This window comes from Exiguobacterium sp. s50 (genome assembly GCF_018618175.1).
In the GTDB taxonomy this organism is placed as follows: Bacteria; Bacillota; Bacilli; order Exiguobacteriales; family Exiguobacteriaceae; genus Exiguobacterium; species Exiguobacterium chiriqhucha.
The window spans coordinates 1-57,508 of record NZ_JACSLP010000007.1; the positions used below are offsets into that span (position 1 = coordinate 1).

The window sequence follows — 57,508 nt, forward strand, 5'->3', positions numbered from 1 at the left end:
GCGGGTGAATAATTACTTAACTTACTACAACGAAGAACGTATCCAAGAAAAATTAGGCTACCTCACACCGATAAAATATGGTGTGGCGGCAGCCTAATCAAGGTGTTTTTATTAGTGTCTCATATAGCTAGGTCAGTCTACAGAGGATGTTTTTTAATGTTTATGCGCTTGTTCAGCTTGGCACGCCGGGCATGTCCCGTATACTTCGAGACGATGACGGTCGACTTTGAACCCAGTCAATTGAGATGCGACCGATTCGATTTCATCGAGGACCGGGTAGTTGAAGTCAACGACTTTCCCACACGCATCACAGATGATGTGGTAGTGACGCGACGTCACGAAATCAAACCGGCTCGATGCGTCTCCGTAATTCATCTCTTGAACGAGACCGACTTCTTTAAAGACGCGCAAGTTGTTATAGACGGTAGCGACACTCATGTTCGGAAATCTCGCCGAAAGTGCCTTATAAATGTCATCCGCTGTCGGGTGACTGTGCTCCGTGACGAGGTACTCCAAAATGGCCTGGCGCTGAGGCGTCATTCTGACTCCATGTTCTCGGAGCGACTGAACAGCATGGTCAAGCATTTCGCTTCCCACGTCAATCCCTCATTTCTTCTATAGAATTCATTTGAAGTGTTAGTAGTAATTAACCTATTTCTTACATAGTAATCTTTATAAATAGTGTACTGATTTCTGGAACGGTCGTCAAACGTTGAGCTTAAGCGGTTGACGGCTGTGATACAATAAGTGCGAATTTCTAAAAGGAGGCAATACATATGGCAACACCATCTACACGCAACAATTCAGACGTTTTGTATACCGATGCCTTGACGCATATCGTCGGCGGGGTCAACAGCCCTTCCCGCTCATTCAAGGCAGTCGGCGGAGGTGCACCCGTCTATATGGAACGAGGAGACGGCGCCTATTTTTATGACGTCGACGGCAATCGTTATATCGACTATTTGGCGGCGTACGGTCCGATTATCACGGGCCACGCCCATCCGCATATCCATAAAGCGTTAATCGCGGCTTCGTCTAAAGGACTCCTTTACGGGACACCGCATGCGCTTGAAGTCGAGTTCGCGAAAAAACTAAAGGCGGCCATCCCGTCAATGGATAAGGTCCGTTTCACCAACTCGGGGACCGAGGCGGTCATGACGACCGTACGTGTCGCCCGTGCTTACACGGGACGCGAACTCGTCGTCAAATTCAGCGGTTGCTATCATGGCCACTCGGACTTGATGCTCATCGCAGCAGGCAGCGGACCGGCCACGCTCGGCTCACCAGACTCGGCCGGCGTCACACGGGCCACGGCGAAAGAAGTCATCACCGTGCCGTTCAATGACGTCGAGGCGTTCCGAGACATGATGCGCGAATGGGGCAGTCAAATCGCCTGTGTCCTCGTCGAACCGATTGTCGGAAACTTCGGCATCGTCGAGCCGAAACCTGGATTCCTCCAGGCCATCAACGACATCACCCATGAACATGGCGCCCTCGTTATTTACGACGAAGTGATCACGGCGTTCCGCTTCACATACGGCAGTGCCCAGCAAGTATATGGCATCGAGCCGGATATGACCGCCCTCGGGAAAATCATCGGCGGAGGCTTGCCGATTGGTGCCTATGGAGGTAAAGCTGAAATTATGGAAACGGTCGCTCCGCTCGGTCCAGCTTATCAGGCCGGAACGATGGCCGGTAACCCGGCATCGATGGCAACAGGGATTGCTTGCCTCGAAGTACTCGAGCAACCGGGTGTGTATGAAAAGCTTGACGCGCTCGGTGCCCAGCTCGAGGCCGGGATTCGTGAAGCCGCTAAAACACACGGCGTGACCATCACATTGAACCGTCTAAAAGGCGCACTTACGGTGTACTTCACGGACGAGGTCGTGACCGACTATGAGGGAGCCGAGAAGTCGGACGGTGAAGTGTTCGGACGCTTCTTCAAATTGATGCTCGAGAACGGTGTCAATTTGGCCCCTTCTAAGTATGAGGCTTGGTTCTTGACGACTGAGCATAGCGAGACAGATATCGAAGAGACGATTGTTGCGGTAAACCGCGCCTTCGCCCAACTATAAGTAAAAGGAGATGCCGCGGCATCTCCTTTTTGATTACACCGAAGGTCGGATCCACAACTGGTCGTAGCGTGGATGTCCGAATATATCGACCGGCACGTCGCCTAGAAAACTCGGGAAGCTCCGCTCCCGCTCGACATGGTATAGCGGAATGACGAGCGCCGCTTCCGTCAAATAGCGTTCCACCTCCCGATGGAGCATCGGCCAAGCGCTCATATCGGTTTGACGGTAGCGGTCCATCATCGTTCGGAGGTCCGTTTCATGTGCGACGAGCTTGCCGACGAGCGACAGTTCACTCGTCAAAAAGGCGAGAAACGCCAAATCCAAGTCTTCGCTCATCATCTCCCCGCATAAAATCAAATCGGCTCGGCGAAGTGTCTCCTCTTGCAGTAAACAACTGAGCGCATACGTCTCCGTCTCGACGGTGAAACCGGCAGCCCGCAACTGTGATGCGACAAGCGCAGCGTCTTCCGTCGCCACGTCGAACGGCAAGTGTAATAGTCGAAGCGGACGCTTAGAACTCTCGCTTGGCTCGGCCAGTGAAATCGGGCGACTCGTTTCCGGGAAGAAGCCGTGGGCCACTTGATGACGTTCTCCCCCCAAATCGACGACCGCTTGTTTATCGATCGCCCGTTGAATCGCGCGTCGCGTCGCCATATCCTCTTTCAGCCAGGAGTGCTGTAAGTTGAACATGAGATAACGAGCCCCGGCCTCGGCAATCCATTTCACGACGCTATGATCGTCCCGCGCGCTCCATTTGGCGTGATCTGCTTCCGAGAACGTGACAAACTCAACCACGTCCAATGACGGACGGGGGCGCAACCCGCGCTCGAACGCCCGTAAACGCACGACGTCGTCGGATTGTTTCTCCAATTTGAAAGGCCCCGTCCCAACAATCCCTTCTGCTCCTTCATACGTAACGGATGCCGGTGTTTGAGCAAGCAAGCGCTCGATGTAGGCCCGATGTGCTTTCGTATAGAGGTCGACCACATACGGTGCGGGCGAGTCGACCCGATCAATCGGTGCGAACAACCAGACTTGTTTGCCGCGAGCCAAGAGTCGGCTCAATGAGTAGACGACGTCTTTGCCCGTTAACGTCATCCCGTTGTGGAAAGTGATCCCTTTACGGATGTAACAGCGAAATCCAAATGGCGTCTCCTCCATATGATGGGCTAGCGACGGTTGAACCGTGGTCCCGTCCCATTCGAACAGGCGGTCGAAGACGTGACGCGATAACGACGCCTCCATCGCGATGTGGATATCAAGCGGATCAAGTGACTCGAGTGTCCGCGTCCTCGGGAAAATAAAACGGTCTTCTTCCGTCTGTTCGAAACCAAATCGGTTCCAAATCCGCGCTTGGATCAGTTCCCGTAATGCGGGTGGCCAATCCCACTCCAACCATTTGGCCGCCTGCGCCATCGTAGCCTCAGAAAATGAGGTTACGACCCACGCCTGGAGCGTCTCGTCAAAGTCCGACTGAAAACGAAGCATCGATTCATGGCCGCGCCCTTTGCCGGCTTGATAGGTCACCCATCCCATCGCCTCCCATGCCTTGATATCGCGCTTCACTTGTTTCTCACTATAGCCGACCACCTCGACGGCTTGCCGGAGTGTCACGTCCATTTTGTCCGCCTGTAACGCATAGCGATAAATTGCCACTAGTTTTGCATTCATGTCATTCCCCCTAAAAGTGGACATGTCCAAATAATTTGTCTCTTTTTACCAAGTGTAGTCCACGTTTAAAGTAGTGACAAGGAGGTGCTCACATGAAATTCAAAGATTTCCCAACTAACGTCCGACTTCGACTCGTCTGTGGATTTTTCATCCGCATCGTCGGCTCGGCCATCTTTCCATTCATGGCTTTATATTTTTCAGAAGAACTCGGCAAAATCGCTGCCGGGATCATCATGACGTCATTCGTCATCGTCGGGTATGTCACCGGCTTGTTCGGTGGGTACTTCTCCGACCGCTTTAATCGCAAGCACGTCTTACAGATTGGCCAACTCGTCCAAATTCTCTGCTTCATCGGAATGACAGTCGCGATTCACCCATCGAACAACTGGGCACTCGCCGTAGCCATCTTGTATTTCGGTCACGCCGTCGCCAACGGCTTGAACTATCCGGCTCTCGAAGCGATTGTGATCGACTCGATGGAACCATCGAATCGAAAAGCGATTTATGTATATGATTATTGGCTCGTCAATTTAGCGATCGCCGGCGGTGTCATGCTCGGCGGTGCGTTCTATCGCGACTACCGGTTTGGTTTATTTATCGGTATGACGCTCGTATTGACCATCACAACGGTCGTCTTGCAACGCTATCTCGTCGATTCACATCAAGGTAACCGGTCGACGCCGGCCAACCCGATCGTCGGCGTGATTCAAAACTATCGGATTGCCTTGAATGACCGACGCTGGATGCTCTTCGTGCTCGGTAGCATGCTCGTCTTCTCGACAGAGTTTCATATGGCAAACTATATCGGCGTTCATTTGGCCGAATCGTTCCAAGAACGTGCGATTATCGGCGTGCCGTTCGACGGTGTCCGGATGATGGCGTTCATGCAGCTCGAGAACACATTGCTCGTCGTCGCCATCACGTTCGCCGTCACCGCCTTTGTGAAACGGTACCGGGAGAAATACGTATTCTTCATCGGCTTGTCACTCTATATCACAGCGTATGCGGCCATCACATCGATGAACTCATTTCTGATTCTCGCCGTCTTGGCCGTCGTCTTCACGGTCGGCGAGTTGCTATACTCACCAATCCGCCAAGTGAAGCAAGTCGACCTGCTCGACCCAGAGCGTCGCGCCTCGTATCTCGCTTTTGGGGGACTCACATTCCATGGGGCCAAACTCGTGGCCGCGGCCGGCATCGTCGTCGGGGCGTTCATCGGACCTGTGTTCATGAGCGGCTACATCTTCTTGTTCGGGGCGCTCGGGGCGTATCTTTATTACGTCTCGCTCTATAAAATGGAATCGGTGCGCCAGCTTGCCGCATGACGTTTGAACTGACTTCGGAACGGAAACAGGCAAGAGTGAAGGGGGCGAACCAAATGCCAGCCATTGTATTGTTTGATGGAGACTGTAATTTTTGCGACGCCAGCGTCCAATTCATCTTGAATCGGGACACAACAGGGAACTTCCACTTTGCCTCGCTTCAAGGCGACGCTGGGAAGACGCTACGTGAACGTCACCGCATCAGCGACTCGGTTGACAGCATCGTCTTGATTCGTGACGGCGTGCCTTATATCAAATCCGACGCGGCCATCCGGATTGCAGAAGGATTGGATGGGATGTGGCGATGGCTCCGGTTCGTGAAAATCGTCCCAAAACCGATTCGCGACTTCGGCTATGATGTCATCGCCAAGCATCGTTACGAATGGTTCGGACAAAAACAGACGTGTAAACTGCCGACACCGGAAGAACGAAGCCGGTTTCTCGATCAACAACCAAAACCGCCGACTCGATGAGTCGACGGTTTTTTTAGTCCATACACGTCAAGTACGTCCAATGGCACTCCGGCATCGGATTGCCCATGAAGCTGACACCGAGGTCATCGGCCCGGTGAATCGTCGTCCACGGGGCATCCCCGACTTGAAGATACACTTCATGGTGCGGCGATTGCGTATGACTACCGGACAGTTTGAACGTGGCAGTGTCCTTCAATTGTGCGACAATCGTGTACTTGATGTCCGGCGCGATGACGAGCGGATTGCCGACCGAATGGTGCAAGCGGTATGCGGTCCGCCCCCGGTCAATATCGATATCGTCAAGATACACTTGATCGACCGAAGCGACATCTTCTCCTGTCAGTTGATGACGGGCGTTGTATCCGCGCGTCACTCCGGCATCTTTTTTGATAGAGACGATCGGAATGTCGTGCATCCCTTCGACTTTCACTTCCGTCCGCGTCCGATAGTCGTTCGCATGAACGTTGTATGGTCGTCCATCCCCTTCAAAATAAGGGTGAGGCGACAATAAGTTCGGATTTTTAATCATCGGCGGACGAATGAACGTCTGGACGCGAAGCTGAATCTGATTGACCGTCTCCAAATCAGGACGGAGCGGACTGACGAGAAAATACATGACGAACAGTTCTTTGTCGCGCCGCGTGTCCGTCTTCAATTCTTTGGCGAGTGACATTGCTTTGCCGACAGCGTGAATGAGACGTGTCCCCGGTTTCGCGTCCCGCTTCACCGGGCGGAGCGCCCGAACTTCATACATCGTCGGTTCGTGTAGCGGTGTGTCGTCCAAATAGGCGTTCCCGACGACCTCGGCGATTCGTCGTCCTTGTCGATAGATCGCATACGTCTCGACGTCAGGAATCGGATCCCATTGGAGATGGGTACCGGTCGACGCGACGACGGCCGATGTGAGATGTCGATTCCAATACAAATCATCGCTCGGGTCGACGGCGGCCGTATACACTTTCGCCACTTCCCCTTGCTCATCCGTGAGACGATAGGCGACTTGCTCTCCGACGGCCGTCTCATGGTCGACATAGTGCTGGTCGGTCCCTTCATACACATACTTCCCGTTCCGCGTAAGCCGGACCTTCCCCTCCACTGACCACGTCAGCTCGAGCGCGTCCTTAAGCGGTTTTACTGTGATTAAACCTTCCCCGTTCATCATTGGACTCTCCCCCTTTTGGCATGTCGTTTCTTCATTCCCGTCTCACTGTCACGGAAAACAAAAAAAGGCCCCGAGTCTCCTCGAGGCCGCGTCTCATTCGACGACTGCCAAATCTTGAATCATATACAAATCGTAATAGGCTCCGCGGCGACGCATCAGTTCTTCATGCGTCCCGGTCTCCATAATTTGTCCGTTATCGACGACGACAATCTTATCGGCATCGGTGATGGTCGACAATCGGTGCGCGACGATGAGCGTCGTTCTCCCTTTCGTCAAACGCGCGAGCGAATCCTGAATCATCGCCTCACTCTCAAGGTCCAGCGCACTCGTCGCTTCATCGAGAATGATGATTGGCGGATGTTTCAAGAAGACACGGGCGATGGCAAGCCGTTGTTTCTGACCGCCTGACAGTTTGACACCTTTTTCCCCGACCGGCGTATTGTAGCCATCCTGCAAGTTCGAGATGAACTCATGTGCGTTCGCTGCTTTCGCGGCGGCGATCACATCTTCGTCACTCGCTTCCGGATTCCCCATCCGGATGTTCATCGCGACCGATTCACTGAACAGAACCGAATCTTGCATGACCATCCCGATTTGATCGCGCAGCGCCCGCAATTTGAAATCACGGACGTCGGTGCCATCAATTTTGATGCTACCCGACGTGACGTCGTAAAACCGGGGAATCAAGCTGACGAGCGTCGACTTTCCGCCACCGGACATGCCAACGAACGCAACCCGCTCTCCAGAGCGAATATGCAGGTTGACGTCACGGAGGGCGCGGGTACCGTCTTTCTCGTACGCAAAGCTGACCTGATCGAGTTCGATGTCGCCTGCCGTTTTCACGGGAACGAACGCACTCGATTTTTCTTCGATGTCATACGGCTCATCGAGGAACTCGAAGACCCGGTCCATCGAAGCGACCGACTGCGTGAGCGTCGTCGCCGAGTTGACGAGACGGCCGAGCGGTGCGTAGAGACGATCGATATACGCGATGAAGGCGACGAGTGTCCCTAGCGAGACATCCCCTTGCAGGACGAGCCAAGAAGCCGATGTGAAGATTAAGATCGGGGCGATGTCCGTGATCGTCGAGACGACGACGTACGTCTTCGCGTTCCACCCTGTATGACGGAGCGCGGCCTTCAAGAAGCCACCGTTCTGTTCTTCGAACGCCTTGTTCTCATACGGTTCGAGGGCGAAGCTGCGGATGACGGCCATCCCGTTGACGCGTTCGGTCAAATGACCTTGAAGGTCCGCAAGAGCGGCCGAGCGTTCCCGCGTAAGCCGGCGCAATCTTCCGTAGAAGTAGCGGACGGCGATGGCGTAGAACGGGAGCGGCAAGATGGCGATGAGCGTCAATTGCGGATCGATCGTGTACATGATGGCGATCGCGATTAAAATCGTGACCATATCGAGCCAAATGTTCATCAGGCCGGTGATGACGAAGTCTTTCGTCTGTTCGACATCGTTGATGATGCGCGAGATAATCTGTCCCGTCTTATTGTTCGAATAATAGCGGAGCGATAGTTTTTGGACGTGGTCGAACAATCGGTTCCGGACGTCGAACAAAATCCGCGTCGCTGCCCATTGCGCCAAATATTGGCGCAAGTATTCAATCGGCGGCTTCAAGACGAGGAAGACGAAGAAGACGATGCTGAACAGCCAGACGAGCTCGGTATAATCCCTCGCCGGTTCCGGGTCTGTCAAATAGTTATCGATGACATATTTATAAAGGAGCGGCAACCCGAGTGGGATGGAAAATTTCAAAATCCCGACGAAAATGGTCAGCGCGATTTGTTTCTTATACGGTTTAACGAACTGTAAATAACGTTTAATACTACCCATTAGTTCCTCCTTCAAGAAAAAAAGCGGAGATGAGCGATCATCTCCGGTAACGTGCTTCGTATTCGCGATACCATTCATCGACGAATGTTGGGTTGAACGGCCCTTTCCGTCCTCGAATCCAGTTAATAAGTTCTTGAACGTTCTGTTTCAAGATTCGATCAATCGCTTTCGGATAATTCATCTCGCGACGATGCCGCTCATATTCATCCTCATCTAAAATCGTGTACGACATATCCGGGAACACCTTGATGTCCAAATCGTAATCGATGTACTTGATGGCACGTTCTGCCCCATCGAACGTTGTCGGCGAACCTAGATTACAGTAGTAGTAAATCCCATCTTCGCGAATCATGCAGATGACATTGAACCAAAACTCAGATGAAAAGTAGCAAATTGCCGGCTCACGTGTTCTCCATTGCCGGCCGTCTGACTCACTGACCATGATGCGGTCATTGAATCCGATCATATCCGTTTTTGACGACTGAAGGACGAGCGTTTCTTCCCAAACGCGATGCAAAGTTCCGTTGTGCTTGTAGCTCTGTATCTCGATCTTGCTACCTGCTTTGGGAAATAAGCTCATAAGCTCCTCCTTTCCGCTATGATGCTATACAATTCTCATATTTAATTATAGCGACTTTCAGAACCAATGAAAAAGGAAATCTCTTATTTTCACGAATTTAGTGTTTTTTGGAATGCCTCGGCTCGCGCTTTGAACATCGGCCGGAGCACGAAGTACTCGACGAGGACAGTCGGCACGTAACTGTCGAACGTGACCTCATCGACCATAACGGCTTGCCCGTCCACTTGTTCGACGCGGTGGACGTGACTGAAACGACGGAAAGGAAACGGCAACTTTACGCCTTGATCACAAAAGGCACGGTCTCCAGCCAATGTGATGGCGCTATTCCAAGGCAAAGAGACCGGCCCAACCCCGATACGGAGCTGAACGACGTTCCCCTCGACCGAAGCCCCATCTCCAACGAGCGTCACTTTCGGGAAGGACGTCAGTTTTGATAAGAGCGAAGCGTCTTGAAGCAACGTCCATAATGTGTCCACAGACGTGTCGAATGGTGTTCGTACGTCAAACTGTCTCATCTTTCGCACCTGCCATCTGCTCTAATTTTTGTTGGGCGACCGATACCGTCACCACGTCGCGTGCCTCTTCGTCGAGCCAAGCCCACTCGCCGTCCGATAGCGTCTCGACCTCGTATAAGTCGATGTACCAGACGATATGGGAAAACACATGTTTCACTTGTCCAATATAGGTTCCGTTTAACTGTTCCCCCGTTCCGCGGTCTGTAAGCGGATATTGCCACATTCCAGCGAGAAGACCGGCATCTGGGCGCTTCACGTATGCGGTCCGGCCGTCCTGGCGACAGTAGAGCGCATCATACATCTCAATCCGAGCCGCCCCTTTTTTCGTCTTGACCGGGAGTTCATCTTGAACGTTATGGGTATAAGCATAACAATCGTTTTGAACGGGACAGAGCGAACACATCGGGTTTTTCGGCGTGCATACCGTCGCCCCGAGCTCCATGATGCCTTCGTTAAAGTCTGAGGCATGCGCCGGGTCCATGAGTCGGCGCACGACTTGCTCGAACAGTTTTCGCGTTTTCGGGACGGCGATGTCGTCATAAATCCCGAATTGACGGGACATGACGCGCATGACGTTGCCATCGACGGCCGGTTCCGGCTGATTGTAGGCAATCGATAACACCGCCCCAGTCGTATACGGTCCGACACCTTTCAGTTTTTCGAACCGTTCTTTTTCCTCGGGGACAATCCCGTCGTACACGGCAACGACTTCTCGGACGGCTTGATGAAGGTTTCGAACCCGTGAGTAATAACCGAGTCCTTCCCAATATTTGACGACCTCATCGGGTTCGGCCGCTGCCAATGCCTCAATCGTCGGGAACCGCTCCATGAAACGGTTATAGTATGGGATAACGGTATCGACGCGCGTCTGTTGGAGCATGACTTCGCTCACCCAGACCCGATATGGATTTTTTCCGTGACGCCATGGCAAATCACGCTTTTCGCGATTGAACCACGTTACTAAATTTGTGTTGAATTCTTGAATATTATAATTTGTGAACAATTTATCAACATCGAGCATTTTGTTTCCCCTCGTTTTAAAAATATTGTATGATGTAGTGGATTAAAATATGCGGTTTTTCTACTTTTATGGAGGTGCTGAAGCACATTGGATACTGCTACTCACATTGGGATGGGACTAGGTTTAAGTGCAATCGCGACACTCAGCCCGGAGGTGTCAGGCGACGCACAAATGTTTCTAGCCATGACAGCGACGGCGCTCGTCGGCTCACATGCTCCGGACTTTGACACGGTCTTCAAACTAAAAGGAAATAGCACGTATTTACGCCAGCACCGCGGTCGTTCACACGGAATAACCGCACTACTCGCCTGGCCGATCATCGTCAGCGCCGTCATCGGACTCGCGCTTGGCGTCAACCCCGCTTCATTATGGGTCATGGCACAAATCGCCGTGTTGTTACACGTTACGGTCGACTTGTTCAACGCCTACGGGACGCAGGCCCTTCAACCGTTTTCGAAAAAATGGATTGGCTGGGGCGTCATTGGTACGTTTGATCCGTATTTGTTCTCTGCCTACTATGGGGCATATGTATTATGGCTTATCACAGGGGCGACTGTCCCGATTTTTGCATTGCTCATTGCGCTCCTCATCAGCTATTATGCGATTCAATTCAAGTTGCGTAACCGCGCCCTCGCCACGGTCGCCCGTCACTTCGCTGGTGCACACGAACTGTTCATCTCGCCAGGTATCGGTTGGGATGACTGGCATGTCGCCGTTCGATTCCGCAACGGTTTAGGTGCCGTCAAAGTGAAAAAAGGAACGGTCATCGAATGCGGTCGTTTCCGTGACAAGCCGATGCCAGGTGAAGATGACCTTCACTTCGTGGAAGCCCGTAAAAATGCGGATCTTCAATCGTTCCTCGAATTCTCGAAGATTCACACGTATACGGTCACGCGTCACAACGGTATGATCGAGTATCGCTTCACGAACTTGCGCTATTTCGCGAAAGATATTTATCCGTTCGTCGCCGTCGTCATCGTCGACGAAGAATCGAATGAAGTGTTGTCTTCATTCACTGGCTGGGTGTTCAGTGAAGAGAGCTTGCAAAAGAAATTGGCCTACGAACAGTAAAAAGTCGCTCACAAGAGCGACTTTTTTTATGCCTCTGACTCCGTGAACTGGAGCTCAAAATCAAATTTGACTTTTTTATCGACGAGAACGCCACCCGCTTCGAGCGCCTGGTTCCACGTCAATCCGTAATCTTCTCGGTTGATTGACCCGTCCCCGGTAAAAGCGTGTTTCATATTGCCCCACGGGTCTTTCGCGCTTCCCTCGTACTCGACTTCGAACGTCTCTTCCCGGGTCGTCCCGCGAATCGTTAAATTCCCGGTCAATTCGAATTCACCGCCACCCTTTGAGCGGAACGATGTCGACTCGAACACGATGTCCTCATGTTGCTCCACATCGAAGAAGTCTCCAGACCGTAAATGGTTGTCACGGTCACTGTTGTTCGTATCGATTGATGCCGCCTTGATGGTCACCTTCACGCTCGCGTTCGCGAGATCGTCCGGTTGCCCGTTCGCCTCGACGTGAAAATCTTTGAACTCCCCTTTTACTTTCGAAATCATCATATGCTTGACCGTAAATGTAATCGAACTGTGTGCCGGGTCGACTTGATATGTTTTTGCCATGAATCTGTCCACTCCTTCGATTTGGAATTGATACTAATATGATGTTTACCACAATTCTTGACTTCAAAACATTCCCGTTTAAATGTGACAAATTATTGTCGAAAAATTTTGACTTTTATCACATCGACCCGTTACGATGAAAAAAGGGAGCTGTTGACTTACAGTAAAATGTAAGCGCATACATAGAATCCCTATACTTTACGGAAAAGGGAGGAACGACCATGATTTATGAAGTCCCAAACTCGACAGGCACGAAAGTTCACTTTAAAGACCGCTATGAGAATTACATCAACGGAAAGTGGACCGCGCCTGCAGGGGGAGAATATTTTGAGAACACCTCTCCGGTAAATGGTAAAGTTTTATGCGAAGTCGCCCGCTCAACGAAAGAAGATATCGAGCTCGCCTTGGATTCGGCCCATGCTGCCAAAGACGCCTGGGGCAAAACGTCGGTCACTGAACGCTCTGTCATTTTAAATAAAATCGCCGATCGTATGGAAACGAACCTCGAAATGCTCGCATACGCCGAGACGTGGGAAAACGGGAAAGCCGTCCGCGAGACGCTCAATGCCGATTTACCGCTCGCTATCGATCACTTCCGCTATTTTGCGGGCGTCATCCGGTCACAGGAAGGCGGCATCAGTGAACTCGACAACGACACGGTCGCTTATCATTTCAATGAACCGCTCGGTGTCGTCGCCCAAATCATCCCATGGAACTTCCCGATTTTAATGGCGGTCTGGAAAGTCGCGCCGGCTCTCGCTGCCGGAAACTGTATCGTATTGAAACCAGCCGAACAGACGCCGGCTTCGATCATGGTGCTCATGGAATTGATTGAAGACCTACTCCCGCCAGGCGTGTTGAATATCGTCAACGGGTTCGGACTCGAGGCCGGCAAACCGCTCGCGTCGAGCGACCGCGTCGACAAAGTCGCCTTCACGGGTGAGACGACGACAGGTCGACTCATCATGCAGTACGCCTCACAAAACATCATCCCGGTCACGCTCGAACTCGGTGGGAAGTCACCGAACATCTTCTTCGCGGACATCATGGATGCGGATGATGATTTCTTTGACAAGTCGATCGAAGGGCTGGTCATGTTCGCTTTGAACCAAGGCGAGGTATGCACGTGCCCATCACGCGCGCTCATTCACGAGTCGATTTATGAGCCGTTCATGGAACGGGTGCTCGAACGAGTCAAAGCCATCAAGCTCGGCAATCCGCTCGACCCTGACGTCATGATGGGTGCCCAAGCTTCGAATGAGCAGATGGAAAAGATCTTGTCGTATTTGGAGATCGGAAAGTCGGAGGGCGCGGAGTGCCTCATCGGCGGCGAACGCAACATGATGGACGGCGAACTCGCCGACGGCTATTATGTGCAGCCGACCATCTTCAAAGGCCATAACAAGATGCGCATCTTCCAAGAAGAGATCTTCGGACCGGTCTTATCGGTGACAACGTTCAAAGACGACGCCGAGGCGCTCGCCATCGCGAACGACACGTTATACGGACTCGGTGCCGGCGTCTGGACGCGTGACATGAACCGCGCCTACCGGTTCGGTCGCGAGATTCAAGCAGGTCGCGTCTGGATCAACTGCTATCACCAATATCCGGCCCATGCCGCGTTCGGTGGATACAAGATGTCTGGAATCGGTCGCGAGAACCATAAGATGATGCTCAACCATTATCAACGGACGAAAAACATGCTCGTTAGCTATAGCGAACAAAAACTCGGGTTCTTCTGAGATGGTGAACCGCGTCGAGGCCACCCCCGCCACGCTCGCGCTCCTCGAACAGCTGAAACGAAAACATGGACCGCTCTTGTTTCACCAGTCGGGCGGTTGTTGTGACGGGAGCTCCCCGATGTGTTTCCCGCAAGGCGAATTCATGATTGGAGATCATGACGTCCTGCTCGGCGAAATCGGCGGTTGTCCGTTCTATATGCACGAGAAGCAATACGACTACTGGAAGCACACCCAGCTCATCATCGACGTCGTCGAGGGCCGGGGCGGTATGTTCTCGGTCGAGGGCGTCGAAGGAAAACGGTTTTTAAGCCGTTCCCGCGTGTTCACGGACGAAGAGCGGGCCGAGTTGCAACAGAGTTGAATGTAGAAGACCAGCCATCTCGAGGGCTGGTCTTTTTTTAGTCAAAGGGCACCCTTTTCTCAAAATCACATTTCCAATTTAACCCAAAAACCAACCTAACAATCGACTCGATTCGATATAGTAAAAAGAGACACGAAAGGAGGCAGCCTATGTCCGAGCTTCTCACGAGCATGCTTAACGGTATGATGATTTCATTGGTCAGTCTATTCGGTCCTCTGTTCCTGGTGATGAGCGGTATATTGTATACGAAGGTCAAGCGTTATAAACGGAGCCGCTATTTCGCCCAGACCGGACACAGCTATTTCAAAGTCGTTCAAGACACCGGCTTATACGGCGAATATTTATGTGTCGCCGCCATCGAGGAGCGCGTCCCGAATCCCTTCATATTGACGAATCTATATTTGCCCCATCCAAAAAATCGAGAGCGTACGACTGAAATCGATGTGGTGTTCATCAACCAGAGCGGTGTCCACGTGATTGAGTCGAAAAATTATAGCGGCTGGATTTTTGGACATGAACAAGAACGGCATTGGACCCAATCGATGCCGAACCGAAAGAAGTTCCGGTTTTTCAATCCGATCAAACAAAACGAGTTACATATGAAAGCGATGGAACAAACGATTGCTGTGGAGCGGAGTCTATTACACTCTTGGATCGTCTTCAGCGACCGGTCGACCTTGAAGCGCATTGATGTGGCGGACGTTCCCGTGTTGAACCGGAAGACATGGAAACAACAGATTGCCTTGCCAGGTGAGGCCCGGTTGACGTTGGCGGAACAGACGGCCATCTACGAGCACCTGCTCCAATTCGCATCTGCTGACGAAGCCGTCAAGGAAGCCCATATCGCCGCCAAGCAACGGGTGACGTGATGGGCTGTCCCATCCAAAAAAGTCCCGCTCACGGTGAGCGGGACTCCTTTTATTTACTCTGCATTTTAAAGCGCAAGTATAGTTCGTTGTAGTACGCGTTCATGCGTTTGCCTAAGTTCTCATACACTTCGAGCTCATCCGTCACTTCTTTTGTCGGATAAAAACGTTCGTCTGACGTCACTTCTTCATCTAAAAATTCAAGTGCCGCTTCGTTCGGTGTCGAATATCCGACATAATCGGTGTTTCGGGCCGCGATTTCCGCGTCAAGCATGAAGTCGATGAACTGGTGCGCGCCTTCGACGTTTTTCGATGTGTTCGGAATGACGAGGTTGTCGAACCAGAGATTCGTCCCTTCTTCCGGGATGACGTACGTCAACTCTTCGTTCTCGTACATGATTTCGGAGGCGTCACCTGACCAGACGACGGCCGCGGCCGCTTCGCGATTGGCCATGAGCATCTTGATTTCATCGCCGACGATCGCTTTAATGTTCGGCCAGAGCGTCTCGAGCTTCTTCTCCGCTTCGAGCAGCTCATCTTTGTCCGTCGTGTTGAGCGAGTAACCGAGTGAGTTCAGACCGAAGCCCATCACTTCACGGGTCCCGTCTGCAAGCAAGATGTCATTCTCGAGCGGCATGTCCCATAGGTCGTTCCACGACGTAATCTCACCGTCGACGAGTTCAGGGTTATACACGATGCCGACCGTCCCCCAGAAGTAAGGGACTGAGTACGTGTTGCCCGGGTCGAACGACTTGTCGAGGAAACGTGGGTCAATGTTATCGAAGTTCTCGAGCTTGTCATAATCGATCGGCAAGAGCAGGTCTTCTTCAATCATTTTACTGATGGCGTAATCCGATGGGACAGCGATGTCGAACGCCGTACCGCCTTGCTCGATTTTCGTGAGCATCGCCTCGTTCGAGTCGAACGTCTGATAGATGACTTTCAAGCCCGTCTCTTCCTCGAACTCTCCAATCAAGTCTTCATCGATATAATCGCCCCAGTTGTAGACGACGAGCGTGTTATCGCCGCCGAACCCTTGCGCCATATTGATTTGATACACCCAGAGCAAGAGGCCGAAACTGACGACGACCGGTACCGTCAACATGATGACCAATTTTTTCATCGTCTTACCTCCTTCGCTTTACCACCGCGTTGGGCGAGCACATAATACCCAAGGACGAGAATGAGTGTGAACAAGAACAAGATGGCTGACAAGGCGTTAATCTCGAGCGAGATGCCTTGACGGGCGCGTGAGTAGACTTCAACGGCAAGTGTCGTGAAGCCGTTTCCGGTCACGAAGAACGTGACGGCAAAGTCATCGAGCGAATACGTGAGTGCCGTGAAGAACCCGGCAAAGATACCCGGTGTGATATACGGCAAGATGACTTTCGTCAAGACGTCCCACGTACTTGCCCCAAGGTCACGCGACGCATCGATGAGCGTCGGGCTCATCTCTTGCAGCTTCGGCAAGACCAAGATGACGACAATCGGTACCGAGAAGGCGATGTGCGCCAATAGCACCGAGTAAAAGCCGAGCTGAATCCCGAGCATCGTGAACAAGATGAGGAACGACGCCCCGATGATGACGTCCGGACTGACGATCAACACGTTGTTGAGTGATAAGAGTGACGTCTTCGTGAAGCGTTGTCGCGCCGTATAGATAGCGAGCGCCCCGATGACGCCGAGCACGGTTGAAATCGTCGCCGACAGCAAGGCGATGACAATCGTGTTCAAGACGATAACGAGCAGGCGCGTGTCGGTAAAGAGCGACTTGTACCAATCGAGCGTAAAGCCTTCAAAGTTACTCATCGTCCCGCCACTGTTGAACGAGTAGACGACCAAATAGAGAATCGGTGCATAGAGGATGAAGAACACCGCTATCAAATAGAGGTTGGCTAATTTAAATTTTTTCGGTTTCATCGACGCACCGCTCCTTTCGCGCCCCAGTCACGTGTGATGACCATGACGAGGACCATCGCCAAAATCAAGAACACGGCAATCGTCGAGCCCATGCCCCAGTTTTGCGTGACGAGGAATTGTTGTTCAATCGCCGTCCCGAGCGTGATGACTCGGTTCCCAGCAATCAGTCGAGTGATCATGAAGAGCGACAACGCCGGGATGAAGACGATTTGAATCCCTGACTTCACACCGTCGAGCGTAAGTGGGAAGATGACCCGGCGGAACGTCGTCCAGTTCGAGGCCCCGAGGTCGCGCGACGCATAGACGAGCGACGGCGGGAGCTTCTCGATGGCGTTATAAATCGGCAAAATCATGAACGGGATGAAGATGTAAACTGACACGAACACGAAACTGAAGTCCGTAAACAAAATCTGTCGTGTCCCGATACCGATGGCCTCTAAAAACTGGTTCGTGATGCCGTATGTCCCGAAAATGCCGAGGAACGCATAGGCTTTGAGCAATAGGTTGATCCATGATGGCAAAATGATGAGCAAAAGCCAAAGTTGCTTATGCTTTGTCTTCGTCAATAAATAGGCGGTCGGATACCCGATCAAAAGCGAGAAGAACGTAATCAAGAACGCATACCAGAAAGAAGATAACGTCATCGTCAAATACGTCGACGTGAAGAACATCTGATAGTTCTCTAAACTCAAGTTCCCTTCGATATCAAAAAACGAGTAGTAGACGACGAGCAGGAGCGGCGCGATGACGAACAGCGCAATCCATAACCAGTAGGTCGTCAAATAGACCGTCTTCGCGGTTTGACTAGTTTGATTCATGAGCGACCTCCTCATAGGACTCGAGACGACGGTCGAACTCTTCCTCCGTCTCTCCTAAGCGCATGACGTGAATCGCCTCATCATCGAACGTGAGGCCGATTTTCGAACCGACGACCGATTTTTTCGTCGAATGAACGAGCCATTCGTTGCCTTCTTGGTCATAGCAGCAAATCTCATAGTGAACGCCTCGGAACAGTTGCGAGTCGACGTCGACGACAAGTTTCGCAGATTCGACCGATGTCATCTCTAAATCTTCCGGACGGATGATGACCTCGACTTTCTCGTTGCGGTCAAACCCTTGGTCGACGCAATCGAATGTCTTCCCGGCGAACGTGACGACGTTATCTTCTGGCATGACGCCCGGTACGATGTTCGACTCCCCGATGAAATCGGCGACGAAACGGTTAATCGGCTCATCGTAAATATCAGTCGGTGTCCCGCTTTGTACAATTTTCCCGTTATTCATGACGAAAATCTCATCCGACATCGCGAGCGCTTCTTCTTGGTCATGCGTGACAAAGATGAACGTGATGCCGAGACGCTGTTGCAATTCGCGGAGCTCATATTGCATCTCGGTCCGGAGTTTCAAATCGAGCGCCGAGAGCGGTTCATCAAGCAAGATGACTTCCGGTTCGTTGACGATGGCCCGGGCGATGGCGACACGTTGGCGCTGCCCGCCTGACATCTCATCGATTTCACGTGACTCATACCCTTTCAAGTTGACGAATTTGAGCGCCTGTTCGACTTTCGTCTTCACGTCCGCTTCTTTCATCTTCTTGATGCGCAGACCGAACGCGACGTTCTCGAACACGTTCAAGTGCGGGAAGAGCGCATAGTCTTGGAACACGGTGTTCACTTGACGTTTGTTCGCCGGGACGTCGTTGATGCGTTTCCCGTTGAACTGGATATCGCCTGCTGACGCATCCGTGAAGCCGGCAATTAAGCGTAAAATCGTCGTCTTCCCACATCCAGATGGCCCGAGCAACGTGTAGAACTTCCCTTTCTCAATCTCGAAGCTGATGTTTTCTAAGACGACGGTGTCATCGTAACGCTTCGACACATTGTCAAAGCGAATAATCGTTTCTGGGTTCATTTCAGTTCCTCCCTTATAAATATGAATGGGTCGCGACGATTAAACATTCACTCTCGCCGTCGTAGTCATTGACGAGTTGATGCGAATCGGAGGCGACGTAATAGAGTGTTTCTCCGGTCTTGGCGAAGTACGTATGATTGCCAAGTTTTAGCGCGATGTGCCCCGATAGGACATAGACAAACGTCTCCGATCGCGACGGCTCATATCGTTTGAACTCGCCCTGCTTCGAGAACGTTAGTAAAATGGGTTCCATCTCTTTTTCGTTCGATTCCGGGATGAGCCATTCAGTCCGATATTTCCGCTCCTCGTCGACGTAGATGGTCCGATCGTCCTCGGTATAGATCACTTTTTGATTCACATCTTCATCAAAAAATTCTTTCGGCGAACATCCGAGCACTTCCAACAAGTCGAATAGTGTCTCAAGCGAAGGTGAACTCAAATCACGCTCGATTTGAGAAATATAGCCTTTGCTCAAATCCGTGCGCTCGGCCAACTCTTCTTGCGTCAGCCCTTTCTTGACGCGGAGCCGCTTGATTTTTTGACCGACTTCCAAGTCACAATCCCTCCTTTCAGCTTTGATTCAAGTTTAGTGAAAGATGATTCCAACTAAAGAAAGTTTATAAATACTTAACTACAAAGCGAACTAATAGCGACCTTTATTATAACGGATTGTGTGCAGTTTGCAAGTAAAAAATCACGCCGATTTCCGGCGTGATTTTTAATGGATGTCGCGCTTGGACATCAAGTGTTTGAACTTCTCATTTTTCGTTTGAAACAGGTGGAGCTGGGGGCCGTACGCATCGATTTGTTGCACGACGTATTGGAACGATTTTGCTTCCCCAGGATACGGTTCACCGGCACGGGCGAGCGTCGTCTCAAAATCCTCCCACAGCACTTCAACCCACGTCAACGCCTCGAGCTCGCTCAAGACATCGTTCTTCTGTTTCAAGATTTCTGCCAAGCGCTCGTATTGTTCGGTCCGGTTCATGCTTTCACCTCCGACAGCTCCGAGAGCGGAATCGCATGTTCAGCCGTCTCCCCTTCGAACGTCCCCCAGCCCATGACGCCGTTCACAAATTTCAAACGGAACGGGCGCTCGTTATAGTTGACGATATACGTCGCCCCCGGCTTGAACGATTTCGGGTCAATCAAATAACTCTCGGCAATCGCGATCCGTCGCAAGACGACCTCGATTTCACTGACCATGCCCATCTGTTCGGCTTTCCGCTTCCGTTCATGAAGCGCTCGAATCTCTTGTTCGAGCTCATATTTTGATAAATCGCTCAATCGTTTTTCCATTTCGCTCACCTCTCTTGTAGCGTATCAGATTTTTCTCAGAAAAGAAAAAGGCGAAACTGAAACGATGTTCAGTTCGCCTTGAAGTTGTAGAGCGGTTTGATGATTTGATTGATGGTGACGGCCGGCTCGATATAACGGACGATTTCCTTCATCGACTTATAGACGAACGGTGACTCGTCAATCGTCGATGGTCGGACCGAACTTGACCAGACATCTGCCATCGACTTTTTAAATTCGTTGAAGTCGACGCGTTTTCGCGCGGCCGAGCGTGACATGACGCGACCGGCGCCGTGTGGTCCCGAGAAGTTCCAGTCGGGGTTGCCCTTGCCAGTACAGATGAGCGAACCGTCGCGCATGTTCATCGGAATGATGACCCGCTCGCCGTCCCGCGCCGAGATGGCCCCTTTTCGAAGCATCATCGCGTCGTGATCGATGTAGTTGTGGACCGTATCGAATTGATCGACGACGTTCCAGTTCATCGCCTCGACGATGACGTCGGTCATGGCGAGACGGTTGGCGGCCGCATATTGCTGTGCGATGCGCACGTCGTGCATGTAATCTTCCATCGTTTCCCCTTCGACGTAGGCGAGGTCGCGGAAACGTTTCCGTGCCTCGCGCTCCGTCTCGAGATAGGCCGAGATGTCCTGTTGCCGTCCCGTTGCCTTCATCCGTTCAATCTCGTCTCGAATGTCGACCGTCTTCATCATGTGCTCGACCGCCAACTGTTGATAATGGTCAGCGATTTGGACACCGAGGTGGCGTGAGCCGGAGTGGATGACGAGAAACGTGCGTCCGGCTTCGTCCCGGTTCACTTCGATGAAATGATTGCCCGAGCCGAGCGTGCCGACCGAGCGGAGGGCCCGGTCCAGCTTATACGGCGCCCGCACGTCCTCGAGCGGGAGCTCAGAGGCGTATGGGTGTGCTGTATCCCGGATGTTCATCCCGCTCGGTACATATTGACGGATGACGTCGTCGAGCCGTTGAAAGTCGATTCGCTTCACCTTGATTTCCGTGCAGAGCATGCCACACCCGAGGTCGACGCCGACGAGGTTCGGTACGACCTTGTCGTGAATCGTCATCGTCGTCCCGACGACCGACCCTTTGCCGGCATGCATGTCCGGCATGATTCGAATCGAGGCGCCTTTCGTGAACGGTTGGTCGACGAGCGTTTGGATTTGGGCCCGCGTCGTATCGTCAATCCGTTCATTGAATACTTTGGCCCGGTTATGCTTTCCGATAATCTCCATAATACCTCCTCAACTGATGGCTTGTTGTTTACTTTGCAGCTCATGCATCCGGGCGTAAACGCCGCCTGCCGCGATGAGCGACTGATGGTTACCCCGCTCGATGATGTGACCGTGGTCGAGGACGAGGATTTGGTCCGCTTCCCGAATCGTCGAGAGACGGTGCGCGATGACGAACGTCGTCCGGCCGTACGTGAGCGTCTTGAGCGCGTCTTGGATGAGTGCTTCCGTCTCTGAATCGACGCTTGCCGTCGCTTCGTCTAAGACGAGGATGGCCGGGTCGAAGACGAGGGCGCGGGCGAAGCTGATCAACTGGCGCTCTCCGCTCGAGAGCGAGGCGCCGCGTTCGATGACCGGCTCGTCTAGCCCGTGTGGCAACTGTTTGACGAAACGATTGGCTCCGACCGCCGTCAATGCGCGCCATACGCGGTCGTCCGAAATCGTCTCGTCGCCGAGCGTCACGTTCGTCCGAATCGAGCCTGTGAACAAGAACGGGTCTTGAAGCACGATGCCGAGATGGGCCCGGACGGCTTGGGTCGGTAGTTTCGTCACGTCCATACCGTCAATGTTGAGCGTTCCTTCTGACGGGTCATAGAAGCGCATGAGCAAGTTCATGATCGAACTCTTACCGCTGCCGGTATGTCCGACGAGCGCCACCGTCTCACCTGGTGCCGCATGGATATCGATGTGTTGGAGTACCGGTTTCCCGGCTTCATAGCTGAACGACACATCGTCGAACACGACCTCACCTTTAAAGCGAGCGATTCGTTCCGCCGACACGTCTTCCCCTTTCTCGTCAAGCAACTGGAACATCCGGTCTGCTGAGACGAGTGCCTGTTGGAGCGGAGACAGCTGGTTCATGATTTGCGTCACCGGTTCGAAAATCCGTGACACGTAATCGATATAGGCGTACAAAATCCCGAGCGTGAGCACGCTCCCCGTTCCGAGCGTCTGCGCACCGACGACCCAGATGAGTAAGGCGAGTGCCATGTTGCGGAAGAAGTTGACCAAGTTGTGCGACATGAGTGCATCCAGTTTGAGCAGCTTCCGTCTTGTTTGGAAGTTGTCACTGTTTTTCTCGTTGAACTCGTCATAGACGAGATCTTCTTTGACGTACGACTGAATGATCGGCATCGTTTGGATGCTCTCATTCAATTGGGCGTTCATATCCGCGACGAGGGCGCGGACACGGAAGTTGTTCCGGGTCGACAGGCGTTGGAACAATTTAATCCAAACGATGACGACCGGGATGATGATGAGCGAGACGAGACCGAGGCGCACGTCCAAGAAGAACATGGCGATCAAGACTCCGATCATCATGACGACGCTTTGGAAAACACGTGCGAGGACGCCCAAATATAGGTCGCGAATCGTCTCGGTGTCGTTCGTGACCCGGCTGACGATTTTCCCGATTGGCGTCTGGTCGAAGTAACGGACCGGAATCGTCTGCAAATGCCGCATGACGTCAAGGCGCATCGTTTTGACGATGTTATGGGCCGAGCGTTGGAGGAGCATCTGTTGCCCCCAGTTCAACCCTGCCGCGATAAGAAGCAAGACGACGTACAGACCAGACAGCAATAGCACGGCCCGCAAATCCGTCTCGTAAAAGCGGAAGACATCGGTCGACGAGAGCGGCACGATGTTGTCATACGTTGCCGTCTCTTCGCTTCGTGTAATGGTGAGGACACCATCTTCGACCTCACGGACGCCACCACTCATGACGGCGTCAGGGACGAGATAATAGCCGTCTGTCGTCTGCACGATCGAGACGGGACGGACGACCGTCTCTCCGTCAACCCTCGTCTCTTTTTCATAGGAGTTTCCGTCAAAAGCGACACTCCCGCCTGACTCGACTTGTACCCAATCCCGCTCAATGGCGACGATGTGGTCGTCGATGATGATTTTGGCGATGTACGGTCCGGCCAATTCGGCGCCGACCGCTAAAAATAGTAAGGTCAAACCGAGGAAAATCGAGCGTCTCACTTGTTTGGCATAGCCGACGAGTGAACGGATCGTTTTCTTCCTGCGGACTGGATCTAATTCATATTGATCGATCATGAGAGATTCCCCCTTTCCCGGATTACTCCGACTCTCCTTGTCGAACGTATTGTTCATAATACCAACCGCGTCGTCCCATCAGTTGGTCATGCGTGCCCCGTTCCGTCACGCGACCGTCTTGTAACACAAGAATCTGGTCGGCGTGGGCGACAGCGGATAGGCGGTGCGCGACGATGAACGTCGTCTGTTCGGCCCGGCTCGTCCGGACCGAATCGATGATGCGCGCTTCCGTCTTGGCGTCGACCGCTGAAAGCGAATCATCGAGCAAAAGGATCTCTGGATCTTTCAAGAGGGCGCGGGCAATCGAGAGCCGTTGTTTCTGACCGCCCGAGAGCATAACCCCTTGCTCCCCGACGACCGTGTCGAGACCGTTTTCCAAATGTTCGATATCGGTATCGAACGCCGCGAGCCGGATCGCCGTCTCGAGATCTTGTGCCGACGCATCGTTTGAGCCGAACAAGATGTTGTCGCGGACCGTCTTCGAGAACAGCAAATGTTCTTGCGAGACGTAACCGCTCCAACCGCGTACCGTATCGAGTTTGATGTCGTGAATCGGGACACCGTTGACGAGTAACGAGTCATCAATCGGATACTCCCGAAGCAATTGACGCAACAGCGTCGTCTTGCCGGCCCCGGTCGGTCCGACGACCCCAATCGTCTCACCACGCGACACGTGCAAAACGATGTCTTCGAGCGAGGCGCGGGTCGATCCTGGATATTGGAACGACAATGATTTGAACGTGATTTTCTCCGGGACGCCGACTTCGACCGTGCCGGTCGAGACGACATCCGGTGTCTCGTTCATCGTCGCTTCGATTCGTTCGAGGCTAGCCGTTCCCCGTTGTACGACGTTAATCAGTTCCCCGAACGCGTACATTGGCCAAATGAGCATCCCGAGATAAATATTGAACGAGACGAGCTGTCCGAGCGTGATGTCATTCGTGAACACGAGGTACGTGCCGAACGACAACCCGATCAAATAGCTCAAGCCGACGAGCAGTTTAATGACCGGTTCGAACAAGACGTCGATTTTGGCGACGTGCATGTTTTTGGCCATGACGTCGTCGGTGATTGTATCGAACTTTTTCGTATCCGCGTCTTCTTGGACGAACGAGCGGACGACCCGAAGGCCTGAAATCGATTCGACGACTTGGTCGTTCATCACGCCAAACGCATCCTGCGCCGCTGTGAAGCGGGCATGGATTTGGCGGCCAAGCTTATTCATCGACCAGGCAAGGAGCGGCATCGGCAGGAGTGCCGCGAGCGTCAATTTCCAATCGATGAACACTCCCATGATGGTGAGAGCGATGAGTGTCATATTGAACGAGTCGACGAGTGTCATGACACCGAATCCAGCCGTCCGTTCCACCGCTTTCAAATCGTTCGTCGCGAGCGCCATCAAATCACCCGTGCGGTGCTGTTGATAAAAGCGCGGTGTCTGCCGGAGCAGATGTCCGAAGAATCGGGCCCGCAGTTTTTTCTCGAGCAGGAACGCCGTCCCGAAGAGGCGGGCAATCCATACATACGAAAGGACGTACGATAATACCATGATGCCGAGCAATGACCCGACAATCATAACAAGCCGTTCTGTCGTCAGGCTGCCTTCGCGAATCGCATCAATCGCCTGTCCGATGATCCACGGCGGGAGCATATCGACGACCCCGGTGATAATCAACAAGATGATGGCGACGATATACGTCCGCTTTTGTCTTTTAATAAACCAATCTAATTGTTTAATCAGTTTCATGACTGATTCCCCCTTTCGTCCTTTCCGCGCACGCAAAAAAGCGCACGTCACCTGATTGTGCAACCAATCGGATGAAGTACGCTTCTGAGTCTTCAGTCTTTTGCATGGTCAGGGAAAGGACACTACCCCTATCCAGCTGCCAAATTATGCAGTCAAATACGAGTAGCCATATGATGTTGTGTGTGTGCGTTGTAGTGTTGGGATGTACTTCATCATGCTGGCTCCTCTCTGTTCATAGTTTGAAAATCTACTAAAACCTTAGCAGACTGTTCAGAAAATTGTCAATATTATTATCGTAAATAATTTGTAACTTTTTACAAGAAGAATGCAGCGAGCATCAAACCGACAAGACCGGTCGCTGTCACGTAATAAATCATTGGCATGAGCGTATAGCGGATAATCGTTCCTTCTTTTCCGAGGAGCCCTGCCACCGAGGCGACTGCGACGACGTTCAAGACGCAAATCATGTTACCGGCGTTCGCCCCCGCCATCTGCATCGACAAGGCAAGTGTCTCGTTGACTCCAACCGACTCGGCGACATTCGTCGTTAAACTCGAGAACATCATGTTCGAGAACGTAGCCGACCCGGAAACGAACGCCCCGAGCGCACCAATCCACGGTGCGACGAGCGGCCAGACGCCACCGAACGTGTCGGCCGCAGCCGTTGCGAGTTCGACCGGCATCGAAGCGAGACCTGCCCCACCATTTTCCGAATGAATGAAAATCCGAACCATCGGCACGGAAGCAGCGAGCGTGATCGCCGTCCCGACGACACCGAGCGTCGTCGCTTTAAACACCGAGGTCACTTGCGACCAACTCATGTTATGGAGGAAGAACGTCGCAATCATCGTCAAGATGAACATGAAGCCTGGTGAATAGAACGGTTCCCACGATGTCGAGATGCCTTCGATACTCAAAATGTTCGGCAAATCGATGCGGACGCTACGCGTCAGTTCGTTCAAGAACGGCACGGTCCGCGTCAACACGAGGAAAATCGTTAAAATCAAGTAAGGGGCCCACGCTTTCCATTGCGGAAGCTCGCGTTTGCCTTTGCCGACGGACGGCTTCTCGAGCGGTTGATCGATTTCATCGGCATAGCCGTCGAACGTCCATAACCGTTTCGGCATGAGGATGCCTTTGCGTGCCATCGTGACGAGAATGATGAGACCCGTCAATGCACCAAGCATACCCCCGAACTCGAATCCGAGGATGAGCGTCCAGATGTAGGCCGGGATGCTATAGACGAGCGCCGCGACGATCGCGATCGGGAATACTTCGAGCGCCGGCTTAATCGATTTTTCTTTACTGAAGAATCGCGTCAGCATCAAGATTAAAATGAATGGGATAAAAAGACCAACGAACATATCGATGAGCACCGTCTGCAAGACGACGGTTGTCAAAAACTCAATCGTCTCGGGTTGGTTGACGTCAAGTGACAGCCCGTTCCCAATCCCGATTAAGGCCGGTGTTCCGACCGCGCCGAACGTGACGGCCGATACGTTTGCCGACAAGGCGATGACAACGGCAGCGATCGGCGTGAAGCCGAGTGCGATTAACAGTGGTGCCGCAACCGTGGCCGGTGTACCGAAACCAGATGCGCCTTCGATGAATGAGACGAACAACCAACCGACGATGAGCACTTGAATCCGGGGATCGGGCGTAATGTTGATGAAGCCGGAACGGATGGCGTTCATGCCGCCGCCCTCTTTCATCGTATTCATCATTCCAATCGCACCGTAAACAATCCAGACTGTCGTAACGGCGATGACAAGTCCTTGTAGCGTCGCCGCCATGATTCGCGTCGCGTCGAGCTGCCAGACGAAGAACGCAAGTCCAGCCGTCAAGACAAGAGATAGTGGCATCGCAACCGACGCCGGTAAACGCATAATGACCAATAAGATGAGCACTGCCACAATCGGCATCAGTGCTGTAATCCATTCAAAAATCGTCAATGTAGACCCACCTTTTCAGTTTTTTCCCCTACCGTAAAAACATCTCCCATTATGACTCTTGTTCAGCGAGCCTCTCTAACGCCCTCTCGATCACCTCATACGGAAAACCTTTGCGACGAAGCTGCATCTTCATCCGTTGTTTCCGCTCATATGGGGCGTACCCGCTAAACTTTCGATTCAGTTTTTCAGCCTGTGTCAGACAAGCTGAAAGTTCAACGTCCTCATCCTCGTTCTCCCAAAACGTGAGAATCGCCTCTGAAATGATATCAAACGAAAATCCCCTTTGCATCAGGGTTTGTTGAATTCTTTGTTGCACTTCTGTGGCGGAACGGCGATTTGTTTCCATTTGTTTCCGATTTACGAACTTTCCGGCCTTTTCAAGCTGGTCTTCGTGCGAGATGGCGGCGATGACGTCTTCGATAAGATCCGGAGCGATTTGAAGCTGAGCGAGTTCTCGTTTGATTTTCACGGGTCCGCTCGGGCTCGTATTGAACTTTGTCTGGGTGTAAGCTTTGGCGAACTCGGCATCGTTCAAATAGCGCTGTTCAATCAAGCGTTCAATGACGCGTTTGATGGCTGACTCATCTATCTCTTTCTTCACGAGGTAGTCACGCACCTCTGAGACGGCACGCATTCGATACGATAAATAGTTGACGGCCGCTTTGTACGCTTTCTGTTCTTCTTCCGCTTGAAGGACGTCCCGGACGAAATCGTCCTCGAGTTCCATCCCTTTCGTCAATTCGTATTTGATGAAGACGTCGAGGTCGATGGCAAACGCGAATTCCTCCCGTCCGTCCTTTTCGACAAAGACGTTCAATCGATCTTGATTTTTCTTCTGGGTCGTAAACTTGGCGATTTTCACAAAATCCCTCCATTTCCTGCTTCTAACATATCACGTTCCCCGTTCGGGCAGGATTTTTGATAAGTTAGAAGAAGGGGTATTATCTGTACAAGACATTCCTATAGTCCTCATACCCGTTTTGAAATCGCTTAAAGGATATTGGAGGGAGACCCATGAAAATAGCAATCACTGGTGGTACCGGATTGATTGGCCGACCGCTCGTACGCGCGCTCGCCGAAGCCGGACATCAAGTCGTCGTATTGACGCGCCACCCACGTCCGCGGCAAGGAGGGATCTCGTTCGTCGAATGGATGACGCCCGATAGTCATCCTGAATCCGAGCTTCAAGACGTCGATGCCATCGTCCATTTGGCAGGAGCCTCGATCAACGACGGACGTTGGACGCACAAACAAAAGCAAGCCATTCTTCAAAGTCGGATCGATGGGACGAAAGAAGTCGTCCGCATCATTAAAAATATGAAACGCAAGCCGAGCGTCGTCATCAGCGGGTCCGCCATCGGGATATACGGTGAAGATCGATCCATCACGTATTCGGAAGCGACACCGCTCCCCGACCGAACCAACTTTTTAGGCAACGTCTGCGTGTTGTGGGAGAAAGAGGCGCAACCCGTTCAAGACATGGGCATCCGTCTCGTCACGATGCGGACCGGTGTCGTCTTATCGAATGACGGCGGCGCCTTCCCGCTCATGAAGTTGCCGTACACGCTTGGTATCGGTGGACGACTCGGCTCCGGCAAGCAATGGGTGCCGTGGATTCATTTAGACGACCTCGTCCGTCTGTTCGTCCATATCCTCGAGACGAGTACGATCGAGGGACCCGTCAATGGCACGGCACCGACGCCTGTCACGATGGACGAATTCGGGAAGACGCTAGGCCGGGTGATGCATCGTCCCCACTGGGCACCCGCCCCGGCGCCGCTCCTCAAGCTCGCACTCGGAGAGAAGAGCGTCATCGTCCTCGAAGGAGCGAAAGTCGTTCCGACGAAAGCCCTCAACCACGGTTTCCGGTTCCGTTATGAAACGTTAGAACCCGCCCTGAAACAACTACTTCATTTGACTTGAAAGGAGCTAGCACGTGAGTAATTTGTTAATTCGTAACGCCCATATCTATCCGATCACCGCACCACATTTTTACGGGGACCTTCGCGTCAAAGACGGCAAAATCGTCGAGATGGCGGACTTGTTGGACCCGCTCGACGGAGAGACGGTCATCGAAGCCGAAGGCAACTTCTTGTTCCCCGGCTTCATCGATGCCCACACCCATCTCGGACTGTATGACGAAGGGACGGGTTCAGTCGGGAACGATGCGAACGAGACCGTCGAGGCGATGACCCCGCACGCACGGGCCATCGATGGCGTCTATCCGCTCGATGAGGGCTTCCGGGAAGCGCTCATGGCCGGGGTGACGGCCGTCCAAGTCATGCCTGGCAGTATGAACGTCATCGGCGGCGTGACGAGTGTCATCAAAACCCATGGCCGCTTCATCGAGGACATGGTGCTCCGCCGCTATGCCGGCCTGAAACTCGCGCTCGGCGAGAACCCGAAGCGCGTCCACAGCATGGGGAAATCCGGCGAGTTGACCCGGATGGGAATCATGGGCTTGTTGCGTGAAGCGTTCCGGACCGTTGATTCGACAAAGACGATCGGCACGTTCGGTAGCCAGATGATTCAATTGGCGCTCGATCGCAAGATGCCGATTCGTGTCCACGCCCACCGCGCCGACGATATTTTATCGGTTGTCCGCTTCGCACAAGAGTTTGACCTCGATTATCGGATTGAGCACTGTACGGAAGGACATCTCGTCGCCGAAAAGTTGCGCGAACTCGGTGTCAAACATGTCACCGTCGGACCGACGTTCACACGGAAGTCGAAAATCGAGCTCCAAAACAAGACGTGGGAGACGTACCGAATCTTACATGAGCACGATATGATCGTCTCCATCACGACGGACCATCCTTATACGCCGGTTCAATATTTGAATTTGTGCGCCGGTCTTGCTGCCCGCGAAGGGCTTCCCGTCGACGTCGCGCTCCGCGCCATCACGATTCATCCGGCTGAATCGCTCGGAGTAGACGACCGCATCGGCTCGCTCGAAATCGGCAAAGATGCCGATCTTGTCCTATGGAGCCACTTCCCGCTCGACTACATGTCGAAGCCGATTATGACCATCGTCGACGGTCACATCGTTTACTCGACGAGCCGCTCGAAAACGCATCACGAGATGTGAGTGACACCAGTCGTGAAAGCGCTCTTATTTTTTTTTGTGAAGTTGCATCTTATTTACTTGCTTTTTTAAAAAAACTATATAAAATAATCTTGTAACTTCATAAAAGGGAGCAGCCAAGGCAAGTTCGAACAACGAAGCCAGAAGTATGCTTTCGTTACAACTATTCTTCAGCGGTCTGAAATAGGAGGAGGAATGTAAAGGTGCTCAAATTTCGTGAGCTTACCGACTGCGCGGAGTTGTTCGAACTGATGCAACACCCAGATGTCTTTCCATATGTCCGTCAAAAGACGGTCCACTTTGACGAGTTTTTATTTAGCACGAAGCAAATCATCGAGCTAGAAGAGCAAGGAAACATCATCTCACGTACCATCACGAACGAGTTTGGCACCCCAATCGGGACAATCAGCTTGTTCGATGTGGAATCCGGCTATGGATTCCTCGGGACGTGGCTTGGCAAACCGTATCACGGCAAAGGTTACAATCAAGTCGCGAAAGAAGCGTTCTTCTCAGAACTTTTCTTCGAACTTGACATTGAAAGTGTATTTTTGAAAATCCGTCAATCGAATGAGCGTTCAATCGCGGCGGCGGAAAAACTGCCGTACGCTTTCTGCGCCAATGAGATTCGGTCTGAATTACTAACTGAAATCAATCAAGGTGATGTCGAATACGTTCTGTATGAAGTGTCGAAGTCGAGTTTCCAACTTTACTTGCACTCACTCCATGCGCCTGAATTCGACCATACGTACGAAGCTCAGCTCGAAGCATAAGCCAATTCTGACAAAGAATTGGCTTTTTTGTGGCGTTTTTGTGTGGATTTCATGAGGACAACTTTACGACAATAAATATTTCTGTTCTAATTCGGAGAGATAGGTATGATAGAAGTATGAGGGAATTATCACACGTCCTCGTTAACCGTTTTGTAAAGGAGAATGCCCAATGTCAGAACCAACGTTTCGCATCTTAGTGACCGATGATGAAGAACAAATGCGGGATTTACTCGTTTCGAACTTAGAGAAGGAAGGATACGAGACCGTCACAGCAACGAACGGTCTCGAGGCAATCGACTTATTGAAAGAACAGTCGTTCCACCTCGTGCTGCTCGACGTGATGATGCCTGAACTCGACGGCCTAACGGCATGCATGCGCATCCGTGAGTTCTCGAACGTGCCGATCATTATGCTAACGGCCCGCTCAGAAGAACTCGATCGCATCCACGGCTTGAAGATTGGCGCGGACGACTATATCACGAAGCCGTTCAGCCCCCGCGAGTTGCTCGCTCGAATCGAAGCGACGCTTCGTCGGACGCATAATTTCTCGAAAGAACAAGAAACCACGTTCGATACCGGAGTCTTGTCGATCGATATCGATGGCCGTGCGGTCAGCGTGAAAGGCAAAACGGTCAACTTGACCCGGAAAGAGTTCGATTTGCTCTACTTGTTCATCACGAACGAAGAGAAAGTGTTCTCGCGTGAACAATTGCTTGACCAAATTTGGGGGACCGAGTATCACGGCAACCTCCGAACGGTCGACACCCATATCAAGACACTTCGTCTCAAGCTCGGCGAAGCGGGTGGCTACATCCAAACCGTCTGGGGGATCGGCTATAAGTTCGAGGCGACCGTATGAAGCAATACACGATCCGGAAGCGGATTTGGATCACCATCTGGACCGCAAGCCTCTTCTCCGCGTTCGTGTTCATCATCATGACGTTTTACTTGTATGACAAGTTTTATATTCAGACGCAAGAAGAACTGCTCATCAACCGCGGAGAGAAGCTCGTCACCATCTATAAGGCGGACGGCTTCTCTGACGCGTTTTCCGACAGTATGACGTACACGAACGAACTGACCGAGACGAAAGTGTTTCTCTCGTCCGTCCGGGAAGACAGTCTCGGATCGGGCAAGACGTTTTTACGGGAGCAGGACCTCGCCAAGTTGCAAGACGGCTATGCGATTTCTGTTACCCGCAAGCACCCGACCGAAGACGTCGACATCCTCATGTCCGCCTTCCCGCTCATCCGAGACGGCGAACTCGATAATGCGCTCATCCTGTATATGGAGCTGAGTAAAATCAGTGAACCGTTCCAACCGATTCGGCTCATGATCACGTTCTTGCTCATCTTGATGATCGTGAACTTACTCATTTTCGGCACTCAGATTATCGATACAATCATCCAACCGCTGATTCAAATGAAACGAGCGTCCCAAGTGTATGCTAAAGGTGATTTCTCGCACCGCATCCCCATCTATTACGATGATGAGATTGGTGAGCTTGCCGAGACACTGAACCGGATGGCCGAATCGCTCGGTCTCGTCGAAGAACAACGGAAAGAGTTCTTGGCGAACGTGAGCCACGAATTGCGGACGCCACTGTCGTATATTCGCGGTTATACCGAGATGCTTCAAGACCCGTCGCTCGATGACAAAACGAAAGATCAATATTATGAGATTATCGAGAGCGAGACCGAACGGTTGCAACGGCTCGTCAACGATTTGCTCGACTTGGCCCAACTCGAGCGTGATTCGTATCCGATGACGAAAGAACCAGTCGTCTATTCGCAAGTGCTCGAAGACGTTCTCTATCGCTTCGAGCCGATCGCGCGGGCGAAAGGCGTCACCATCGAGACGGACCTCGACTTCGACTTGATTATTCTCGGGGACCACGATCGACTCGAGCAAGTCGTCGGGAATTTGCTCGATAACGCGCTCCGCTATACGGAAGCCGGCAAATCGATTCATGTGAAGACGTATGCGACCGCGAACAATGCCGTCACCGAGATTCATGACGAAGGCCGGGGCATCCCGAAAGAAGACCTCGATCAATTGACGAAACGATTCTATCGCGTCAATAAGTCACGGACACGCGAAGACGGCGGGACCGGACTCGGGCTCGCCATCGCCAAACATATTATGGAGCGCCACGGCGGCTCGATGCACTTCGCCTCAGAAGTCGGCAACGGGACGACCGTCACACTCACGCTCCCCCTTTTACCGGACGAAGATATTTAAAAAACAGACAGCCGCGATGGCTGTCTGTTTTTAGATGTCCTTCCCTTTATAGGCATCATCTGATTCATTCATGAGACGCTCCCGCTCAGCGTGCGTCTGCGGAAAGCCGTTCGCTTGCCACTCGGCCCGGTGATTCGAGTCAAGTTGAGTGAGACCCGCTTCCGCCTCGTCTTTATCTGAATCGACACTTTCCATGCGATCCATCTTGCTCCATGTATCCTCATCGTGGTCTTGCGTCAAGAGCGCTGCCACTTTCGGCGCGACGAGCGCTGCCCCGGCCACACCGAGTACGATTCCCATTAAGACTTTCTTATCCATCCGAATACCCCTCCTTAGTCGCTATGTACGGATAATTCCACTGTTCCGCGAAATCGAAACCCGTTTCCTAAAGCGTTTACACAATTTAACAGAGTGGAATAACAATCAACACAAGGAGGCGATGAGGATGAAGAAATCACAGAACCCGTCAAAGCGACCGTTCGATAATCCGGATGCTGTCGATACCGACAAGGAGAGCATCTTCGACCAGGAGGGCATGGAGACCGTCGACCCGATTCCGGTGGAAGAGCTGAACCAAAAAGTGAAGGATGAAAAACAGAAACGACACTCGAAGGACGACTCGGCCAGCGAGAAAAAATATGACGGCAACAAATAAAGATGCGGACGAATTCGTCCGCATCTTTATTTCACGTTAAATCTTTTGGCGAGAAGCCGTATGGTAGCATCTCTTCTTTTGTCATCACTTTCGTCTCTCCGGCCATGTTCGCGAGAATCAACGTAAAGTCGTCACTCGCAAACTCGGCAATGACTTGACGGCAAGCGCCACACGGCGAGATTGGGCCCGCTGTGTCTCCAACGACAACGACCGTCTCGATTGCCTTGCTGCCTTCCGATACCGCTTTGAAGATGGCGGTCCGTTCTGCACACATCGACAACCCGTACGAAGCGTTTTCGACGTTGCAACCCAAAATTTCTTTGCCGGTCTCGTCAATGACGACGGCCCCGACATTGAATTTCGAATACGGTGTATAGGCACGCGACCGTGCATCAATTGCTTTATGGACAAGCTCGTTCACTTTTTCTTGTGGGATCATCTGATGTTCCTCCGCTTCTTAACGTTTATCAAAAGAAGTCTGACATCTGAACTATAGCGTGAAAACACTGTTTTTGCAAGCGTTTTCACAACCCCGTCAATACTTTTTCTTTTTCTTCTTCTCGAAGACGACGATTGACTCGACGTGTGCCGTCTGCGGGAACATATCGTACGGCTGGATATAGTTGATTTTATAGTCGGCTTTCATGAGTTGATCCGCATCCCGTGCGAGTGTCTGTGGGTTACATGACACGTACACGATGCGTTTCGCTTTCGATGAAATCATTGCATTGAGGAGTTGATGATCGACACCTGTGCGCGGCGGATCGACGACGATGACATCTGGAATCCAACCGTCCTTGACCCAGCGCGGAATCCAATGTTCGGCCCGGCCTTCAACATAGGTTGCATGGCTGAACCCGTTCTCACGCATGTGCGCATTCGCATCTTCGACTGCTTCTGGGACGACTTCCATCCCGCGAATCTCTTTTGCATGTGGCGCGAGCCAGAGCCCGATTGAACCGACACCAGCGTACGCATCGATGACCCGTTCTTCACCCGTTAGGCCAGCCGCCTCGACGACTTCCCGATACATGACTTCCGTCTGAGCCGGATTGAGTTGGAAGAACGCACGCGGTGACAAGTGGTAATGGACGTCGTCAAGCTGTTCGTCCATCTTGTCTTGCCCGGCGATATGAACCGTGCGGTACCCGAAGATGACGCCTGAACGGTTCGAGTTAATATTCAAGTGGAACGACACGACGTTCGGCAACGCCATGATGCGGTCACTCAGTTCGTCCAAACGCGGGACATCTTCATTCCCGACGACGAGTACGACTTGAACGTCATCCGTCTTATAGCCCGAGCGGACGATGACGGTACGGGCAAAACCGACGTCACGGCGCGCATCGTATACAGGGATGTCGAGTTCGTTCAAAATACGGACGATGGCGTTGTTGATGTTCGTCGTGTCGCGCTGCTGCACCATGCAGTGTTCGATTGGCACGAGCTCATTCGTGTTCGGCTTGTAGAGCCCTGACACGATTTCACCGCGGCGCGTCGAGAGCGGGAATTGTGACTTGTTGCGGTAATACCAAGGGTTGTCCATCCCTTTCGTACCACGGATATCCGATTTGTCGACGTTCAATTTCGTCTTTTGACGGAAGGCGTTGCGGACGATTTCTTCTTTATAGTCCATCTGCAGGCGCGGACTCATATGTTGAATCTGGCAACCGCCACACTCGTCATAAATCGGACATGGTGGCTTGACCCGGTCCGGTGAATCATTATCGCGCTTGATGACGCGTGCCTCGGCGTAGTTCCGCTCGACGCGCGTAATTTCGACTTTCGCCTTTTCTCCAGGTAATAAGTTCGGAATGAAGATGACCATGCGATCAATCGTCGCGATGCCCTCTCCGTTAATCCCTAGCCGCTCGGCTTGGGCGCTTGTGTATTCTCCTACGATCAGTTTCAATGTGTTTCATCCTTTCGAGATACTTGTTCTAAATCTTTGGCGTAACGTACGACTTTCGCACGTAAGGAATCAATATCAGCTAACAATCGATGCAAATCCTCTGGCGTCGTGAATTCGTCCAACGTATTGACTGATAAGCACAGTAATTCCGTTCTCGATTTTAACACGTTCATTTTTCCTGCCGTATCTGTTCGTGATTTACCCATCTCGTGATCGCTCCTTTGGTTCGTGACAAAGAGTTGTTATTATAGCATACTATTTCGTGTGACTTGATGAAAAGGTGGAATTGATATGCAAAACATCTCGACAACGTTTGATCCGTGGGAAGCATACCTCGATCAAACCGAGTTCGGTCGCCTCGTCCTTTCGAACGTCGAAGTGACGACGACCAAACTATGCAATATGCGCTGCGAGCATTGCGCGGTCGGCTATATGCTCGACCAGACAGAAGAACCCGAAGTCCCGCTCGACTTATTGATTTCGCGTTTGGATGAAATCGAGCATTTACGCGCGTTTTCGATTACGGGCGGCGAACCGATGCTGTCGATGAAATCGGTGCGCAACTACGTCGTCCCACTCTTGCGTTACGCTAAGGAGCGCGGCGCCCGCACGCAAATCAACTCAAACTTGACGCTCCCGCTCTCTCGCTACCATCTTATTACCCCTTACCTCGACGTTTTGCACATTTCGCATAACTGGGGAACGGACGCCGACTTCTTAGAGGGCGGTTTCGCGATGATGGACCGAAAACCGAGCGCGGAGGCACGTTTGAAGATGCTTCAGACGATGAAAGACAACGCCCGTGCGCTTACGGCCGAGGGTGTGATCGTATCGGCCGAGACGATGCTCAACAAACGGACGATTCCGCACTTGAAGGAAATCCATGAAGAGATTGTCGCACTCGGCTGTCAACGTCATGAAGTGCACCCAATGTACCCCGCCGATTTTGCCAGTGCGCTCGAGTCGGCGTCGCTCCCTGACACTCGCCAGGCGATTCACGACCTGCTCGATGTCCGGGACGAGAACGTTTGGATGCTGTTCGGAACGTTGCCGTTCTATGCTTGTTCCGAGTTACCGGAAGACCGCGCTTTATTGAAACGGCTCCACGAGGCGAAGAACGTGACCGTGCGAAACGACCCGGATGGCCGCTCACGCCTCAACACGAACATCTTCGACGGCCAAATCATCGTCACCGACTTCGGCGATGAGCTCGGCACGCTCGGGACGTTGTATGACACCTCGTTCCAAGACGCGTATGAGGCGTGGACGAACAGCAGTTTGAACGCCACACTGTCCTGCCACTGTCCGGCTGTCAAATGCCTCGGCCCGAACGCACTCGTCAAACAAGCGTACTATCCTGAAGTGAACTTCCGGGAACGTGTGGCCGAACCGTTTTAATTACTTCGATTCGGGAAATGTTCAGTATATAAACTGAATCGAGGTGTTTGAAGATGACAGCCATCTATGTATTTATGATCACCGTCATGGCCATCATCATTTTCGGTGGTGTGCTCAGCATCTTATTGACAGCCGCATTCGTTTCAGACAAAGTAGACCGTGATGAAGTATTCAGTCAAGGCAGTTGGGACGATGAACTCTTACACTTGAACCATGTACCCCAACCGATTGACGAGCCAAAAAGCTGAGACTCTTCTCAGCTTTTTACTATGCAATCAATGATGAGGTGAACTATGCAACGCTTTCGATTTTCAATTTTATTACTTGTCGTCTTTATCTCCGGCTTGATTCAAGGTGCGCTCATCCCGCTCTTGTCGACACTCATCGAACGGGACGGCAACCCGGCCTGGTTGAACGGGTTGAACGCGACCATGCTCTATCTCGGGGTCATCGTCTCCGCCCCGCTACTCGAACGGTTCGTCCGCAAGTACGGATTTCGTCCGACCATCGTCCTTGGCATCATCTTGACGGCGCTCGCTACGTTCTTCTTGCCGCTCTGGCCGTCCCTGCTCATGTGGGCGCTCATGCGTTTCGTCATCGGCTTCGGTGACTCGGCGCTCCATTACGGATCCCAAGTGTGGGTCACGTCCGCGAGCGATAAGCGGAGCCTGGGACGAGCAATGGCGTATTACGGGATGGCGTTCAGCCTCGGTTTCGCGGTCGGTCCGCTCATCGCGCCGCTCGTCGACCTTCACTTTTGGCTGCCGTTCCTCGTCTTGATCGTCTTCTGTCTCGCATCCTTGTTCTTGATCTTCAAGGTCGACAATGAGTATCCTGAGGCCGAGAAAGTGAAGACCGACTCGAAAGGACGCATCCGACTCGTCCTCATCGGCGGCGGGTATACGCTCTTACCTGCTTTTACATACGGGTTCCTTGAAGCGAGCTTGAATGCCAACTTACCGATTTTCACAGTCCGTAACGATATCGGGCTCACGCAGACGAGCACGCTCATCACGACGTTCATCGTCGCCTCGATTGTCGTGCAATTACCGCTCGGTCGGCTCGCCGATCACTTCGGGAAAAAGCGGATTCTTCAAATCGTCCTGACACTCGGCACGCTCGTTTTTGCGATCGCCAACCTGGCTGTCGACCATTACGTCTGGCTCCTCGTCTTGTTCGCGCTCGCAGGCGCCGGGCTCGGCTCGACATATTCGCTCGGACTGGCCCATATGACGGAAGTGTTGCCACGTTCGTTGTTACCGACCGGCAATATGCTCTATAGCATCTCGTTCAGCGTAGGTTCGATTAGCGGACCGATGATTGGCGCATTTTGGATCGCGTTACCAAAAGAAGTGTATTTCTTGATGTATACGCTCATTCTTGGGATTCTGGCCGTCAGTTTATTCACGGCGAAAGCCAAGCCGATTGACATCTAAAAGGGAGGGTCTCCGCCGAGACCCTCCCTGTTTCACGTTATTCTTTCAGCGGACCGAGCCTGACATCGTTTCGTTCGAACGCCCGCATGAACACCTCATCGAGCGCGAACGGTTCCGTCTCGAGCGAGGCCAACACATCGGACTTGAGCGTGACTTCAATGACTCGATCATTGATTTGCCATTTCGTCTGAATGTCTTCGCCATGCCTCATAGCACGCGCGTCCACTTGCTCATGATGTTCCTTCAACCCGCGACTTACGCACTTCATCACGTATTTGACATACTCGTCTCGCGGTTGGCGAGAGATGAGTATGTTTCGGACGATTGGATTTCTTGCCACGGTAGCACCCTCCTTTCTTTTCGATTCGCACGCAAGTCTTTACAACGAAGACCGATTTCAACTGAAAGAATTCAGAATTTTTAATATATTTTGCCATGGGAACAAGATTCCGTCAACCATGCCTCTCCCTCACTTTGTCATCGCACTCCCCGATTCGCTCGTCCTTGAAAATATGTGGAGAGATAAATCCCAGCGATGACGAACAACAACCCGACGAGCGCGTTCCATGGAATCGTCTCCCCGAGTAACACGCTCGATAGGACGACACCGAATAAGGGAACAAAGAACATATAGAGCGATACCCGGCTGACCGGATTATATTTCATCAGCGTATTCCATAATGTGAACCCGACCGCCGACAAGAGGGCGAGATACAACAAGAAGAAGAGGGTCGTCACGGTGTAAGGCAGGAACACATCCCCTGGCGCAAGCACGTAACCGACGATGAGTAGTCCGAGCGAGCCAATCACCATCGCCCAAGCCGTCATCGGAGCGACGTCATGCGAGCGCGAATAATCTTTGGCAACCAAATTCCCGAACGCGCCTGAGATCATCGCCATAATGAGCAGAATCTCTCCAATCCCAAACCCGACTTCCGCGCTTGCCGTCGGCCAGTTGGCGATGACGATTCCGGAGAATCCGAGCGTAAGGGCAATCCCTTTCAAGCGATTCAAGCGATCATCCTCATAACGAAAATGAGCGAGTGCCATCTGGAAAAATGACGTCGACCCCGCGATAATCGAGCCCTGCACCCCCGTCGAGATCGAAAGACCGATATAGAAGAACAAATATTGTAAGTACGTCAGAAATGCCCCTAAATGCGCATACGCCTTTAGCTTTTCAGCAGTTAAGCGAATCGGACGCTTGAAGACGAGTCGACTGATGACGAGTAAGAGCAGACCGGCCAATAAAAAGCGTTCCCCGGCAAAGAACAGCTGTTGCCCGTATTCGTTTTCCTGGATATCGAGCGCTTCGTAGCTCAGTTTGATGAACGGAAAGGCGCTCCCCCATAAGAACGTGTTGAATAGGGCTAAGAACGTGACCGTCCAAGGGCGTTGAAATACATTCGGCATGACACAAAAACTCCTTAATCTTTTAGTTTGTGAGTGATTACGTTTGGTGCTAAAATAGACTTACACGATAATCATTATAAATAAGGTATTCACCTTTAATTCGCGTAAAACCTAATAATATCAACAATGGATAATGATAATCATCCTCATTCATTATCATTTAACTGATATATATTCTCAATTAGAAAGAGGTGCTCACATGAACACATCAACCGTCACACACGAAAAAAGCCACGTCTTCAAACGGGCCAGCTGGGTCGAACATATCGAGCTCATCATGGCGCTCATCAGTGGTGTATTGATTGTACTCGCATATATCGCGGAAAGACAAGACGGAGCTCCTGCGCTCTACGTCACTCTGTATTTGACCGCCTTTTTAATCGGCGGATATGCCAAAGCCAAGGAAGGCTTGACCGATACATGGGAGACGCGCTCCTTGAACGTCGAGCTACTCATGATTATCGCCGCCATCGGTGCTGCTTCAATCGGGTACTGGATGGAAGGCGCCATCCTAATCTTCATCTTCGCGTTATCAGGCGCCCTTGAGACGTATACGATGAATAAAAATGAGCGTGCCCTTGAATCGCTCATGGAACTCCAACCTGAGCAGGCGACCCGATTGAACAGCTCGGGCGGCCTCGAGGTCGTCCATATCGACGAACTGCGCGTCGGTGACCACATCTACGTAAGACCCGGCGAGCGCATCCCGGTCGACGGTCGGATTTTGAAAGGTAGCGCCTCGATTGAGGAAGCCGCCATCACCGGTGAATCGATTCCGGTCGACCGGAACGTCGGCGATGAGGTATATGGATCAAGCGTAAACTTGAACGGTGTCTTGACGCTCGAAGTGACAAAGCTCGCCACAGAGACATTGTTCCAAAAAATCATTCAAATGGTCCAGCAGGCGCAAGAAGAAAAATCACCGTCCGCCCAGTTCATCGACCGGTACGAGGGACGCTACGTTCAAGTTGTGCTCGCTTCCGTCACGGCAATCATCTTGCTCGGCCCGGTATTGACGTCATGGTCGCTCGAGACGAGCATTTACCGCGGGATGATCCTTCTCGTTGTCGCTTCGCCGTGTGCACTCGTTGCCGCCATCACGCCGGCGGCACTCGCAGCCATTGCCTCGTCTGCTAAACACGGGATTTTATTCAAAGGCGGTGTCCATATCGAAAATATGGGACGTTTGAAAGCCGTCGCGTTCGATAAGACCGGTACGCTCACAATCGGTAAACCAGAAGTCCAAGCGGCGTTGATTCATCCCGATACGACACAAGAACACGTGTATCGCATTGTCAGCTTGATTGAAGAACATTCGATGCATCCGCTCGCCGAGGCGCTCGTTCAGTACACGGGCAGTTATACGGGGGCAATGGAACACTTTAAAGACGTGACCGGGTCTGGGATTGAAGCGACCATCGACGGTGTCGCTTACCGGGTCGGTAAACAGAAATTCGCCGATCGCAGCCACGACTTTTTCCGCGACGAAGTCGAACGTTTGAAAGCGGAAGGCCATACACTCGTATTCATCAGTGACGAAGAGAAGACAATTGGGGCGTTCGCGCTTCGAGACACGTTGCGTCCCGAGGCCAAGCAAGCGATCGAGCGACTCAACCACCTCGGCATCGCCACCATCATGATTACGGGTGACAACGAGGCAACAGCACGCGCCATCGCCTCCGAGGCCGGCTTGACCCGCTATATTGCCGAATGCCTTCCGGAAGAGAAAGTCGAGCACATTAAACGATTGAAACAAGAGTATGGCAGCATCGGCATGATTGGTGACGGGATTAACGACGCCCCTGCCCTCGCGACGGCCGATGTCGGGATTGCGATGGGAGAAGGGACTGACGCCGCTCTCGAGACGGCCGACGTCGTCTTGATGAAGAACGACTTGAACCGCCTAAGCTCGGCCATCAAACAGTCGCGTAAGTTGAATCGGGTCGTCCTCCAAAACGTCGTGTTCGCATTAGGGGTCATCCTCGTATTGATTGCGACGAACATCTTCGAATTGCTCGTCATGCCATTCGCCGTCGTCGGGCACGAAGGATCGACCATCCTCGTCATTTTGAACGGCCTGCGCTTGCTCAGCACGTCATGGGACTGACAAAAATCGACACCGTCATTGAAAGCCGTTGGCGATTTCGCTATAATTGAAACAATGTGTCTAATTAGACCGGAACTGATTAGGAAGATTGGCTAAAGGTGGTACAGTGTATGAATACGATAGCAGTAATCGGCAAAGTGTTTGTCGATATTAAAGGAACCTCGTTCGCCCCGCTCCATAAAGATGCCAAGAACGTCGGTGACATCGCGTTCTCAAACGGCGGAACCGGCCGTAACGTCGCTCAAAATTTAGGTGTCCTCGGCAATGATGTCCGTTTCGTGTCGACCGTGACGAACGATCAAATCGGGATGGGTGTCCTCGAGGAGCTCCGCGGTTTGAATGTGAACGTCGATCACGTCGATTTGCTCGATGACAACGGCATGGGCATGTGGCTAGCCGTCATGGATAACAACGGCGATCTTCAAACGTCGATCTCGAAGCAACCGGACGAGGCGATGATGGAAGAATGTATCCTTCGTCGCATCGATACGGTGTTCGCCGAAAGTCAGGCGGTCGCCATCGACCTCGACTTGTCGGTCAACGTGCTCAACGAGACGATTGAGCTATGCCGCGAGATGAAACTCCCGCTTTACGGCGTGTGCGGCCATCTGTCTGTCATCGAACGGAACCGCCATTTGCTTCAAGGCTTCACCGGCTTCATCTGTAGCCGTGAAGAAGCAGAGATTCTATCTGACATGTCGATCGTCACGGTGGACGATGCGTTACGTGTCGCTGAAGTGCTCGCCATGAAAGGTGCCCCGCTCACAATCGTCACGATGAGTGAACTCGGTGCGGTCTATGTCGACTTGCGTACGAACGAACAAGGCCACGTCCCGACGACGAAAGTGAAAGTCGCCGACTCGACCGGTGCCGGTGACTCGTTCTTCTCCGCTGTCATCTCCGAGTTGATGAAACGCCATCCGATTGAGGATGCGCTCCGACTCGGGATGCGCGTCGCCGGGAAAGTCATCGCCTCGCACGATAACGGCCTGACGCCTGATATGTATGCATCACTCGAACAACCAGCAGCAGATTAACCAAAACGCATCGGCCGCGAGTCGATGCGTTTTGTTCACGATTCGAAATCGAAAGGAACGATTCCATTGGTCAGAACGAAATTACGCAGTGCCATCATCCTCGTGAATGAACATGACGAAGTCGCGCTCATTCGCCGAGAAAAAGAGAACCTTTTGTATTATGTCTTCCCAGGTGGCGGAGTCGAATTCGGCCATACCGCCCAAGAGACGGCCGTCCGTGAGGCGTTCGAAGAGCTCGGCGTCCACGTCGAACTCGAAGGGGTAGCCGCTCACGTCGCTTTCAATGGCGAGTTGAACCCGTATTACTGGGCTCGCGTGACCGGTGGCGAATTCGGCACCGGCACCGGCGAAGAGTTTCAAGCCGAACAGACGAATGGTTCATACACACCAATGTGGGTGAAACGCAGCGCGCTCAGCCATTTGCCGGTACGACCGCCGTCACTCGCCGACTTGCTCGCGAACGAGGCCGAGCGCTTTTTCAATAAAACGCTGGCCGAAGACTGATTTTATGTGTAGCCTCCTGACATTTCGGGAAAGAAAGTTTCTAACGATAACGTTCAGGAGGCTCATACATGGATACTACAGAAGTGAAAGAAAAAAAGAATTGGTTCGCCTTCGGGAAAGAGTTGCTTCGTCGCTTCAAAGAACATGATGTTCAAGATTACGGCGCGACGCTCGCTTTTTTTTGGTTCTTATCGATTTTTCCGGGCATCATCTTCATTCTCGCGTTGCTGTCGTTCTTCGACATTTCCCAGGCATCGTTCCAAGAACAGTTGAACAACTTGGCGCCTGGGGCGGCCGCGACTGATTTTTTGACCGGGATTTTTGACGCGATTGGCGAACCGCGCGGCGGACTCCTCTCAATCGGTGCGATTTTGGCGATTTGGTCGGCCGCTAAAGGGGTCGAACGCTTGATTAACATGGCGATTCACGCATACGGGGAAGACAACGAACGAAACTTCTTCGTCAGCAAAGGCATCGCGCTCGGCTTGACGCTCTTGCTCGGTGTCGGCGTACTGTTGCTCATTGTCTCGAACGTGTTCGGTTCACAAATCATCGACTTTTTGATGCGCTTCATCCCCATCTCAGGGGCTGACGTCATCTTGATTAACGTGTTCCGCTACGTGTTGACGACCGTCATCTTGATTTTGACGCTCTCGATTTTTTATAAGATTGCTCCTCAACAACACGTGTTTTGGAAGAGCACGATTCCAGGCGCGATCTTCGGCGTCATCGCCTGGCAGCTCGTCTCACTCGGATTCAGCCTGTACGTCTCAAACTTCGGCAACTACGATTCGACGTACGGTTCACTCGGGGGGATTATCGTCACGTTGCTCTGGTTACAATTGACCGGCATGATCATTTTGATCGGGTCAGAAATCAATGCTACTTGGCAACGTTTCTTCAAAACGCCGAGCGAACGTGAGTACGAGAAAAACTATAAGAAAAATAAAAAGTCCAAATCGAAAGATTCGGACGAGGACGAGTATAAAGACATTCCCGTCAACACATACGGGTAACGAAAGAAAGGCGGTCTCTGCAGGAGAGACCGCCTTTTACGTTATGCTTCGACGACATCGAGACGTCCCGTCGCCGGATCGATGACGAATCCGTGGACGTTCGTGCCCGGTGGCAAGAGTGGATGGTTTTTGATGAGACTGACCGAGTTGACGACGTTCGCTTCGACCGAGTCAAACCCGTGTAACCACTTCTCCAAATCCATACCCGACGATTTGAGCGTCTGGAGCGTTTGCGGTTCGATCCCGCGACGCTCCATTTCGCCGATGACCGCGTTTGGGTCGATGGCCGCCATCCCGCAATCATAGTGCCCGATGACGATGACTTCTTCCGCTCCGAGCGCATACAGCGCGACAAGAATGGAACGCATGACCGAACCGAACGGATGTGATAGGACAGCACCCGCATTTTTTATAATTTTAGCATCCCCGTTTTTCAAACCGAGAGCTTTCGGCAGTAACGCCGTCAGACGTGTATCCATACATGTTAAAATGACAATTTTCTTATCGGGGAACTTGTCCGAGACGAACTCTTCGTATTGTTTCTCCGAGACGAATTTTTCATTGAACGCTAACATTTCTTGAACGACTGACATATGGTTCCCTCCTTTTATTTACGCGATGAATCGCGCGACCATCAAACCGATGACCATCCAAGCACCGAACAACGTGTTCACTTTTGCGGTCATCGCCATCGCTGGCATCAATTGAGCCGGTTCCTGTTTGATCCAAAAGCGTTTCACCGCCCGAATCATAATCGGAATGGTCAAGAGTGACAACAGCACCCAAGGCGTCACGCCAAACCCGACGACAGCGACGATAATGCCAATCAACGCCGCGATAAAGAATCCGGCTAAGACGAGAACCGCACGTCGATGTCCGACGAGACAGGCAATCGTTTTGCGCCCGTTCACTTTATCGTTATCTAAGTCGCGAATATTGTTCGCGAGCAAGATGGCCCCGATTAACAGCGCCATCGGGAACGACACGAGCAACAGCTCCGTCGTCACCGTTCCGATTTGGATGTATCCTGAAATCCCGATAATGACATACCCCATGAACAGACCGGCGACGAGTTCACCGAACGGTGTATAGGCGATGGGAAGCGGACCTCCTGTATAGAGGAACCCGACGACCATCGACAACACGCCGATCCAAATCAAGTGCCAGCTCGTCGAAGCGGCGATATAAAGACCGAGCACGGCCGCTACCCCGTACATCCCAAGGGCAATCCCGAGGACTTGGCCCGGTGTGAATCCATCGCGTACGATTGAACCACCGATTCCGATTGACCCTTCATGGTCGAGCCCGCGCTTATAATCGTAATACTCATTGAATAAATTCGTCGCGATTTGAATCAAGACCGAGGCGATGAGCATCGCCAGGAACAGTCCCCATTTCAATTCGACTTGCCCGAGGACGATGAACGTCCCTAACAGCACCGGTATGAAGCTCGCCGTCAATGTGTGCGGACGAATCATGCGCCAATAGGCACCTTTCTCTCTCTTCTTCATGCACTTCCCTCCCTTCGTTAGTTTACGTCTCTTTAAAAAAATCTGTCAATGCCCGTCGCTCGAACGGTTCCCTTCACTTTCCCGAGCATTTGACGGCCAGTTCTGCCGTGAAGTCATGATACACTAAAGAATGAGAATTCCATTGGATTGAGGAGGCTTTTCTTACATGCCAGATACTCAAACACACATTAAACAACGAATCGAGCAAGCCCATAAACGGGCACGTGCTTGGCAACGGCCGGTCTTGGCCTCCTACACGTGGGAGATCCCTTCGTTCGACGCGTTTCATATCATTCAAAATACCGAAACGTCCCATTATTATTTTTCGACACCCGACCGCTCCCTCGAGATGCTCGGATGTGCCGATGCGCTCGTGTTGACGGCTTCTGGCCCGGAACGGTTCCAACGGTTGCAATATGATTGGAGCCTGCACCGCCGGGACGTCGATGCGGTCATTTATGCGTTCTCAGGCTTCTCGTTCGACACGTTCATCCGCCCCCAGAAAAATATGTGGGAAGCGTTCGGCGAAGCGTCATTGGTCGTGCCTAAATTTTTATATCGCCGTTCGGGTGACAAACACACGTTGACCGTCTCGACACTCGTCTCCGCGAAACGTTCAGTCGAACAATATTTGATTCAACTGGCCGATCAGCTCGCCCAGTTCAACGCGTTGCACGCTCCCGACGAGCAGGCACCGACCTACTCTCAAGTGAAAGATGGCGTCGACCACTTCAAGTCGAGCTTCCAACAAGCCAAACTGAACATCTCGGAAGAACGCGTCGAGAAAATCGTCATCGCCCGTGAAGAGATATATCAAACATCAGAAGAGCCGTTCCCGTTCGCGACGACGTTACGCCATTTGTCAGAACATCAAACGGGCAGTTACGTCTTCTTATATCAACCGAAGCGAGAAATCGGCTTTTTCGGGGCGACCCCGGAGCGCCTCGTCAAAAAACAAGGACCGTACATCGAAACGGCAGCCATCGCCGGAACGATTAAACGACCGGACACAGAAATCGAGGCGGATGTAGCCAAACAGACGCTGTTGCACGATGCGAAGAATTTAGATGAGCATCAAATTGTCGTGAAGGACATTAAAAACGCCCTCACTCCATACGCGGCTACTATCAAGGCACCCGAAACGCCGCGTATATTAGAAAATCGCTCGGTGTTCCATCTGCATACACCGATTCAAGCGACGCTCGATACGAACGCGTCATTGCTGTCCATCATCGAGTCGCTCCACCCGACCCCCGCGCTCGGCGGTTCACCGAAACGGACGTCTGTCCGCTTATTGCGTGAGATTGAGCGCTTCGACCGCGGTTGGTACGGTTCGCCGTTCGGCTGGTTGAATACGGAAGGAGAAGGCGAATTCGTCGTCTCAATCCGGTCCGCCCTCGTGCATCACCAATTCGTGGCGCTATACGCAGGCTGTGGAATCGTCCAAGAGTCTGAGCTCGAAGCGGAACTCGCCGAGACGGAAATCAAGCTCAGTCCAATCAAGCAAGCACTCGGGTTGGACAAAGTAAGCGCAGGAGGCAATCAAGCATGAATGAAACGTTAACGGATTGGGTCGCCCAGATGATGAACCGGCTCGTCGAACAAGGCGTCGAGGATATCGTCATCAGTCCCGGTTCGCGCTCGACCCCGCTGGCCATGGCCGCTTATCTTCATCCGAGCGTCCGTCATCATATCATCGTCGATGAACGTTCGGCCGCCTTCTTCGCTCTCGGCTTGACCCGCTCCACCTCATCGTTGCGACCGGTCGCGCTCATCTGCACGAGTGGCACCGCCGCGACCAACTACTTTTCTGCGGTGGCCGAGGCGAACATCTCGCAGTTGCCGCTCATCGTATTGACGACAGACCGTCCGCATGAGCTCCGGAACGTCGGCGCTCCTCAAGCAATCGATCAAGTCCGGCTGTACGGCGAGCATGTCAAAGCGAGCATCGACCTCCCTGTTCCTGAAGCCGCCAGCCAGCGCTACATGGAACAAGCGGTGAGCCGGCTCGTTCGAACGAGCATGCACGCGCCGTTCGGACCAGTCCACGTGAACATCCCGTTCCGCGAGCCGTTATTGCCGGACATCGAACGCTTAACGTCACTGCTTGAAGGGGACGCCGAATTGTCTGAACCGACCTATCTCAAGCCGACAACAAGTGACGTGAACCGCTTCAAACGAGACATCGATGTTGACCGTCTCGCCTTCCTCGTCGGTCCCGGGACACCGGCGTCATGGCTTGAAGCGATTTATAAAGCGGCGCAAACGTATCATATCCCAATTTTCGCCGACCCGTTGAGCGGGATGCGCCGATTTGATCACGTGCTGACGAACTACGACACATGGCTCGCGAGCGAGCATCGGACGGAATGGACGCCTGACACGGTCGTCCGCTTCGGCGCCGCTCCCGTCTCGAAACGATTGAACCAGTGGCTCCAGGACGTCCCGTGCGTCTTGATTGAGCAACCGGGCTCGTTCCGCGACCCGTCAAATCATGCTACGGTCGTGTACGGAGATGCGATTGATTATGTAGCCGCCATCAACAAAAACTATGACGTCGACTTATTCGATCGGTTCGCGTTGTTCGAACAGATCATCGAATCCGCGAAACCTGCTTTGAGCGGAGAAAGTGCATTGACGCGTCATTTGCTAGCGTCACGTCTCGAACGCATCTTCGTTAGCAATAGCATGCCGATTCGTGATATCGATACGACACTTTCAGCCGGTCAGTCGATTGACGTCGTCGCCAACCGCGGGGCGAATGGGATTGACGGCATCATCTCGAGCGCGCTCGGTGCCTGTCACGATACGGACAAGGCCGCCTTGTTGATTGGCGACTTGGCATTTTATCATGACAGCAACGCGCTCCAGCTCGTCAAATCGCATCCAGGTTCGTTTTCCATCGTCGTCGTCAACAACGACGGGGGCGGCATCTTCTCCTTCTTGCCACAAGCTTCGATCGCACCGCAAATGTTCGAGGACTTGTTCGGGACACCGCTGCAGCTGAACCTGCGTGGATTCGCTGACACATACGGGCTCAGCTATCAACGGCTGGAGCAGCCTGAAGACGTCACGGCCGCCATCGAGGCGGGCGTCCAACTCATCGAGTTTCCATCCGACCGTACGACGAACGTGGCGGAGCACCGTCGTTGGACTGCTTCGCTCACGGACCGCTTGGCGACGGGGAATGAGTCGTGATGCGTTCGCTGCGAGGCGTCTCGTACGAGGTGCTCGAACGCGGCAACGGCCGGCCGGTCTTGCTGTTGCACGGCTTCACAGGAAACGCGGGATGGCTTTCCCGCTTCCCGGAACTACCCGTCCGACTCGTCGCCCCGACACTGTTGCAACATGGTGAAACGGGCCATCAGCCGGTCGAGCGTGCCAAGATGAGTCAACAGGTAAAAGACTTGTCGGCGCTACTCGATACGGACGAAGGTCCGTGGACGGTCGTCGGTTACTCGCTCGGCGGACGTGTCGGCATGACACTCGCCGCCTATGATGATCGGGTCACCCATTTTATCGGCATTAGCACGACGCCCGGACTCAGTGCGGCCGAACGTCGACAACGCCGGCTTCAAGACGAAAAGCTCGCTGAATTCATCGAGCGAGCAGGACTTGAGGCGTTCGTCGACCGTTGGGAACAGCTTCCGCTCTGGCATCAGACTAATGAGATGCGTGCCGCACTCCGTCCTGAGCGGTTGGCCCAACATCCAGTCGCACTCGCGGACAGCCTTCGCGCTATCGGGACGGGCAGCATGCCGTCGCTCTGGCCGCTACTCGAGCGCTTACCTCGCACCGATTTGATTGTCGGAGAACACGATGTGAAGTTTCAACAGATTGCTCGGAACATGCAGTTGATTCGTCCCGATATTGAAATTCATGAAATTTCGGACGCATCTCATGCTCCACATGTCGAGAATGCCCAACAATTTGGTACAATGATAGAGAAATTGATTTTAGGGGGAATTTAAATGGAATCAGTAGCAAACTGGACATCGGTCCGCACGTACGAAGATATCAAGTACGAGAAGTGGAACGGCATCGCCAAAATCACCATCAACCGTCCGGAAGTACGGAACGCGTTCCGTCCACTCACGGTAAACGAGCTCATCGACGCGTTCGCACGCGCCCGTGACGATAAAGAAGTCGGTGCCATCATCTTGACTGGTGAAGGCGATCAAGCCTTCTGCTCAGGCGGCGACCAAAAAGTACGCGGCCACGGCGGCTACGTCGGTGACGACGAGATTCCACGCTTGAACGTCCTCGACCTTCAACGCTTGATTCGCGTCATCCCGAAACCAGTTATCGCCATGGTAGCCGGTTATGCAATCGGTGGCGGACACGTCTTGCACGTCGTCTGTGACTTGACGATTGCAGCCGACAACGCCCGTTTCGGTCAAACTGGACCAAAAGTGGGCTCGTTCGATGCCGGTTACGGTTCAGGTTACTTGGCTCGCATCATCGGCCACAAGAAAGCACGCGAAATCTGGTACCTCTGCCGTCAATACGACGCACAGCAGGCGCTTGACATGGGACTCGTCAACACGGTCGTCCCACTCGAGCAACTTGAAGCCGAGACGATCCAATGGTGCCAAGAGATCTTGCAACACTCTCCGACGGCCCTTCGCTTCTTGAAGGCAGCGATGAACGCCGACACGGACGGACTTGCAGGACTTCAACAGCTTGCCGGCGACGCGACGCTTCTCTACTACACGACAGACGAAGCGAAAGAAGGACGCGACGCTTTCAAAGAAAAACGCGACCCAGACTTCGGTCAGTTCCCGCGTTTCCCGTAAATCGACAAAGAGTAGCGACTTCGCTACTCTTTTTTTGGAGGTCCTGATGATGAATCGTTATGTGACACAACATCGACGTGACGCCATGGCACTCGTCACCGCGTCCGTCAGTTTGACCTGGGCCGAGTTAAGCGCGGAGAGTGCCCGTTTAGCCCACTTCTTGGAACGGGTCGCACCCGAAGCCCGCCATATCGGATTACGCGCTGCGAACAGCGCTGATTATGTCATCGCTGTCCATGCCATCCAGTTACTCGGAAAAGTGCTCGTTCCGCTCAACACACGGTTGACGATGAGCGAACTGGCAGGACAAATCGAGACGGCCGATATCGATGTATTGCTCGTCGATGAACCGATTGAACTGTCGATCACCCAATTCGCGTTGACGTCACGAGATGAGGCGTCACTCGCCACACCGCACGAGTGGGCAGACGATGAAGTCATGTCGCTCATGTTCACCTCAGGCACGACCGGTCGAGCCAAGGCCGTAAAGCAGACGTTCGGCAATCACATCGCGAGCGCCGAGGCGGCCAAGACTCGCCTCGGATATGGGATGAGTGATCGGATGCTCATCGTCACGCCACTCTTCCATATGAGCGGACTCGCCCAAGTGTATCGGAGCGCCCGTTTCGGTTCGACATTATACGTCGAACCGAGGTTCGATGTCGTCCAGACACTCGAGTTGATTGAGACGGCAAGAATCACCCACATCTCGCTTGTCGCCGTCATGCTTCAGCGTCTCCTCGACGCAGGTCTTTCCCGCCATCAGCTACGACTTCTGCTCGTCGGTGGTGGTCCCGTACCGCGCCCGTTGCTCGAAGAAGCCGAGCGGCGGCAGTTACCGGTCGCCCAGACGTACGGAATGACGGAGACGTGTTCGCAAGTCGCGACGCTCTTGCCATCCGAGGCGCTCGCCCACATCGGTTCGAGCGGTCAATCGATTGCGCCGACCCAACTCCGTATCAATGCGGATGGGGAGATTGAAGTGAACGGACCGACGGTGACCCCTGGTTACTATAGACAGCCAGAGGCCGACGCCTGGACGCCCGACGGCTATTGGCAGACCGGTGATCTCGGCACAATCAAGGATGGTTACTTGTACGTCCATGACCGTCGCAGTGACTTGATTATCTCTGGCGGCGAGAACATTTATCCAGCCGAAATCGAGAGCGTGTTATTGCGTTGCCAGGGCATTCAAGACGTAGGGGTCGTCGGTCGTCCCGACCCGACTTGGGGAGCGATACCTGTCGCCTTCACGGTCGGTACGTTCGATTTCGATGAGGCAATTCAGCTGTTGCACGACCATCTGGCGTCTTATAAACATCCGAAAGCATGGATTGCCGTCGACGAGTTGCCTCGTAACGCCAACGGTAAATTGATGCGTCATCGCTTAAAGGAGGCTGACCATGATTCGTCGCGCTGAACTGTATATCGTCCCCCTCACGTTCAAACATCCGATTGTCACCGCCCACGCCGTGTTGACGACGAGACGGACGGTCATTCTCCGTCTGGAGACGGTCGACGGTGTTGTCGGCTACGGGGAAGGTGTCGCGTTCGAGACGCCATGGTATACGGCTGAGACCGTCCGCTCCGTCATCGATACGTCCGCTTTAATTATCCAACTGTTGAAAGGAATGACGTTGTCCGCCGCCTCGTTCGGTACCCATGTCAGCTCCATCATCGGCCACCCGATGGCGAAAGCGATGTGGGAAAGCGCTCTATGGGAGGTGGAAGCGGCCCGCGCGAATCAGACATTAAAACAATACGTCCAAGCCGGCGACACCGTGGCCTGTGGCCGGACCATCGGCATCGGTCTGCTCAGTCAAACATTGAACGCCATCGAGTCTGCGCTCGCGTCCGGATTCGACCGGATCAAGTTAAAAGCGTCCCCGCATGAACTACTCCCTGCGCTCGGCGAAATTCGGAACAATTTTCCGGACGCCCCGCTCATGATTGATTTGAACGGAAGTGGCTCCGAGCAACCGCTTGACTGGTTTGAGGCGTTAGATACCTACCGTCTCTTGATGATTGAGCAGCCTTATCCGAGCACACATTGGGTCGAGACAGCAGACTTGCAGGCACGGCTCACCACACCGATTTGTCTCGATGAATCGATCAGTTCGGCTCAAGACGTGGCGACGATGCATCGACTTCGAGCCGGTCGCATCGTCAATATCAAACCGGCCCGCGTCGGCGGCTGGAGCGAGGCACTCGCGATTCGCGATAGCGGCACCCCCTACTGGGTTGGTGGTATGTATGAGTCCTCCATCGGCCGTTATCACACGCTCTTATTCGCCTCAATGAGCGGAGCCGCCTACCCGGCCGATATGGCCGGGACGAGCGCTTACTTCGAGACCGATTTGCTCGATACCCCGCTTGAGGTCGAGAACGGACAGTTGATGCTTCCCGACCAGGTCGCACCGGATTGGACGACAATCGAGCAACTGAGCGAACAGACAGTTCGACTCCTGTAAAAACTCCGCAAAAAAAGCGGCAGACCTCGCGTCTGCCGCTTTTTCATCGTTAACGGAATGTGCCCGTCAACACTTCATAGCCGTCTTTCGTGACGACGACCGTGTGCTCGAATTGAGAGACGAGGCTGTTGTTCGGGGTGAACAACGACCAGCCGTCTTCTTCCGATTGATAGACGATTTCGTCTTGCGTCGAGATGAATGTCTCGACGGCAATGACTTGACCTTCCTTCAAAATGTCGTTCTCTTCACGACTATAATAGTTCGAGATCGTCTCCGGCTCCCCATGAAGGGTGCGCCCAAGACCATGGCCCGCTAAGTTGCGGATGACCGTGAAGCCGTTCTTCCGGGCATCGGCATAAATCGCCTTGCCGATTTGGTTGACCTTGACGCCCGCCTTCACTTTGCTGAGACCCGCTTCGAGCGAGGTCAATGACACTTCGACCAAACGCTCGTGTTTAGCCGATTTCGGTGTGCCCGCGATGACCGTACGCCCAGTGTCGGCATAGTAACCATCCTTCACGGCCGAGACGTCGACGTTGACCACGTCCCCGTCTTGGATGACAAGCTCGCCCGGAATCCCGTGGGCTGCGACTTCATTGATGGAGATGCACGTGTAGCCTGGGAACTCATACATCGTAATCGGGGCCGAGGCGGCCCCTTCCGCTTCCAAAATACGTTGTCCAATCTCATCCAACTGTTTCGTCGTCATGCCCGGTTTGACCGCTTTCGCCATCTCGTCGCGCGCCAAGGCGACAATCCGTCCAATCTCACGCAATGCATCGTAATCATAATCTAACATCGTTTTCCCTCTCAATCTAATAGTCGATTTTGATATAAGAACTCTTCTGATAAATCCGCAAACAAGAACATGCCATCCGGTAACGGATAACTGAACGTCCGTGTCACTTCGTTCGAGCTGAAGTCACGATAATCCTCGGACAAGTAGCCTCGTCCGCGCACGTCCATCGCCGCCATCGTGCGAATGAAGTACGGTCGGAAACTCCAGTTATAGCCGCGATACGTATTGTCGACTGTCCAATTTGACTGCGCCTGATAGACGTTCGCGCTCGTCTGGAACCCGGTTTGGTCCGTCAAATAGTAGCGGACGAACGTTCCTTCGAGTTTCGGCGCAATATGGAGCAACCATTCATCTTTTTTATCGCGCGACCACTTCCCGCTTTGGACGAGGTCGTGAATTTGTTTATGGAGTTCGAACTCAAGCTCATACAATCGCTTGATCCGCTCTTGATCGTGCAAGAAGAATGACGGCACTTCTTGTGTCAAGACGCTCATGCCTTTCGCTTCGCGCGGCGGTGTCGCATCACCTTGACCCAGGAGTCCACCCATATAATAACGTCCGCCATGACGCCACGCATAACGCAGCTGCCCGAGGTGATCAATTGATTTGTACAAGAGCGGAGCCCCGAGACGGGAAGCGATATATTCCATCGTCTGAAGCATTTGCGGATACGTGACCGATAACGTCTTCTTCTCGACCATCGTCGCCAAATCGACGAGTAGCATCTCAGGCGCCACCGTCATGATATCTTCAATGCTTGTCGACTCAGCGAAGTCGAGCGCGACTTTGACACCGGACGAACGATAATATTGGACGACTCGTGACAAACGTGACACGTCGACGAGGTCAGTCCCTTGAAGTGTCACATAAATGCGATGGAGCGGGAAGTTCAACTCCCGCAGCGGGGCCAAAAACGCCTCGCCGCCTTGATCGAGAATCCATTCTGACCGACATCGGAACGTGACGAATTGCGTTTCGTCCCGCAACTGTTCGGCGGCAAGACGCTCCATGCGTTTAGCGATGTCGAGCTGATACTCCAGCGGAACGTCATCGTCATAAAAGAAAGGGGTGAGCGATTCGCCCCTGAACTGCCCATGCACCATATACCCCTCTACTTGAAAGGTAGCAGCCCCGAGAATCGGTTCAAATGTCACTTCGACTTCTTCTGGGTTCATCATCACATCCACTGCATCCACCTTGATCACCTCGTCTTTTTTTCTAAACACGAAAGCGAGCTGGGTTCAGCTCGCTCGTGTATGCACATACATATAGGCACCGAAACAAGCAATGAAATATACGATACTCATCACACCGTACCCGATTCCCATCTTCCCACCGACGCCGATGGCCATCACCAGCCAAATCATGGCGCCGAACAGGAGCGTGGCGACCGGGATATATCGGAAATTCGGACGTTCGGTCCGCGTTATAATCGGTTTCAAAGCCAGGACGCACGCCAATAGTATGACGAGACCAAAACCTAATTCAATCATCCGTTGACACCTCATTTTTCTGTCTCTACTCGTTTAGTGTAGCATGACACCAAAAAAAAAACCGCAAATCCACTTAGGGAGATGCGGTTTTGGGTTATTGATTAGTCACGCGGACGGCGTGGGCCACGGTCGTCTGAACGACGACGGTCTTCTCCACCCGTGCGTTTGCCACGGTATCCACCGCCGCCACCGCTGCGTCCACCACGGTCACCGCCGCCACGACGTTCGCCGCCACTGCGATTTCCACGGTATCCACCACGGTCGTTGCGTCCACCTTGACGTTTGACGCGAACTGGTTCTGCATACGAGATTTCAACCGGAGTTGAATCTGGCTCTTTCGTCAATCCACGAAGTGCCGCTGCGAGAAGCTCGACTGCTTCGTATTCTTCAAGAAGCTCAGTCGCAAGTTGCGTGTAAGCTTTGAAGTCGCCCGCTTGTACACGTTCGATCAAATCTTCAGCCGATTGCTTTTGGTTGCCCTCAAGCACTTCTGCGATTGTCGGAACGTGACGACGGTTCATCTTCTTGTTTGTTACGCGTTCGATTGCTTTGACTTGACCGAATTCACGTGGCGTGATGAACGTAAGAGCTGTACCTGTTTTACCAGCACGGCCTGTACGTCCGATACGGTGCACGTAGCTTTCCGGGTCTTGTGGGACGTCAAAGTTGTAAACGTGTGTAACGCCTGTGATATCAAGACCACGTGCCGCTACGTCTGTTGCGACCAAGATGTCAATCGTGCTGTTTTTGAAGCGACGGATGACTTGGTCACGTTTTGATTGCGTTAAGTCACCGTGAAGACCATCAGCCGTGTAACCACGCTTGATCAGTGCTTCTGTCACTTCGTCAACACGTTTCTTCGTACGAGCGAAGATGATGCTGAGTTCTGGCGAGTCGATGTCGATCAAACGGCAAAGCGTATCGAATTTTTGGCCTTCGCGCAATTCGAGGAATTGTTGGTTGATGTTCTCAACTGTCATTTCCTTCGCTTTGACTTTGATGATTGTCGGCGACTTCATGAAGCGCTCAGCAATCTTCTTGATTTGTGGTGGCATTGTTGCAGAGAAGAGAAGCGTTTGACGTTCAGCCGGAAGGCCTTTCAAAATCATCTCGATATCTTCAACGAAGCCCATGTTGAGCATTTCATCTGCCTCATCCAAGATCACTGTTTGGATCTCGTCGAGTTTGATCGTCTTGCGTTTCATGTGGTCCATGAGACGTCCAGGTGTCGCAACGACGATTTGTGGGTTCTTTTTCAAACCACGAATTTGGCGGTCGATTTGTTGGCCACCGTATACTGGAAGTGCGTAAACGCGCTTCGCTTCACCAATTTTGTTCAATTCTTCTGCAACTTGAATCGCAAGTTCACGTGTCGGTGCAAGAACAAGTGCTTGGACTTGACGTGCCTTTGTATCGATTCGCTCAATTGTCGGAATACCGAAAGCTGCTGTTTTCCCTGTACCTGTTTGCGC

The 57,508-nt window shown here is 52.7% G+C and carries 59 protein-coding genes (1 of these 59 cut by a window edge); 27 read left to right on the forward strand and 32 right to left on the reverse strand.

What is annotated here, in order from left to right:
* Positions 1-4 precede the first annotated feature (4 nt).
* A complete protein-coding gene (locus KNP68_RS15320; protein WP_353048053.1) occupies positions 5-97 on the forward strand; it encodes an IS3 family transposase in 93 nt (30 codons plus the stop codon).
* A gap of 56 nt (positions 98-153) precedes the next feature.
* On the opposite strand, the gene perR is transcribed toward KNP68_RS15320, so the two are convergent.
* Positions 154-585, reverse strand: coding sequence for a peroxide-responsive transcriptional repressor PerR (perR, locus tag KNP68_RS10685; RefSeq protein WP_029596002.1), 432 nt, complete (start codon positions 583-585; stop codon positions 154-156).
* Positions 586-776: 191 nt separating this feature from the next.
* On the opposite strand from perR, the gene KNP68_RS10690 reads away from it, so the two are divergent.
* The gene (locus KNP68_RS10690; RefSeq protein WP_131472975.1) at positions 777-2,075 is read left to right on the forward strand and encodes a glutamate-1-semialdehyde 2,1-aminomutase; all 1,299 of its coding nucleotides are present in this window, start codon (positions 777-779) and stop codon (positions 2,073-2,075) included.
* Between the two features lie 33 nt (positions 2,076-2,108).
* On the opposite strand, the gene KNP68_RS10695 is transcribed toward KNP68_RS10690, so the two are convergent.
* On the reverse strand, positions 2,109-3,746 hold the full coding sequence (locus KNP68_RS10695; RefSeq protein ID WP_165569469.1) for an ABC transporter substrate-binding protein: 1,638 nt from the start codon (positions 3,744-3,746) through the stop codon (positions 2,109-2,111).
* 92 nt (positions 3,747-3,838) lie between these two features.
* On the opposite strand from KNP68_RS10695, the gene KNP68_RS10700 reads away from it, so the two are divergent.
* Together KNP68_RS10700 and KNP68_RS10705 are read left to right on the forward strand one after the other, a co-directional pair.
* The gene (locus KNP68_RS10700; RefSeq protein WP_214799556.1) at positions 3,839-5,071 is read left to right on the forward strand and encodes an MFS transporter; all 1,233 of its coding nucleotides are present in this window, start codon (positions 3,839-3,841) and stop codon (positions 5,069-5,071) included.
* 53 nt (positions 5,072-5,124) lie between these two features.
* Positions 5,125-5,541, forward strand: a complete 417-nt coding sequence (locus tag KNP68_RS10705; protein ID WP_214756663.1) for a thiol-disulfide oxidoreductase DCC family protein — start codon at positions 5,125-5,127, stop codon at positions 5,539-5,541.
* Between the two features lie 13 nt (positions 5,542-5,554).
* Here the strand turns inward: KNP68_RS10705 and KNP68_RS10710 are convergent, their stop codons facing one another.
* The 5 genes from KNP68_RS10710 to mutY all read right to left on the reverse strand — a co-directional run bounded on the left by KNP68_RS10710 (position 5,555) and on the right by mutY (position 10,661).
* Complete coding sequence (locus KNP68_RS10710) at positions 5,555-6,703, reverse strand: DUF3238 domain-containing protein (RefSeq protein ID WP_021067739.1); 1,149 nt, start codon at positions 6,701-6,703, stop codon at positions 5,555-5,557.
* Between the two features lie 93 nt (positions 6,704-6,796).
* Positions 6,797-8,545: an ABC transporter ATP-binding protein gene (locus KNP68_RS10715; protein WP_214799558.1), complete on the reverse strand. Its 1,749-nt coding sequence runs from the start codon at positions 8,543-8,545 to the stop codon at positions 6,797-6,799.
* Positions 8,546-8,582: 37 nt separating this feature from the next.
* Positions 8,583-9,125 carry a nucleoside tri-diphosphate phosphatase gene (gene ntdP / locus KNP68_RS10720; protein WP_021067741.1) on the reverse strand — a complete coding sequence of 181 codons (543 nt, stop codon included), beginning with the start codon at positions 9,123-9,125 and terminating at the stop codon, positions 8,583-8,585.
* A gap of 89 nt (positions 9,126-9,214) precedes the next feature.
* Positions 9,215-9,640, reverse strand: coding sequence for an SRPBCC family protein (locus tag KNP68_RS10725; protein WP_029596009.1), 426 nt, complete (start codon positions 9,638-9,640; stop codon positions 9,215-9,217).
* Positions 9,627-10,661, reverse strand: coding sequence for an A/G-specific adenine glycosylase (gene mutY, locus KNP68_RS10730; protein WP_214799560.1), 1,035 nt, complete (start codon positions 10,659-10,661; stop codon positions 9,627-9,629). Before mutY ends, KNP68_RS10725 begins: the two co-directional genes overlap by 14 nt.
* Positions 10,662-10,748: 87 nt before the next feature.
* Between mutY and KNP68_RS10735 the strand changes: the two genes are divergently transcribed.
* Entirely contained in the window at positions 10,749-11,732 is a 984-nt protein-coding gene (locus tag KNP68_RS10735; RefSeq protein ID WP_029596011.1) for a metal-dependent hydrolase, read from the forward strand.
* A gap of 26 nt (positions 11,733-11,758) precedes the next feature.
* On the opposite strand, the gene KNP68_RS10740 is transcribed toward KNP68_RS10735, so the two are convergent.
* On the reverse strand, positions 11,759-12,292 hold the full coding sequence (locus KNP68_RS10740; RefSeq protein WP_021067745.1) for a YceI family protein: 534 nt from the start codon (positions 12,290-12,292) through the stop codon (positions 11,759-11,761).
* A gap of 221 nt (positions 12,293-12,513) precedes the next feature.
* Here KNP68_RS10740 and exaC point away from each other — a divergent pair, with 221 nt between their 5' ends.
* From exaC to KNP68_RS10755, 3 genes are all read left to right on the forward strand, one after another.
* The gene (gene exaC, locus KNP68_RS10745) at positions 12,514-14,034 is read left to right on the forward strand and encodes an acetaldehyde dehydrogenase ExaC (protein WP_029596012.1); all 1,521 of its coding nucleotides are present in this window, start codon (positions 12,514-12,516) and stop codon (positions 14,032-14,034) included.
* A gap of 1 nt (position 14,035) precedes the next feature.
* Positions 14,036-14,395, forward strand: a complete 360-nt coding sequence (locus KNP68_RS10750; protein WP_021067747.1) for a DUF779 domain-containing protein — start codon at positions 14,036-14,038, stop codon at positions 14,393-14,395.
* A 149-nt stretch (positions 14,396-14,544) separates the two neighbouring features.
* Positions 14,545-15,264, forward strand: a complete 720-nt coding sequence (locus KNP68_RS10755; protein ID WP_029596013.1) for a nuclease-related domain-containing protein — start codon at positions 14,545-14,547, stop codon at positions 15,262-15,264.
* Positions 15,265-15,313: 49 nt separating this feature from the next.
* Here KNP68_RS10755 and KNP68_RS10760 read toward each other — a convergent pair whose 3' ends face one another.
* From KNP68_RS10760 to recX, 12 genes are all read right to left on the reverse strand, one after another.
* Entirely contained in the window at positions 15,314-16,384 is a 1,071-nt protein-coding gene (locus KNP68_RS10760; protein WP_029596014.1) for an ABC transporter substrate-binding protein, read from the reverse strand.
* The gene (locus KNP68_RS10765) at positions 16,381-17,181 is read right to left on the reverse strand and encodes an ABC transporter permease (RefSeq protein WP_029596015.1); all 801 of its coding nucleotides are present in this window, start codon (positions 17,179-17,181) and stop codon (positions 16,381-16,383) included. The genes KNP68_RS10760 and KNP68_RS10765 overlap by 4 nt, the downstream gene beginning before the upstream one ends.
* Entirely contained in the window at positions 17,178-17,999 is an 822-nt protein-coding gene (locus KNP68_RS10770; protein ID WP_021067751.1) for an ABC transporter permease, read from the reverse strand. The genes KNP68_RS10765 and KNP68_RS10770 overlap by 4 nt, the downstream gene beginning before the upstream one ends.
* On the reverse strand, positions 17,986-19,092 hold the full coding sequence (locus KNP68_RS10775; RefSeq protein WP_029596016.1) for an ABC transporter ATP-binding protein: 1,107 nt from the start codon (positions 19,090-19,092) through the stop codon (positions 17,986-17,988). Before KNP68_RS10775 ends, KNP68_RS10770 begins: the two co-directional genes overlap by 14 nt.
* Positions 19,093-19,105: 13 nt before the next feature.
* Positions 19,106-19,645, reverse strand: coding sequence for a helix-turn-helix domain-containing protein (locus KNP68_RS10780; protein ID WP_029596017.1), 540 nt, complete (start codon positions 19,643-19,645; stop codon positions 19,106-19,108).
* A 165-nt stretch (positions 19,646-19,810) separates the two neighbouring features.
* Complete coding sequence (locus KNP68_RS10785) at positions 19,811-20,080, reverse strand: YfhJ family protein (RefSeq protein ID WP_021067754.1); 270 nt, start codon at positions 20,078-20,080, stop codon at positions 19,811-19,813.
* Entirely contained in the window at positions 20,077-20,391 is a 315-nt protein-coding gene (locus KNP68_RS10790; protein ID WP_021067755.1) for a YfhH family protein, read from the reverse strand. The genes KNP68_RS10785 and KNP68_RS10790 overlap by 4 nt, the downstream gene beginning before the upstream one ends.
* 68 nt (positions 20,392-20,459) lie before the next feature.
* On the reverse strand, positions 20,460-21,641 hold the full coding sequence (locus tag KNP68_RS10795) for an RtcB family protein (protein WP_029596018.1): 1,182 nt from the start codon (positions 21,639-21,641) through the stop codon (positions 20,460-20,462).
* Between the two features lie 6 nt (positions 21,642-21,647).
* Positions 21,648-23,693 carry an ABC transporter ATP-binding protein gene (locus tag KNP68_RS10800; RefSeq protein ID WP_214799562.1) on the reverse strand — a complete coding sequence of 682 codons (2,046 nt, stop codon included), beginning with the start codon at positions 23,691-23,693 and terminating at the stop codon, positions 21,648-21,650.
* A gap of 22 nt (positions 23,694-23,715) precedes the next feature.
* Positions 23,716-25,440 carry an ABC transporter ATP-binding protein gene (locus KNP68_RS10805; protein WP_214756668.1) on the reverse strand — a complete coding sequence of 575 codons (1,725 nt, stop codon included), beginning with the start codon at positions 25,438-25,440 and terminating at the stop codon, positions 23,716-23,718.
* Positions 25,441-25,754: 314 nt separating this feature from the next.
* Positions 25,755-27,392, reverse strand: coding sequence for an L-lactate permease (locus tag KNP68_RS10810; protein WP_214756669.1), 1,638 nt, complete (start codon positions 27,390-27,392; stop codon positions 25,755-25,757).
* A gap of 49 nt (positions 27,393-27,441) precedes the next feature.
* The gene (gene recX, locus KNP68_RS10815; RefSeq protein WP_021067760.1) at positions 27,442-28,254 is read right to left on the reverse strand and encodes a recombination regulator RecX; all 813 of its coding nucleotides are present in this window, start codon (positions 28,252-28,254) and stop codon (positions 27,442-27,444) included.
* A 152-nt stretch (positions 28,255-28,406) separates the two neighbouring features.
* Here recX and KNP68_RS10820 point away from each other — a divergent pair, with 152 nt between their 5' ends.
* The 5 genes from KNP68_RS10820 to KNP68_RS10840 all read left to right on the forward strand — a co-directional run bounded on the left by KNP68_RS10820 (position 28,407) and on the right by KNP68_RS10840 (position 33,488).
* Positions 28,407-29,315 carry a TIGR01777 family oxidoreductase gene (locus tag KNP68_RS10820; RefSeq protein WP_021067761.1) on the forward strand — a complete coding sequence of 303 codons (909 nt, stop codon included), beginning with the start codon at positions 28,407-28,409 and terminating at the stop codon, positions 29,313-29,315.
* 13 nt (positions 29,316-29,328) lie between these two features.
* Positions 29,329-30,480 (forward strand): amidohydrolase, encoded by a 1,152-nt coding sequence (locus KNP68_RS10825; RefSeq protein ID WP_021067762.1) that lies wholly within the window; start codon positions 29,329-29,331, stop codon positions 30,478-30,480.
* A gap of 200 nt (positions 30,481-30,680) precedes the next feature.
* A complete protein-coding gene (locus KNP68_RS10830) occupies positions 30,681-31,247 on the forward strand; it encodes a GNAT family N-acetyltransferase (protein WP_021067763.1) in 567 nt (188 codons plus the stop codon).
* Between the two features lie 169 nt (positions 31,248-31,416).
* Positions 31,417-32,106 carry a response regulator transcription factor gene (locus KNP68_RS10835; protein WP_131472982.1) on the forward strand — a complete coding sequence of 230 codons (690 nt, stop codon included), beginning with the start codon at positions 31,417-31,419 and terminating at the stop codon, positions 32,104-32,106.
* A complete protein-coding gene (locus KNP68_RS10840) occupies positions 32,103-33,488 on the forward strand; it encodes a sensor histidine kinase (RefSeq protein ID WP_131472983.1) in 1,386 nt (461 codons plus the stop codon). Before KNP68_RS10835 ends, KNP68_RS10840 begins: the two co-directional genes overlap by 4 nt.
* Before the next feature lie 30 nt (positions 33,489-33,518).
* Here the strand turns inward: KNP68_RS10840 and KNP68_RS10845 are convergent, their stop codons facing one another.
* Complete coding sequence (locus KNP68_RS10845) at positions 33,519-33,806, reverse strand: hypothetical protein (RefSeq protein WP_021067766.1); 288 nt, start codon at positions 33,804-33,806, stop codon at positions 33,519-33,521.
* Between the two features lie 121 nt (positions 33,807-33,927).
* Between KNP68_RS10845 and KNP68_RS10850 the strand changes: the two genes are divergently transcribed.
* Positions 33,928-34,143 (forward strand): hypothetical protein, encoded by a 216-nt coding sequence (locus tag KNP68_RS10850; RefSeq protein WP_031200364.1) that lies wholly within the window; start codon positions 33,928-33,930, stop codon positions 34,141-34,143.
* A 31-nt stretch (positions 34,144-34,174) separates the two neighbouring features.
* Here KNP68_RS10850 and KNP68_RS10855 read toward each other — a convergent pair whose 3' ends face one another.
* The 3 genes from KNP68_RS10855 to KNP68_RS10865 all read right to left on the reverse strand — a co-directional run bounded on the left by KNP68_RS10855 (position 34,175) and on the right by KNP68_RS10865 (position 36,261).
* Entirely contained in the window at positions 34,175-34,582 is a 408-nt protein-coding gene (locus KNP68_RS10855) for a cytidine deaminase (protein ID WP_021067768.1), read from the reverse strand.
* A gap of 96 nt (positions 34,583-34,678) precedes the next feature.
* Positions 34,679-36,055 (reverse strand): 23S rRNA (uracil(1939)-C(5))-methyltransferase RlmD, encoded by a 1,377-nt coding sequence (rlmD, locus tag KNP68_RS10860; protein ID WP_214799564.1) that lies wholly within the window; start codon positions 36,053-36,055, stop codon positions 34,679-34,681.
* A complete protein-coding gene (locus KNP68_RS10865; RefSeq protein WP_016510454.1) occupies positions 36,052-36,261 on the reverse strand; it encodes a hypothetical protein in 210 nt (69 codons plus the stop codon). Before KNP68_RS10865 ends, rlmD begins: the two co-directional genes overlap by 4 nt.
* An 85-nt stretch (positions 36,262-36,346) precedes the next feature.
* Between KNP68_RS10865 and yfkAB the strand changes: the two genes are divergently transcribed.
* The 3 genes from yfkAB to KNP68_RS10880 are packed head-to-tail and all read left to right on the forward strand — an operon-like array spanning position 36,347 to position 38,889.
* On the forward strand, positions 36,347-37,453 hold the full coding sequence (gene yfkAB / locus KNP68_RS10870; protein WP_021067770.1) for a radical SAM/CxCxxxxC motif protein YfkAB: 1,107 nt from the start codon (positions 36,347-36,349) through the stop codon (positions 37,451-37,453).
* Between the two features lie 53 nt (positions 37,454-37,506).
* A complete protein-coding gene (locus tag KNP68_RS10875) occupies positions 37,507-37,701 on the forward strand; it encodes a hypothetical protein (protein ID WP_021067771.1) in 195 nt (64 codons plus the stop codon).
* 45 nt (positions 37,702-37,746) lie between these two features.
* Complete coding sequence (locus tag KNP68_RS10880; protein WP_021067772.1) at positions 37,747-38,889, forward strand: MFS transporter; 1,143 nt, start codon at positions 37,747-37,749, stop codon at positions 38,887-38,889.
* 37 nt (positions 38,890-38,926) lie between these two features.
* On the opposite strand, the gene KNP68_RS10885 is transcribed toward KNP68_RS10880, so the two are convergent.
* Positions 38,927-39,229 (reverse strand): hypothetical protein, encoded by a 303-nt coding sequence (locus tag KNP68_RS10885; RefSeq protein ID WP_058765743.1) that lies wholly within the window; start codon positions 39,227-39,229, stop codon positions 38,927-38,929.
* Positions 39,230-39,366: 137 nt separating this feature from the next.
* Positions 39,367-40,302: a DMT family transporter gene (locus KNP68_RS10890; protein WP_131472485.1), complete on the reverse strand. Its 936-nt coding sequence runs from the start codon at positions 40,300-40,302 to the stop codon at positions 39,367-39,369.
* A 199-nt stretch (positions 40,303-40,501) separates the two neighbouring features.
* Between KNP68_RS10890 and KNP68_RS10895 the strand changes: the two genes are divergently transcribed.
* From KNP68_RS10895 to KNP68_RS10910, 4 genes are all read left to right on the forward strand, one after another.
* Entirely contained in the window at positions 40,502-42,409 is a 1,908-nt protein-coding gene (locus KNP68_RS10895; protein WP_131472483.1) for a heavy metal translocating P-type ATPase, read from the forward strand.
* Positions 42,410-42,519: 110 nt separating this feature from the next.
* Positions 42,520-43,446, forward strand: a complete 927-nt coding sequence (locus KNP68_RS10900; RefSeq protein ID WP_021067776.1) for a carbohydrate kinase family protein — start codon at positions 42,520-42,522, stop codon at positions 43,444-43,446.
* Positions 43,447-43,512: 66 nt separating this feature from the next.
* Positions 43,513-43,950 carry an NUDIX domain-containing protein gene (locus tag KNP68_RS10905; RefSeq protein WP_251130863.1) on the forward strand — a complete coding sequence of 146 codons (438 nt, stop codon included), beginning with the start codon at positions 43,513-43,515 and terminating at the stop codon, positions 43,948-43,950.
* A gap of 68 nt (positions 43,951-44,018) precedes the next feature.
* The gene (locus KNP68_RS10910; RefSeq protein WP_021067778.1) at positions 44,019-44,966 is read left to right on the forward strand and encodes a YihY/virulence factor BrkB family protein; all 948 of its coding nucleotides are present in this window, start codon (positions 44,019-44,021) and stop codon (positions 44,964-44,966) included.
* 41 nt (positions 44,967-45,007) lie between these two features.
* Here KNP68_RS10910 and KNP68_RS10915 read toward each other — a convergent pair whose 3' ends face one another.
* Positions 45,008-45,559, reverse strand: coding sequence for a beta-class carbonic anhydrase (locus KNP68_RS10915; protein ID WP_021067779.1), 552 nt, complete (start codon positions 45,557-45,559; stop codon positions 45,008-45,010).
* A gap of 18 nt (positions 45,560-45,577) precedes the next feature.
* The gene (locus KNP68_RS10920) at positions 45,578-46,477 is read right to left on the reverse strand and encodes a 1,4-dihydroxy-2-naphthoate polyprenyltransferase (RefSeq protein ID WP_214756671.1); all 900 of its coding nucleotides are present in this window, start codon (positions 46,475-46,477) and stop codon (positions 45,578-45,580) included.
* A gap of 166 nt (positions 46,478-46,643) precedes the next feature.
* Between KNP68_RS10920 and KNP68_RS10925 the strand changes: the two genes are divergently transcribed.
* From KNP68_RS10925 to menC, 6 genes are read left to right on the forward strand one after another with little or no spacing between them, the layout of a single operon-like run.
* Complete coding sequence (locus tag KNP68_RS10925; RefSeq protein WP_058765741.1) at positions 46,644-48,029, forward strand: isochorismate synthase; 1,386 nt, start codon at positions 46,644-46,646, stop codon at positions 48,027-48,029.
* Entirely contained in the window at positions 48,026-49,675 is a 1,650-nt protein-coding gene (gene menD, locus KNP68_RS10930; protein ID WP_131472479.1) for a 2-succinyl-5-enolpyruvyl-6-hydroxy-3-cyclohexene-1-carboxylic-acid synthase, read from the forward strand. The genes KNP68_RS10925 and menD overlap by 4 nt, the downstream gene beginning before the upstream one ends.
* Positions 49,675-50,448 carry an alpha/beta fold hydrolase gene (locus KNP68_RS10935; RefSeq protein WP_131472503.1) on the forward strand — a complete coding sequence of 258 codons (774 nt, stop codon included), beginning with the start codon at positions 49,675-49,677 and terminating at the stop codon, positions 50,446-50,448. The genes menD and KNP68_RS10935 overlap by 1 nt, the downstream gene beginning before the upstream one ends.
* Positions 50,449-51,273: a 1,4-dihydroxy-2-naphthoyl-CoA synthase gene (menB, locus tag KNP68_RS10940; RefSeq protein ID WP_021067784.1), complete on the forward strand. Its 825-nt coding sequence runs from the start codon at positions 50,449-50,451 to the stop codon at positions 51,271-51,273.
* Between the two features lie 49 nt (positions 51,274-51,322).
* Positions 51,323-52,693: an o-succinylbenzoate--CoA ligase gene (menE, locus tag KNP68_RS10945; protein ID WP_131472477.1), complete on the forward strand. Its 1,371-nt coding sequence runs from the start codon at positions 51,323-51,325 to the stop codon at positions 52,691-52,693.
* Positions 52,677-53,744 carry an o-succinylbenzoate synthase gene (gene menC / locus KNP68_RS10950; protein WP_131472475.1) on the forward strand — a complete coding sequence of 356 codons (1,068 nt, stop codon included), beginning with the start codon at positions 52,677-52,679 and terminating at the stop codon, positions 53,742-53,744. Before menE ends, menC begins: the two co-directional genes overlap by 17 nt.
* A 49-nt stretch (positions 53,745-53,793) precedes the next feature.
* Here the strand turns inward: menC and map are convergent, their stop codons facing one another.
* The 4 genes from map to cshA form a co-directional block, all read right to left on the reverse strand.
* A complete protein-coding gene (map, locus tag KNP68_RS10955) occupies positions 53,794-54,543 on the reverse strand; it encodes a type I methionyl aminopeptidase (protein ID WP_029596039.1) in 750 nt (249 codons plus the stop codon).
* Positions 54,544-54,554: 11 nt separating this feature from the next.
* The gene (locus KNP68_RS10960; RefSeq protein ID WP_029596040.1) at positions 54,555-55,739 is read right to left on the reverse strand and encodes an EAL-associated domain-containing protein; all 1,185 of its coding nucleotides are present in this window, start codon (positions 55,737-55,739) and stop codon (positions 54,555-54,557) included.
* Positions 55,740-55,784: 45 nt separating this feature from the next.
* Positions 55,785-56,036 carry a hypothetical protein gene (locus KNP68_RS10965; RefSeq protein ID WP_021067789.1) on the reverse strand — a complete coding sequence of 84 codons (252 nt, stop codon included), beginning with the start codon at positions 56,034-56,036 and terminating at the stop codon, positions 55,785-55,787.
* Between the two features lie 101 nt (positions 56,037-56,137).
* On the reverse strand, positions 56,138-57,508 hold the 3' portion of the coding sequence (gene cshA / locus KNP68_RS10970) for a degradosome RNA helicase CshA (protein WP_214799566.1). The gene runs 135 nt beyond the window's last position; the window shows 1,371 of its 1,506 coding nt (coding positions 136-1,506); its start codon lies off the right edge, out of view; its stop codon occupies positions 56,138-56,140.

What these genes read in the sequence shown, in the direction of transcription:
- ntdP (WP_021067741.1), bottom strand. Translation starts at nt 9,125, where the DNA reads ATGAGCTTATTTCCCAAAGCAGGTAGCAAGATCGAGATACAGAGCTAC.
- KNP68_RS10835 (WP_131472982.1), top strand. Translation starts at nt 31,417, where the DNA reads ATGTCAGAACCAACGTTTCGCATCTTAGTGACCGATGATGAAGAACAA.
- KNP68_RS10875 (WP_021067771.1), top strand. Translation starts at nt 37,507, where the DNA reads ATGACAGCCATCTATGTATTTATGATCACCGTCATGGCCATCATCATT.
- KNP68_RS10920 (WP_214756671.1), bottom strand. Translation starts at nt 46,477, where the DNA reads ATGAAGAAGAGAGAGAAAGGTGCCTATTGGCGCATGATTCGTCCGCAC.
- KNP68_RS10845 (WP_021067766.1), bottom strand. Translation starts at nt 33,806, where the DNA reads ATGGATAAGAAAGTCTTAATGGGAATCGTACTCGGTGTGGCCGGGGCA.
- KNP68_RS10700 (WP_214799556.1), top strand. Translation starts at nt 3,839, where the DNA reads ATGAAATTCAAAGATTTCCCAACTAACGTCCGACTTCGACTCGTCTGT.
- KNP68_RS10880 (WP_021067772.1), top strand. Translation starts at nt 37,747, where the DNA reads ATGCAACGCTTTCGATTTTCAATTTTATTACTTGTCGTCTTTATCTCC.
- yfkAB (WP_021067770.1), top strand. Translation starts at nt 36,347, where the DNA reads ATGCAAAACATCTCGACAACGTTTGATCCGTGGGAAGCATACCTCGAT.
- KNP68_RS10785 (WP_021067754.1), bottom strand. Translation starts at nt 20,080, where the DNA reads ATGAACCGGACCGAACAATACGAGCGCTTGGCAGAAATCTTGAAACAG.
- menB (WP_021067784.1), top strand. Translation starts at nt 50,449, where the DNA reads ATGGAATCAGTAGCAAACTGGACATCGGTCCGCACGTACGAAGATATC.
- KNP68_RS10965 (WP_021067789.1), bottom strand. Translation starts at nt 56,036, where the DNA reads ATGATTGAATTAGGTTTTGGTCTCGTCATACTATTGGCGTGCGTCCTG.
- menC (WP_131472475.1), top strand. Translation starts at nt 52,677, where the DNA reads ATGATTCGTCGCGCTGAACTGTATATCGTCCCCCTCACGTTCAAACAT.
- KNP68_RS10890 (WP_131472485.1), bottom strand. Translation starts at nt 40,302, where the DNA reads ATGCCGAATGTATTTCAACGCCCTTGGACGGTCACGTTCTTAGCCCTA.
- KNP68_RS10935 (WP_131472503.1), top strand. Translation starts at nt 49,675, where the DNA reads ATGCGTTCGCTGCGAGGCGTCTCGTACGAGGTGCTCGAACGCGGCAAC.
- KNP68_RS10915 (WP_021067779.1), bottom strand. Translation starts at nt 45,559, where the DNA reads ATGTCAGTCGTTCAAGAAATGTTAGCGTTCAATGAAAAATTCGTCTCG.
- KNP68_RS10850 (WP_031200364.1), top strand. Translation starts at nt 33,928, where the DNA reads ATGAGGATGAAGAAATCACAGAACCCGTCAAAGCGACCGTTCGATAAT.
- mutY (WP_214799560.1), bottom strand. Translation starts at nt 10,661, where the DNA reads ATGCTCGATGTTGATAAATTGTTCACAAATTATAATATTCAAGAATTC.
- exaC (WP_029596012.1), top strand. Translation starts at nt 12,514, where the DNA reads ATGATTTATGAAGTCCCAAACTCGACAGGCACGAAAGTTCACTTTAAA.
- KNP68_RS10770 (WP_021067751.1), bottom strand. Translation starts at nt 17,999, where the DNA reads ATGAATCAAACTAGTCAAACCGCGAAGACGGTCTATTTGACGACCTAC.
- KNP68_RS10765 (WP_029596015.1), bottom strand. Translation starts at nt 17,181, where the DNA reads ATGAAACCGAAAAAATTTAAATTAGCCAACCTCTATTTGATAGCGGTG.
- perR (WP_029596002.1), bottom strand. Translation starts at nt 585, where the DNA reads ATGCTTGACCATGCTGTTCAGTCGCTCCGAGAACATGGAGTCAGAATG.
- KNP68_RS10705 (WP_214756663.1), top strand. Translation starts at nt 5,125, where the DNA reads ATGCCAGCCATTGTATTGTTTGATGGAGACTGTAATTTTTGCGACGCC.
- menE (WP_131472477.1), top strand. Translation starts at nt 51,323, where the DNA reads ATGAATCGTTATGTGACACAACATCGACGTGACGCCATGGCACTCGTC.
- KNP68_RS10805 (WP_214756668.1), bottom strand. Translation starts at nt 25,440, where the DNA reads ATGAAACTGATTAAACAATTAGATTGGTTTATTAAAAGACAAAAGCGG.
- KNP68_RS10710 (WP_021067739.1), bottom strand. Translation starts at nt 6,703, where the DNA reads ATGATGAACGGGGAAGGTTTAATCACAGTAAAACCGCTTAAGGACGCG.
- KNP68_RS10820 (WP_021067761.1), top strand. Translation starts at nt 28,407, where the DNA reads ATGAAAATAGCAATCACTGGTGGTACCGGATTGATTGGCCGACCGCTC.
- KNP68_RS10790 (WP_021067755.1), bottom strand. Translation starts at nt 20,391, where the DNA reads ATGGAAAAACGATTGAGCGATTTATCAAAATATGAGCTCGAACAAGAG.
- KNP68_RS10840 (WP_131472983.1), top strand. Translation starts at nt 32,103, where the DNA reads ATGAAGCAATACACGATCCGGAAGCGGATTTGGATCACCATCTGGACC.
- KNP68_RS10865 (WP_016510454.1), bottom strand. Translation starts at nt 36,261, where the DNA reads ATGGGTAAATCACGAACAGATACGGCAGGAAAAATGAACGTGTTAAAA.
- KNP68_RS10695 (WP_165569469.1), bottom strand. Translation starts at nt 3,746, where the DNA reads ATGAATGCAAAACTAGTGGCAATTTATCGCTATGCGTTACAGGCGGAC.
- KNP68_RS10715 (WP_214799558.1), bottom strand. Translation starts at nt 8,545, where the DNA reads ATGGGTAGTATTAAACGTTATTTACAGTTCGTTAAACCGTATAAGAAA.
- KNP68_RS10740 (WP_021067745.1), bottom strand. Translation starts at nt 12,292, where the DNA reads ATGGCAAAAACATATCAAGTCGACCCGGCACACAGTTCGATTACATTT.
- KNP68_RS10775 (WP_029596016.1), bottom strand. Translation starts at nt 19,092, where the DNA reads ATGAACCCAGAAACGATTATTCGCTTTGACAATGTGTCGAAGCGTTAC.
- KNP68_RS10755 (WP_029596013.1), top strand. Translation starts at nt 14,545, where the DNA reads ATGTCCGAGCTTCTCACGAGCATGCTTAACGGTATGATGATTTCATTG.
- KNP68_RS10900 (WP_021067776.1), top strand. Translation starts at nt 42,520, where the DNA reads ATGAATACGATAGCAGTAATCGGCAAAGTGTTTGTCGATATTAAAGGA.
- KNP68_RS10760 (WP_029596014.1), bottom strand. Translation starts at nt 16,384, where the DNA reads ATGAAAAAATTGGTCATCATGTTGACGGTACCGGTCGTCGTCAGTTTC.
- KNP68_RS10690 (WP_131472975.1), top strand. Translation starts at nt 777, where the DNA reads ATGGCAACACCATCTACACGCAACAATTCAGACGTTTTGTATACCGAT.
- KNP68_RS10895 (WP_131472483.1), top strand. Translation starts at nt 40,502, where the DNA reads ATGAACACATCAACCGTCACACACGAAAAAAGCCACGTCTTCAAACGG.
- KNP68_RS10925 (WP_058765741.1), top strand. Translation starts at nt 46,644, where the DNA reads ATGCCAGATACTCAAACACACATTAAACAACGAATCGAGCAAGCCCAT.
- KNP68_RS10800 (WP_214799562.1), bottom strand. Translation starts at nt 23,693, where the DNA reads ATGATCGATCAATATGAATTAGATCCAGTCCGCAGGAAGAAAACGATC.
- map (WP_029596039.1), bottom strand. Translation starts at nt 54,543, where the DNA reads ATGTTAGATTATGATTACGATGCATTGCGTGAGATTGGACGGATTGTC.
- KNP68_RS10750 (WP_021067747.1), top strand. Translation starts at nt 14,036, where the DNA reads ATGGTGAACCGCGTCGAGGCCACCCCCGCCACGCTCGCGCTCCTCGAA.
- menD (WP_131472479.1), top strand. Translation starts at nt 48,026, where the DNA reads ATGAATGAAACGTTAACGGATTGGGTCGCCCAGATGATGAACCGGCTC.
- KNP68_RS10725 (WP_029596009.1), bottom strand. Translation starts at nt 9,640, where the DNA reads ATGAGACAGTTTGACGTACGAACACCATTCGACACGTCTGTGGACACA.
- KNP68_RS10855 (WP_021067768.1), bottom strand. Translation starts at nt 34,582, where the DNA reads ATGATCCCACAAGAAAAAGTGAACGAGCTTGTCCATAAAGCAATTGAT.
- KNP68_RS10910 (WP_021067778.1), top strand. Translation starts at nt 44,019, where the DNA reads ATGGATACTACAGAAGTGAAAGAAAAAAAGAATTGGTTCGCCTTCGGG.